Origin of the sequence: Hydromonas duriensis, assembly GCF_004363775.1 — a bacterium.
Classification (GTDB): Bacteria; Pseudomonadota; Gammaproteobacteria; order Burkholderiales; family Burkholderiaceae; genus Hydromonas; species Hydromonas duriensis.
In genome coordinates this window covers 1-57,671 of the sequence record NZ_SNZE01000012.1, presented here as the reverse complement: position 1 = coordinate 57,671, position 57,671 = coordinate 1, and the positions used below count along the sequence as shown (strand labels likewise).

Annotated in this window: 52 protein-coding genes (1 of these 52 running past the window's edge); 26 read left to right on the top strand and 26 right to left on the bottom strand. The window is 47.3% G+C overall.

The window, feature by feature from the left end; genetic code table 11:
• The 6 genes from DFR44_RS06910 to dnaJ form a co-directional block, all read left to right on the top strand.
• Window positions 1-24 carry the 3' end of a DUF808 domain-containing protein gene (locus tag DFR44_RS06910; RefSeq protein ID WP_133620484.1) on the top strand. 900 nt of this gene lie to the left of the window's left edge, so the window shows 24 of its 924 coding nt (coding positions 901-924); the start codon falls outside the window, past its left edge; the stop codon is at window positions 22-24.
• Window positions 25-265: 241 nt separating this feature from the next.
• Complete coding sequence (gene pyrR, locus DFR44_RS06905; protein WP_133620483.1) at window positions 266-844, top strand: bifunctional pyr operon transcriptional regulator/uracil phosphoribosyltransferase PyrR; 579 nt, start codon at window positions 266-268, stop codon at window positions 842-844.
• Window positions 841-1,863 carry an aspartate carbamoyltransferase catalytic subunit gene (locus DFR44_RS06900; RefSeq protein WP_133620482.1) on the top strand — a complete coding sequence of 341 codons (1,023 nt, stop codon included), beginning with the start codon at window positions 841-843 and terminating at the stop codon, window positions 1,861-1,863. Before pyrR ends, DFR44_RS06900 begins: the two co-directional genes overlap by 4 nt.
• Window positions 1,860-3,149 (top strand): dihydroorotase, encoded by a 1,290-nt coding sequence (locus tag DFR44_RS06895; protein ID WP_133620481.1) that lies wholly within the window; start codon window positions 1,860-1,862, stop codon window positions 3,147-3,149. The genes DFR44_RS06900 and DFR44_RS06895 overlap by 4 nt, the downstream gene beginning before the upstream one ends.
• Before the next feature lie 25 nt (window positions 3,150-3,174).
• Window positions 3,175-3,519 carry a DUF2288 domain-containing protein gene (locus DFR44_RS06890; RefSeq protein WP_133620480.1) on the top strand — a complete coding sequence of 115 codons (345 nt, stop codon included), beginning with the start codon at window positions 3,175-3,177 and terminating at the stop codon, window positions 3,517-3,519.
• Window positions 3,520-3,738: 219 nt separating this feature from the next.
• On the top strand, window positions 3,739-4,872 hold the full coding sequence (gene dnaJ / locus DFR44_RS06885; protein WP_133620479.1) for a molecular chaperone DnaJ: 1,134 nt from the start codon (window positions 3,739-3,741) through the stop codon (window positions 4,870-4,872).
• A gap of 113 nt (window positions 4,873-4,985) precedes the next feature.
• Here the strand turns inward: dnaJ and DFR44_RS06880 are convergent, their stop codons facing one another.
• The 6 genes from DFR44_RS06880 to DFR44_RS06855 form a co-directional block, all read right to left on the bottom strand.
• On the bottom strand, window positions 4,986-6,275 hold the full coding sequence (locus tag DFR44_RS06880; protein ID WP_133620449.1) for an NAD(P)/FAD-dependent oxidoreductase: 1,290 nt from the start codon (window positions 6,273-6,275) through the stop codon (window positions 4,986-4,988).
• A gap of 126 nt (window positions 6,276-6,401) precedes the next feature.
• The gene (locus DFR44_RS06875; RefSeq protein WP_133620448.1) at window positions 6,402-6,809 is read right to left on the bottom strand and encodes a barstar family protein; all 408 of its coding nucleotides are present in this window, start codon (window positions 6,807-6,809) and stop codon (window positions 6,402-6,404) included.
• Between the two features lie 16 nt (window positions 6,810-6,825).
• Window positions 6,826-7,320, bottom strand: coding sequence for a guanyl-specific ribonuclease (locus DFR44_RS06870; protein ID WP_246012074.1), 495 nt, complete (start codon window positions 7,318-7,320; stop codon window positions 6,826-6,828).
• An 18-nt stretch (window positions 7,321-7,338) separates the two neighbouring features.
• Window positions 7,339-9,648 carry an NADP-dependent malic enzyme gene (locus DFR44_RS06865; protein ID WP_133620446.1) on the bottom strand — a complete coding sequence of 770 codons (2,310 nt, stop codon included), beginning with the start codon at window positions 9,646-9,648 and terminating at the stop codon, window positions 7,339-7,341.
• A gap of 98 nt (window positions 9,649-9,746) precedes the next feature.
• On the bottom strand, window positions 9,747-10,208 hold the full coding sequence (locus DFR44_RS06860) for an AtaL-like protein (RefSeq protein WP_133620444.1): 462 nt from the start codon (window positions 10,206-10,208) through the stop codon (window positions 9,747-9,749).
• A 164-nt stretch (window positions 10,209-10,372) separates the two neighbouring features.
• On the bottom strand, window positions 10,373-11,653 hold the full coding sequence (locus DFR44_RS06855; protein WP_162845193.1) for a porin: 1,281 nt from the start codon (window positions 11,651-11,653) through the stop codon (window positions 10,373-10,375).
• Between the two features lie 332 nt (window positions 11,654-11,985).
• Here DFR44_RS06855 and purN point away from each other — a divergent pair, with 332 nt between their 5' ends.
• The 3 genes from purN to DFR44_RS06840 are packed head-to-tail and all read left to right on the top strand — an operon-like array spanning window position 11,986 to window position 14,826.
• A complete protein-coding gene (purN, locus tag DFR44_RS06850) occupies window positions 11,986-12,636 on the top strand; it encodes a phosphoribosylglycinamide formyltransferase (protein ID WP_133620440.1) in 651 nt (216 codons plus the stop codon).
• A gap of 15 nt (window positions 12,637-12,651) precedes the next feature.
• Window positions 12,652-14,223: an RsmB/NOP family class I SAM-dependent RNA methyltransferase gene (locus tag DFR44_RS06845; protein WP_133620438.1), complete on the top strand. Its 1,572-nt coding sequence runs from the start codon at window positions 12,652-12,654 to the stop codon at window positions 14,221-14,223.
• Window positions 14,224-14,826 carry a phospholipase D family nuclease gene (locus DFR44_RS06840; protein WP_133620436.1) on the top strand — a complete coding sequence of 201 codons (603 nt, stop codon included), beginning with the start codon at window positions 14,224-14,226 and terminating at the stop codon, window positions 14,824-14,826.
• A gap of 165 nt (window positions 14,827-14,991) precedes the next feature.
• Here DFR44_RS06840 and DFR44_RS06835 read toward each other — a convergent pair whose 3' ends face one another.
• From DFR44_RS06835 to DFR44_RS06825, 3 genes are all read right to left on the bottom strand, one after another.
• Window positions 14,992-15,462 carry a hypothetical protein gene (locus DFR44_RS06835; protein WP_133620433.1) on the bottom strand — a complete coding sequence of 157 codons (471 nt, stop codon included), beginning with the start codon at window positions 15,460-15,462 and terminating at the stop codon, window positions 14,992-14,994.
• Between the two features lie 219 nt (window positions 15,463-15,681).
• Window positions 15,682-16,410 (bottom strand): SAM-dependent methyltransferase, encoded by a 729-nt coding sequence (locus DFR44_RS06830; protein WP_133620432.1) that lies wholly within the window; start codon window positions 16,408-16,410, stop codon window positions 15,682-15,684.
• A gap of 1 nt (window position 16,411) precedes the next feature.
• Window positions 16,412-17,014, bottom strand: a complete 603-nt coding sequence (locus DFR44_RS06825; protein WP_133620429.1) for a Maf family nucleotide pyrophosphatase — start codon at window positions 17,012-17,014, stop codon at window positions 16,412-16,414.
• Window positions 17,015-17,128: 114 nt separating this feature from the next.
• Here DFR44_RS06825 and DFR44_RS06820 point away from each other — a divergent pair, with 114 nt between their 5' ends.
• Window positions 17,129-17,659 (top strand): YceD family protein, encoded by a 531-nt coding sequence (locus DFR44_RS06820; protein ID WP_133620427.1) that lies wholly within the window; start codon window positions 17,129-17,131, stop codon window positions 17,657-17,659.
• A 26-nt stretch (window positions 17,660-17,685) separates the two neighbouring features.
• Here DFR44_RS06820 and DFR44_RS06815 read toward each other — a convergent pair whose 3' ends face one another.
• On the bottom strand, window positions 17,686-18,555 hold the full coding sequence (locus DFR44_RS06815; RefSeq protein WP_133620425.1) for a hypothetical protein: 870 nt from the start codon (window positions 18,553-18,555) through the stop codon (window positions 17,686-17,688).
• A 206-nt stretch (window positions 18,556-18,761) separates the two neighbouring features.
• On the opposite strand from DFR44_RS06815, the gene rpmF reads away from it, so the two are divergent.
• Complete coding sequence (gene rpmF / locus DFR44_RS06810; RefSeq protein ID WP_133620422.1) at window positions 18,762-18,944, top strand: 50S ribosomal protein L32; 183 nt, start codon at window positions 18,762-18,764, stop codon at window positions 18,942-18,944.
• Window positions 18,945-19,092: 148 nt separating this feature from the next.
• Window positions 19,093-20,106 carry a phosphate acyltransferase PlsX gene (gene plsX, locus DFR44_RS06805; protein ID WP_133620491.1) on the top strand — a complete coding sequence of 338 codons (1,014 nt, stop codon included), beginning with the start codon at window positions 19,093-19,095 and terminating at the stop codon, window positions 20,104-20,106.
• Window positions 20,107-20,166: 60 nt separating this feature from the next.
• Here the strand turns inward: plsX and cysM are convergent, their stop codons facing one another.
• Together cysM and pdxR are read right to left on the bottom strand one after the other, a co-directional pair.
• Window positions 20,167-21,078: a cysteine synthase CysM gene (cysM, locus tag DFR44_RS06800; RefSeq protein ID WP_425459564.1), complete on the bottom strand. Its 912-nt coding sequence runs from the start codon at window positions 21,076-21,078 to the stop codon at window positions 20,167-20,169.
• An 84-nt stretch (window positions 21,079-21,162) separates the two neighbouring features.
• The gene (gene pdxR / locus DFR44_RS06795) at window positions 21,163-22,671 is read right to left on the bottom strand and encodes a MocR-like pyridoxine biosynthesis transcription factor PdxR (protein WP_133620420.1); all 1,509 of its coding nucleotides are present in this window, start codon (window positions 22,669-22,671) and stop codon (window positions 21,163-21,165) included.
• A 300-nt stretch (window positions 22,672-22,971) separates the two neighbouring features.
• On the opposite strand from pdxR, the gene DFR44_RS06790 reads away from it, so the two are divergent.
• The 9 genes from DFR44_RS06790 (at window position 22,972) to DFR44_RS06750 (ending at window position 34,185) form a co-directional block, all read left to right on the top strand.
• Window positions 22,972-23,739 (top strand): gamma-glutamyl-gamma-aminobutyrate hydrolase family protein, encoded by a 768-nt coding sequence (locus DFR44_RS06790; RefSeq protein ID WP_133620418.1) that lies wholly within the window; start codon window positions 22,972-22,974, stop codon window positions 23,737-23,739.
• Between the two features lie 120 nt (window positions 23,740-23,859).
• Window positions 23,860-25,227, top strand: a complete 1,368-nt coding sequence (locus tag DFR44_RS06785) for a glutamine synthetase family protein (protein WP_133620416.1) — start codon at window positions 23,860-23,862, stop codon at window positions 25,225-25,227.
• A gap of 168 nt (window positions 25,228-25,395) precedes the next feature.
• Complete coding sequence (locus DFR44_RS06780; RefSeq protein WP_133620414.1) at window positions 25,396-26,778, top strand: aspartate aminotransferase family protein; 1,383 nt, start codon at window positions 25,396-25,398, stop codon at window positions 26,776-26,778.
• Window positions 26,779-27,041: 263 nt separating this feature from the next.
• Window positions 27,042-28,196 (top strand): extracellular solute-binding protein, encoded by a 1,155-nt coding sequence (locus tag DFR44_RS06775; RefSeq protein ID WP_246012073.1) that lies wholly within the window; start codon window positions 27,042-27,044, stop codon window positions 28,194-28,196.
• 106 nt (window positions 28,197-28,302) lie between these two features.
• On the top strand, window positions 28,303-29,430 hold the full coding sequence (locus tag DFR44_RS06770; RefSeq protein ID WP_133620412.1) for an ABC transporter ATP-binding protein: 1,128 nt from the start codon (window positions 28,303-28,305) through the stop codon (window positions 29,428-29,430).
• A gap of 11 nt (window positions 29,431-29,441) precedes the next feature.
• A complete protein-coding gene (locus tag DFR44_RS06765; protein ID WP_133620410.1) occupies window positions 29,442-30,338 on the top strand; it encodes an ABC transporter permease in 897 nt (298 codons plus the stop codon).
• Window positions 30,335-31,159, top strand: a complete 825-nt coding sequence (locus DFR44_RS06760) for an ABC transporter permease (protein WP_133620408.1) — start codon at window positions 30,335-30,337, stop codon at window positions 31,157-31,159. The genes DFR44_RS06765 and DFR44_RS06760 overlap by 4 nt, the downstream gene beginning before the upstream one ends.
• Window positions 31,160-31,317: 158 nt before the next feature.
• A complete protein-coding gene (locus tag DFR44_RS06755; protein ID WP_133620406.1) occupies window positions 31,318-32,814 on the top strand; it encodes an aldehyde dehydrogenase in 1,497 nt (498 codons plus the stop codon).
• A gap of 84 nt (window positions 32,815-32,898) precedes the next feature.
• Window positions 32,899-34,185 carry an NAD(P)/FAD-dependent oxidoreductase gene (locus tag DFR44_RS06750; protein ID WP_133620404.1) on the top strand — a complete coding sequence of 429 codons (1,287 nt, stop codon included), beginning with the start codon at window positions 32,899-32,901 and terminating at the stop codon, window positions 34,183-34,185.
• A 104-nt stretch (window positions 34,186-34,289) separates the two neighbouring features.
• Here DFR44_RS06750 and DFR44_RS06745 read toward each other — a convergent pair whose 3' ends face one another.
• The 11 genes from DFR44_RS06745 to DFR44_RS06695 all read right to left on the bottom strand — a co-directional run bounded on the left by DFR44_RS06745 (window position 34,290) and on the right by DFR44_RS06695 (window position 46,741).
• Window positions 34,290-35,384, bottom strand: a complete 1,095-nt coding sequence (locus tag DFR44_RS06745; RefSeq protein WP_133620402.1) for a hypothetical protein — start codon at window positions 35,382-35,384, stop codon at window positions 34,290-34,292.
• Window positions 35,385-35,394: 10 nt separating this feature from the next.
• A complete protein-coding gene (locus DFR44_RS06740) occupies window positions 35,395-36,405 on the bottom strand; it encodes a hypothetical protein (protein ID WP_133620400.1) in 1,011 nt (336 codons plus the stop codon).
• A 72-nt stretch (window positions 36,406-36,477) separates the two neighbouring features.
• Window positions 36,478-37,635: a glycosyltransferase family 2 protein gene (locus DFR44_RS06735; protein WP_246012077.1), complete on the bottom strand. Its 1,158-nt coding sequence runs from the start codon at window positions 37,633-37,635 to the stop codon at window positions 36,478-36,480.
• A gap of 65 nt (window positions 37,636-37,700) precedes the next feature.
• Window positions 37,701-38,993 carry a nucleotide sugar dehydrogenase gene (locus DFR44_RS06730; RefSeq protein ID WP_133620396.1) on the bottom strand — a complete coding sequence of 431 codons (1,293 nt, stop codon included), beginning with the start codon at window positions 38,991-38,993 and terminating at the stop codon, window positions 37,701-37,703.
• 760 nt (window positions 38,994-39,753) lie between these two features.
• A complete protein-coding gene (locus DFR44_RS06725) occupies window positions 39,754-40,941 on the bottom strand; it encodes a heme biosynthesis HemY N-terminal domain-containing protein (protein WP_133620394.1) in 1,188 nt (395 codons plus the stop codon).
• Window positions 40,941-42,089, bottom strand: coding sequence for a hypothetical protein (locus DFR44_RS06720; protein ID WP_133620392.1), 1,149 nt, complete (start codon window positions 42,087-42,089; stop codon window positions 40,941-40,943). The genes DFR44_RS06725 and DFR44_RS06720 overlap by 1 nt, the downstream gene beginning before the upstream one ends.
• Before the next feature lie 122 nt (window positions 42,090-42,211).
• Complete coding sequence (locus tag DFR44_RS06715) at window positions 42,212-42,982, bottom strand: uroporphyrinogen-III synthase (RefSeq protein ID WP_162845190.1); 771 nt, start codon at window positions 42,980-42,982, stop codon at window positions 42,212-42,214.
• A gap of 13 nt (window positions 42,983-42,995) precedes the next feature.
• Entirely contained in the window at window positions 42,996-43,934 is a 939-nt protein-coding gene (gene hemC / locus DFR44_RS06710; RefSeq protein WP_133620388.1) for a hydroxymethylbilane synthase, read from the bottom strand.
• Between the two features lie 21 nt (window positions 43,935-43,955).
• Window positions 43,956-44,585, bottom strand: a complete 630-nt coding sequence (locus DFR44_RS06705; RefSeq protein WP_133620386.1) for a glutathione binding-like protein — start codon at window positions 44,583-44,585, stop codon at window positions 43,956-43,958.
• 249 nt (window positions 44,586-44,834) lie between these two features.
• On the bottom strand, window positions 44,835-45,197 hold the full coding sequence (locus tag DFR44_RS06700; RefSeq protein WP_162845189.1) for an MliC family protein: 363 nt from the start codon (window positions 45,195-45,197) through the stop codon (window positions 44,835-44,837).
• 143 nt (window positions 45,198-45,340) lie between these two features.
• Window positions 45,341-46,741, bottom strand: a complete 1,401-nt coding sequence (locus DFR44_RS06695) for an L-serine ammonia-lyase (protein ID WP_133620382.1) — start codon at window positions 46,739-46,741, stop codon at window positions 45,341-45,343.
• Between the two features lie 390 nt (window positions 46,742-47,131).
• Here DFR44_RS06695 and DFR44_RS06690 point away from each other — a divergent pair, with 390 nt between their 5' ends.
• Both DFR44_RS06690 and pgmB read left to right on the top strand, forming a co-directional pair.
• A complete protein-coding gene (locus DFR44_RS06690; protein ID WP_133620380.1) occupies window positions 47,132-49,453 on the top strand; it encodes a glycoside hydrolase family 65 protein in 2,322 nt (773 codons plus the stop codon).
• Between the two features lie 53 nt (window positions 49,454-49,506).
• Window positions 49,507-50,166 carry a beta-phosphoglucomutase gene (gene pgmB, locus DFR44_RS06685; protein ID WP_133620379.1) on the top strand — a complete coding sequence of 220 codons (660 nt, stop codon included), beginning with the start codon at window positions 49,507-49,509 and terminating at the stop codon, window positions 50,164-50,166.
• Window positions 50,167-50,235: 69 nt separating this feature from the next.
• On the opposite strand, the gene DFR44_RS06680 is transcribed toward pgmB, so the two are convergent.
• The 3 genes from DFR44_RS06680 to DFR44_RS06670 all read right to left on the bottom strand — a co-directional run bounded on the left by DFR44_RS06680 (window position 50,236) and on the right by DFR44_RS06670 (window position 53,939).
• Complete coding sequence (locus DFR44_RS06680) at window positions 50,236-51,444, bottom strand: PQQ-dependent sugar dehydrogenase (RefSeq protein WP_133620377.1); 1,209 nt, start codon at window positions 51,442-51,444, stop codon at window positions 50,236-50,238.
• Window positions 51,445-51,518: 74 nt separating this feature from the next.
• Entirely contained in the window at window positions 51,519-52,880 is a 1,362-nt protein-coding gene (gene rimO, locus DFR44_RS06675; protein WP_133620375.1) for a 30S ribosomal protein S12 methylthiotransferase RimO, read from the bottom strand.
• A gap of 123 nt (window positions 52,881-53,003) precedes the next feature.
• Window positions 53,004-53,939: a DMT family transporter gene (locus DFR44_RS06670; protein ID WP_133620373.1), complete on the bottom strand. Its 936-nt coding sequence runs from the start codon at window positions 53,937-53,939 to the stop codon at window positions 53,004-53,006.
• A gap of 272 nt (window positions 53,940-54,211) precedes the next feature.
• On the opposite strand from DFR44_RS06670, the gene argA reads away from it, so the two are divergent.
• The 3 genes from argA to DFR44_RS06655 all read left to right on the top strand — a co-directional run bounded on the left by argA (window position 54,212) and on the right by DFR44_RS06655 (window position 56,648).
• Window positions 54,212-55,549 (top strand): amino-acid N-acetyltransferase, encoded by a 1,338-nt coding sequence (argA, locus tag DFR44_RS06665; RefSeq protein WP_425459565.1) that lies wholly within the window; start codon window positions 54,212-54,214, stop codon window positions 55,547-55,549.
• 49 nt (window positions 55,550-55,598) lie between these two features.
• A complete protein-coding gene (locus DFR44_RS06660) occupies window positions 55,599-55,871 on the top strand; it encodes an oxidative damage protection protein (RefSeq protein ID WP_133620371.1) in 273 nt (90 codons plus the stop codon).
• 246 nt (window positions 55,872-56,117) lie between these two features.
• Entirely contained in the window at window positions 56,118-56,648 is a 531-nt protein-coding gene (locus DFR44_RS06655) for a C40 family peptidase (protein ID WP_133620369.1), read from the top strand.
• Window positions 56,649-57,671 lie beyond the last annotated feature (1,023 nt).

Genomic DNA, 57,671 nt, shown 5'->3' with positions numbered 1-57,671 from the left:
ACTAAAGTATTTTTTACAAAATAACGCCATTCATTGAGCCGCCGCTTTGGCTAACCAAAAGCACCCTAAGTAATTGGGTGCTTTTTTATTAAAGATATTACTTTTCTATGATGTCCTCAATGCTTAATCGCTCAACTCAACTTATGCAGTTCTTGTCTTTCGTTCGACCATCCAACAAAGTCGATTATCCACCCCGCAAATTACGATAAAATGTCGATTGTTAATGATGTGCATCGTCATTCAATCGATTTTTTATGGATTCAATATGACCTTACCCGTGTTTACGACCCCCACCAGCGTCATCCCTGATGCTGAGCATTTATACATTCAGCTGCTCGCGCACTTGCGTGCGCACATGGCGACGTGTGTACAAACTCCAATTTTTATTGGCATCCATCGAGGGGGCGCATGGCTGGCAGAGCGTTTACATGCGGACTTAGGCATAAGCGAGCCTTTAGGCACGATTGACATTTCTTTTTATCGGGATGATTTTGCGACCAAAGGTATCAGTACAAACGTTAAAACCACCGATGTTGCGATTGATTTAAATGGCCGAGACGTGATTTTGTGTGATGACATTTTGAATAGTGGTCGCAGCGTGCGTGCGGCTTTAAATGAAATTTTTGACTTTGGTCGTCCTGCGCAGGTTGATTTGGCGGTGTTATTTGACCGCGGTGGTCGTGAACTGCCCGTGGCTGCTCAGTTTGTGGGCGGGCAGACGGAGTTTGATGCCGCCTATAAATTGGTGCTTGAACGTGATGCGTCAAACCGATTTTGCTTCCGAGTACCGCGCCGTGAGGTTGTTGAAGAAGTTGAAACTCACCCAGCGGAGGTGAACGTATGAGCAACTCAACTTACACCCCGCCCGCCGTACCATGGGCGAGCCTGCGCAACGCCCGCAATCCTCAGCTCACGTCTGATGGCCGTTTGCAGCATTTATTGACACTCGAAGGGCTGTCACGAGAGATGTTGATGCACATCCTCAACACGGCCGAGTCGTTTTTATCGCTGAACAACCACGATGTCAAAAAAGTGCCTTTGTTACGAGGCAAATCCGTTTTTAATATTTTCTTTGAAAACTCAACTCGCACTCGAACGACTTTTGAAATTGCAGCCAAACGCTTGTCCGCTGATGTGGTGAATTTGGACATGCAGACCTCCTCAACCAGCAAAGGCGAAACCCTGCTCGATACAATGGATAATCTGGCGGCGATGCACGCCGATATGTTCGTGGTGCGCCACAACCAAAGCGGTGCGCCGTACCTGATGGCTGAACACCTGAACAAGCTGGGCAAAAAAGACATTCATATCGTCAATGCAGGCGATGGTCGACATGCACATCCGACCCAAGGCTTGCTTGATATGTACACCATCCGCCACTATAAAAAAGACTTCACTCAACTGCGCGTGGCGATTGTCGGGGATGTGTTGCACTCTCGCGTCGCGCGTTCCGACATTCACGCGTTGACCACATTAGGCGTTCCAGAAGTGCGCGTGATTGGCCCTCAAACCTTATTGCCAAGCGGCTTACGTGAAATGGGCGTGCATGTGTATCACGACATGGCCGCAGGCTTAAAAGATGTCGATGTGGTCATCATGTTGCGTTTACAAAAAGAGCGTATGCATGGCGCATTATTGCCCAGTGAAGCGGAGTATTTTAAACACTACGGGCTGACCCTCGACAAGCTGGCGCACGCGGCTCAAGATGCAATTGTGATGCATCCTGGCCCAATTAACCGCGGGGTCGAAATCGCTTCAGAAGTAGCGGACAGTTCACAAGCCGTGATTTTGCCACAAGTGAGTTTTGGCATTGCTGTGCGCATGGCGGTGATGGCCATTTTGTCAGGAGGACACGCGGCATGAGTTCCAACATTATTATTCGCAATGCGCGACTCGTTCATGCAACGCACACCGACAGCACGACCAGCGACATTTACATCAGTGGCGACACCATCGTTGGCATCAATCAAGCCCCCGAACATTTCACAACACCCACAACCCTAGATGCTGGCGGCCGAAAAGCCAGTTTTGCACTGGCTGATTTGGCGGTGCGTCTCACCGAAAAAGGTGGCAATCGTCGCGATGTCATGCACGACGTGTTGTCAGCAGCGGTGGCGGGAGGCGTCGCCCATGTGGCTTGCCTACCTGATGGCGACCCCATTTTAGATGAGCCTGTACTGATTGACGTGTTATGCAATAAAAGTGCGGCCTTGGGCTTGGCTCAGGTGCATGTCTTGGGTGCGCTCACACAAGGACTGAACGGCGAACAGTTGGCCGAGCTGATGACGCTGGCTGAACATGGTTGTTTTGCGTTCACTCAAGCGGATGAGCCCATCCAAAACACGCAAATTTTACAACGCGCACTGTCATACGCCGCCAGCTTTAAACTACCTGTTTGGCTGCGCGCAACTGATTTTTACTTGGGTGGCGGCTTTGCAGCAAGTGGGGCTTACGCATCGCGTTTGGGGCTGGCAGGTGTGCCTGTTACCGCCGAGACGGTGGCGTTACAAACACTGTTTGAATTGCTATACAGCATGGGGGCGCAAGCACCCAAGGTACACATTGCCCGTATTTCTTCAGCGCGTGCGGTTGAGCTGATTCGTCACGCCAAAACTCAAGGATTAAACATCACTTGCGACGTGAACATGCACCATTTGCATTTGGTGGATACCGACATGGGCTACTTTAATAACCAATACGTATTCAACCCGCCCTTAAGAAGCAGCAGCGACCGCAGTGCTTTGCGCGCGGGGGTGCTGGATGGCACGATTGATGCGGTGGTGTCGGACCACGTTGCCGTTGACTTTGATGCCAAACAACTGCCCGTTGGCCAATCACAAGCAGGCTCAGTTGGCACACAATGGCTGATTTCACTGCTGGCACAATTGGCGACGGAAGAGCATGTGGATATTTCACACACCTTGGCCGCGGCGGTCAGTCGAGCGTATCCGATTCTTGGTCTGAAATCCCCCACTTGGACGGCAGGCACTGTGGCGGACATCGTTGTGTTTGACGACGAGGCTCACCAAGTCCTTGATGCCACCACTGTGCGTGGACACCATGCGAACACCCCTTACCTTGGCTTAGAATTGCCCGTACAAGTATGCACCACCTTAGCGGCTGGACGCGTGGTATACACAACCATTTGAACATACATTTCATTCGACAAACCTTATGCCCAATCCTGATTTACTCCCAGAAGAACTTGAACTGTTGCACGCCAAGCTGAATCTTGAAACAGCCGAAATGGCTTGGACAGACTTACAACGATTTTTCGCCCAAGGCCTCGTCCATGTGGTCGCGCCCGAGCTGGATTTAGTCGATGTGGCGTACGCCATCGGCATTGACGACGCGAAGCGCATTAAACAATGGATGGACAGCGGTCTGTTTACCGCTGTATCTGACAATCAAGCCGCCGACTGGTATCATCGTCAGGCGGTTCTGTGGACGGTGGTGGTTCGCCCATGGATTTTGGTACAAGATAAGAGCGGCGCCCCACTCAACACGGTGCAACACTAAAAATTGCCTCGTCCACCCAAACAGCAGCACCTTGTCGCGTGCGCTCATACATGTGCTGACAATAAACACCGCGTGCTGTTGAAATTTAAAAAGTCGCCCCCATTCTCTGTCTACTGAGTTGTGCGGCAAGGACGATACGTTGTAAAAACCTTGCATTGGCACAAAACCCTATTTTAAAGAACCAAAAGTTCATTTTTCGACACATTTCAAGAGAAACCCATGGCAAAAAGAGATTTTTACGATGTCCTAGACGTTGCACGTAACGCGTCGGATGACGACATCAAAAAGGCTTATCGCAAATTAGCGATGAAATACCACCCCGATCGCAATCAAGGGCAGCCTGAAGCGGAAGAAAAATTTAAAGAGGTCAAAGAAGCATACGAGATGCTATCCGACCCAGAAAAACGCGCGGCGTATGACCAATACGGTCACGCGGGCGTTGACCCCAATGGCATGGGCGGCGGTGGCTTTGGCGGCGGACATCCATTTGGCGATGCCTTCGGCGATATTTTTGGTGACATTTTCGGCGGCATGGGTGGACGTGGTGGACAGCGTGGGCCTCAGGTCTATCGTGGTTCCGACTTACGCTACACCATGGAAATTTCTTTGGAAGACGCGGCCAAAGGCAAAGCCACACAAATTCGAGTACCGAGCTGGGATAATTGCGAAACGTGTCACGGTTCTGGTGCTGAAGCAGGCAGCAAACCTGAAACCTGCCCCACTTGCCAAGGTCAAGGTCAAGTGCGCATGTCGCAAGGTTTTTTCTCTGTGCAACAAACCTGCCCAACGTGTCACGGCACGGGTCAACACAACCCGAAACCCTGCAAACCATGCGGCGGTCAAGGCAAAATCAAATCCAATAAGACATTGGAAGTCAATATTCCAGCGGGCATCGAAGACGGCATGCGCATCCGCAACGCGGGCAGCGGCGAACCTGGTTTAAATGGCGGCCCTGCGGGCGACTTGTTTGTAGAGGTTCACATCAAGCGGCATGCTGTATTTGAGCGTGATGGCACAGACTTGCACTGCACCGTACCCTTATCTTTTGCCACAGCCGCCATTGGTGGTGAAATTGAAGTACCAACCTTGCATGGCGGCGCATCAATGAACATTCCCGAGGGCACTCAAACAGGACAAACATTCCGTTTGCGTGGCAAGGGCATGCCTCATGTTCGCTCCGCTTCGACCATCGGTGATTTATATGTGCACGTCACCGTTGAAGTGCCCGTTAAATTAACCAGCGAACAAAAAGACTTGGTGCGCCAATTAGATGAAAGCCTTAAAAAAAATGGCGACAAACACAGCCCTCAAAGCAAGTCGTGGTTTGATAAGGTGAAAGAGTTTTTTAATTGAGTTGAAATTAAGTATTTAAGGTCTACCTAACGACTTTTCATACTTAACGACTGTTATTGTACAAAAAGCATCCATTAGGATGCTTTTTATTTAAACCTCGGTCGGTATGGTTTTTAATGAAACCGTTCCATAAACAAATAATAGTGCATACCCAAAGCAAGCATCTGGTTACCCAACCAATCACCCAATGGTACTTTGATGTGTTTAAACTGATTAAACGTATTAAACCTATCCATCTGCCCTGAAATGGCTTTTGCCATGACTTCGCCGACCACATGAGAAGTCGCCACGCCATGCCCCGAATATCCTTGCGCATACCACACATTCTCAGAGAGTTTACCCAACTGAGGCACGCGATTGATGACAATACCCATATTGCAGCTCCACTGATGCTCGATGTCTATGCCTTTGAGCTGTGGAAAGGTGCGTTCAATGTGGGGGCGCAATTCGGCGGCAATATCGCGAGACTCTTTGCCCGAATAGTTGGCACCACCGCCAAACAAAAGCCGTCCATCCGCAGTAAGCCGATAGTAGTCCAACACAAAGCGACAATCATATACCGCAACATCTTTGGGTAAAATATCATACGCCAGCGCCCCCAACGGGGCAGTGGTCACAATGCCGCCAGCAGCAGGGAAAATCAAGCCGCCTAATTTATGTTGCTCCAATTTGTGATAGACATCCCCCGCAATCATGATGTGTTCGGCAGTGATTTTGCCTTTGGCGGTGTGAATTTGGGGCTGCTTGCCGTGAATGATGCGCTCGGCCTTGGTGTGTTCAAATATCAGACCACCCAATTGTTCAAGCGCTTTGGCTTCACCGACGCATAGTTTAAGTGGATGCAAGTGCATGTTTTTCTTGTTGTACAAACCACCAAAATAAAGCGGGGTGTTAATGAAAGCCCCCATGTCTTTATGCTCAATCAATTGCACCGCATCGTGTAAACCGCGTTGTTGAGCCAATTCATATTCTGCTTGTAATTCTTTGAGATGGCTGCGTTTATAAGCGGTGTGCAGGTGACCATATTTTAAGTCGCAATCAATGCCATATCGACGCACGCGATTTTGAATCACATCGTGTCCATGCCAACGCAAAAACCAAATAAAGTCATCAGCCTCAGCGGGCGACATCCTTTTTTGCAATTGTCGGCGCATGGCACCTTCCCCCGACAAACTGCCCGTAACTTGCCCGCCGTTGCGTCCTGACTGCCCCCAGCCAATTTTTTTTGATTCAATTAAGGCAACTTTCTTACCTTGTTCAGCCAGTTCAAGTGCGGTATTCAGGCCAGTGAAGCCTCCACCAATAATAGCGACGTCAACATGCACATGTTGGCTCAACTCTGGATAATAAGTGTCATGCCCAAGGCTGGCGGTGTAATAGGAAGGCAGGCGTTGATTGTTCATAAGCAGTCTCTTTAAAATTTAAAATTATTGTTGAGCATGCAGTATCCATGACAACATCATTCTAAAAAAGTTCCACTTTGTAACAAAAAGACAAACACTGGCTGCTATATCCGCCTTAAATAGCCATTAAGCATAAACGAGCCACAGCACGGTTACTGCAACGCCCGTGGCTCCCGCGAGGGCATCTCGTAAGGTGTCCGCCACAGGAAATAGCATTTTTTCTTGCGCAACGCTGCTTTTAAACAACCATGTCTGCGGCGGAGCGGTGTGTGAATCAGCGGGCTGAGTCACACGTTCGCTGACCACGTCAAACAAGGCATCTAAATTACCACCAAAGTATGATGGGAATTGTAGGCGTTGCGCCAAAGTGTGCATGACTTCTGGCTGTCCTTGCAGCTTACGCAAATCCAGCACAGTCACATCACTGCCCAGCTCATCGACACATAGTGTCAAATAAGTACCCAGCTGATCTGGCGTGATGTCACTCATCTTGCCTGCGACATCAGTCCACAGCACGTTTAAACGGTCGGTCATAGCCACCCCCTCTTTATTATTCTTTCACCCGCATGAAACTACGATAATGGTCGGCGGTGTAGTAATACTCTCCACCCGTCGCCACATCTCCCGTTGAACCACCTCCTGCAACGATGCGCCGCGCTCCTCGGTTGTTTGCGCCTGGCGTCGGCACTGTGTATTCGTGGTAGTAACCACGAGGCTGAGCGGGCAAAATGCGTTCACGATTGCCAAACACCTGCCCATCTTGTTGGTAAGGAAAAGAGGCGCGCGCTTTAATTTGTCCAATCACGGTTTGCGCTTCTTTGGGTAATGCACGCACATCAATATAGGCAAAACCTTCTGCTGATGACGCATTGCTGCTTTTGGTCTCTTTAGGCGGTGAGTTTTGAGTCAGTCCAGCGGCATTCGGCGAGAGACTCGAATGTGCGGGCTCAGGCTTGGCTTGCTGCGTGCACGCACTCAACATGCCCAATATGCTCGACACCAGCACACAACTTAACATTAAACGCCCATTTTGAATGCGCTTCATCATCATTTCTTTCACTTTTTAATCGGCTTGAACACTGCCAAAATTAGCTTGCACCACTGATAACGCGGCCATATTCACAATTCGGCGCACGGTCGTCGATGACGTGAGTACGTGAACAGGTTTATTTGCGCCCAGTAGAATCGGCCCCACAGCCACATTACGACCTGCCGCCGTTTTGAGCAAATTATAAGCAATATTGGCCGCATCAATGTTGGGCAATACCAATAAGTTGGCCTCACCTTTAAGCGTTGAATTCGGCATAATCTCCTTGCGCATCACGACATCCAAAGCCACATCACCGTGCATTTCACCATCAACCTCTAAGTTCGGCGCAATTTTCCGCAAAATATTGTAAGTTGCGCGCATTTTAAGCGCAGATGGCGAATCACTCGTCCCAAAGTTTGAATGCGACAGCAGTGCCACACGCGGCACAAAACCCAAGCGGTGCATCTCTTGCGCCGCAAGTACAGTGATTTCGGCCAACTGCTCTGCGGTGGGGTCATAATTCACATGCGTGTCGACCAAGAACACTTGGCGGCCTGGTAGCATTAATCCATTCATGGCGGCGTACACCGTCGCACCGTCTTTATGCCCAATCACTTGGTCAATGTATTTCATATTGGTATCGTTCATGCCATTGGTGCCGCAAATCATCGCATCGGCGTCGCCCATGCGCACCATCATGTTGCCAATGAGCGAACCTCTTCGGCGCATTTCAAGACGAGCAACATTTTTAGTCACGCCTTGACGTTCGGTCAGCGCGAGATACGCTTGCCAGTAACCGTGATAGCGCTCATCAAAATCAGGGTTGATGATTTGAAAATCTTCGCCCATTTTTAAACGCAAACCAAAACGTTCTAAACGCTCCTCGACCACTTTCGGACGTCCCACCAAAATCGGCTTTGCAATTTTTTCATCAACAACAACTTGCACCGCACGCAAGACACGCTCATCTTCGCCTTCAGCAAAGACAACGCGAGTTCCGTGTTCCTTGGTATTGCGTTTTGCCAAAGCAAACACGGGCTTCATGAATGTGCCGCTGTGATACACAAACTGCTGCAACGATTCAGCATAGGCCGCCATGTCAGCAATTGGACGCGTCGCTACGCCAGAATCCATCGCGGCTTGAGCCACGGCTGGGGCAATTTTGACAATCAAACGCGGGTCAAATGGTTTGGGAATTAAATATTCTGGACCGAAGCTCAAATTTTGAATGCCATACGCCGAGGCGACTACATCGGACTGCTCTTGTTTCGCCAAATCCGCCACAGCTTTAACCGCGGCGACTTCCATTTCACGCGTAATCGTCCGCGCGCCGACATCCAATGCACCTCGGAAAATAAACGGGAAACACAATACGTTGTTCACTTGGTTCGGGTAATCGGTGCGCCCTGTCGCGATAATGGCGTCGGGGCGAACCTCTTTAACCAGCTCTGGCAAAATTTCAGGCGTTGGATTGGCCAGCGCAAAAACAAGCGGATTGTCCGCCATCTTCAGCACCATTTCTTGTTTCAAAACGCCCGCCGCCGACAGGCCAAGAAACACATCCGCACCTTCAATAACTTCGGCCAAAGTGCGCAACTCGGTCTCTTGTGCAAAACGCGCTTTATCCTCATCCATCAGCGTCGTGCGGCCTTTATAGACGACGCCTTCAATATCCGTGACCCAAATGTTTTCTAAAGGCATCCCCAAATCGACCAGCAAATCCAAACACGCCAGTGCGGCCGCACCTGCACCCGAAGTCACCAACTTGACTTTGGTGAGGTCTTTACCAACGACATCCAAACCATTTTTAATGCCCGCTCCCACCACAATGGCCGTGCCATGTTGGTCATCATGAAACACAGGGATGCTCATGCGCTCACGTAACTTGCGCTCGACATAAAAACAATCTGGTGCTTTGATGTCCTCTAAGTTAATGCCGCCAAAAGTCGGCTCGAGCGCGGCAATGATGTCGACCAATTTATCAGGGTCTGGCTCATTTAGCTCGATGTCAAAGACATCAATGCCCGCAAATTTTTTGAATAAAACGCCCTTGCCTTCCATCACGGGCTTACTTGCTAAAGGACCAATATTACCCAAACCAAGTACAGCCGTGCCATTCGTCACCACACCAACCAAATTGCCTCGCGCTGTATAACGTACCGCATTGGCAGGATTGGCCACAATTTCTTCACATGCCGCCGCCACGCCTGGGGAATACGCCAAAGCGAGATCATGCTGGTTGGTCATGTTTTTAGTCGGCTCAACAGAAATTTTGCCGGGACGCGGAAACTCATGATAATCAAGTGCAGCTTGACGGAATTGTTCATTGATGGGGCGCGCCATGATGGCTTTCTCCTTGTAAGTTATTTGTTTTCAAGTATTCTACGCCACATGGCAACGACTGACACAATCAGCATAGCAAAAAACAAGAAAAGACAAAATTAGTGCTTGGTCATCTCAGCATATTCTCTAATGATGCGAATCATGTCCATATCCGCCGCCATATACGCATTTTTTATCATTTCAAGTAAAGCGCGCTCCTCATCATTTGAAGGCTCTGGAAACTGGGTCGTGTAAAAAAACTTCAACCGCAACTCGTCTGGATTGCGATTTTCAATTTCAATCAACAACCGCCCAGAAGGCGATTTTTCGGTCGCATCCGTAACAAACTCGACGGATTTATTATGATTCACATTGACCACATCATGCACCACATGCTCACCAAAGTGCAGAGCGCGACGATAACGCGACTCACTTCGCTCCAAAATATCCGCGCCATCTAAGCCGACAGTAAAGCGCATGGGTTCTAAAATGCGCAAGAGCAGGCCCGACCACAATGAGTCTATGCTTAGAACGGGTTGATTCGGAGGGTTTACGGATAAAGTGTGCGTCAGTTCTAACATAATGATTTACTTTAAAAATATTTGAAAGTGCTGATTTTATCATCTCTCGTGTTAGACCGCTTATGCCGCAGGTGGCAAAAACATACACTCCACTGTGGCACATAACAAAAGCCCTCGTGTTTAAAAACTCACGAGGGCTTAAGCATCAAAGCATTAACGATTGATTAAAATTTATGAGAGACACCCACATCGTAAGACCAACCTTTCTCGACATCAAGTAGTGCTTGTACGCGATCCTTGACTGCACCGCAAGTTGGTTTGTAATAAGGTGATGATTCAGACAAAGATGAGCCTAAGAGGTTTGCGCTACAGCTATTGGTCACGTTTGTGACCTTACGAATGTTTGCATAAACCACTGTACGCTTGCTCAATTGGTGCTCATAGCCCGCACTGTATTGTTCGCCTGAAACTTCGCCCACACTGGTGATGTTCACCCCTGTGCGACCCGTTGCGAATGTATAGTCATTGTTGCGTTTGTACTTACCATACGAAAAATACACATGGTCGCGAGCGCTCAAATCATAGCCCAAGCTCGCAAATAGCGTTTTGCTCTTGCCTCTTAGCAGGTTCGCGTTTGTGATGTCCGTATTATCGATTTTCGCTTTTGCATAGCCAATATCAAATTTAGCAGCACCATAACTCAAGCCACTGGCCACAATCCACGCATTTTTAGCTTCAGCAGGCGCATTTTTCAGATTGGCACCAACCAGTGCAGGTGAAACATAACCAGAATATGTCGAGCCATTATCAACTTGATAAGCAGCACCTACTTTATAGCCCCACATACCCGCTTTACCTTCATAGCGAGCATATCCACCATAAGCTGATTTCGTCCCCGATGCACCTTCATTATCAACGCTCGTCACCACAGATGACGCACCCACCGTCGTTGGGACGATCGATTCAGACCCCTTTGTCGTTACTGCAAAACCAGCCGCAAAACCGCCTTTTTTCACATCATAAAACAGCGCATTGTTCCAACGCGCACCGACTTCTGGCTGAGTGGTACGTAGACCCGTACCAGCCAAACCGCCTGTAAACTCGCCAATGCCACGACCTTCACCAAAGCCACCGCCTATCCACATATTAACAAATGGCGTGGTTGAACGACCGAAACGGAAAGCACCAAATGGGGTTACTAAACCAATATACGAATGGCGGTTAAAACCAAAAGTTTTCTTGTCAGCACCATAGACACCCGAGCCTGTGTCTGGCTCCAGCTCACCCTCTAATTTGAAAATAGCAGAATAACCGTTGCCCAAATCTTCTTTACCTGTCACACCAATGTGGCTGGCATAACGATATTCTTGCGCTTTTAAAGTGACGCCTGCATCACCTTTTTTAGTCACGGCCACATTAATGTTACCGTATAAAGTGACACTTGATTCTGCGTGTACCGCACCATATGCGCCTAAAAGCCCTAAGGCAATAAGGGTTTTCTTCATCGTATAGTCTCCTAAGGTCTGGTTATTAAAATTAAGTGCAACGCTTGAGTCCATCATTTATTGGTCATTATCCAACACCCTCAAGCGAACGACCGTTTCATTTAAACATGCTGTTATAAAAAAATAAAGGGGTTGTGTGAACATTGTGTCGCTTTTGTACCAAACGAATCGATGTTTCGATGTTGCATTGCAAAAATTCTACACATTATTAACGATGTTTGATACTTTTTTATCTATTTTCAGCGATCATGGTTTTGAATGACATCACCCACTTTCTTGTTACAATGGCGCTTTACAGTTTAAATGCGCCTTGACGCGCATTCACATGCCCTATGAAAAATATTGTCATCCTTATTTCAGGCGGCGGTAGCAATATGCGTGCACTGGTGCGACATGTTCAAAACAATAATTGGGAAGCCCAAAATATTGCGCGCGTGGCTGCTGTTATTAGCAACAAAGCCGATGCTCAAGGTTTGGTGTTTGCGCAAGAACAAGGCATCGCTACTCGCGTGGTTCAACACCAAGACTTCGCCGACCGCGAGGCGTTTGATGCACAATTGCAACACATCATTGATGAGTTCGCACCTGATGTGGTTTTTTTAGCAGGATTCATGCGCATCTTGACCCCTGCATTTACAACACACTATGCCAAGCGCATGTTTAATATTCACCCTTCGATTTTGCCCAATTTCAAAGGTTTACACACACACGCGGCGGCGTTGACGGCAGGCGTTAAAGTACACGGTGCGACGGTGCACGGTGTAACCGCCGAACTTGACCACGGGCCAATTGTGCTGCAATCCGCTGTTCCCGTACTCGCGGATGACGACGAACACTCGTTAGCCCAGCGCGTGTTAGCCACGGAACATTTGATTTACCCGCAGGTATTGGACTGGTGGGTGAACGGGCTGATTGATTGGAACGATAACGGTATTCGTGTCCGCGATGTGCGCACACAGCTTTACATCAGCGACACCATTTAACATTGAAAGACACTCATGAACAGCAGTGACGATACTAAAATCAGCAAGAAAAAAAGCTATAGCAAAAAACCCAGCAAAAAAGAACGCTTGGCTCAAGAACTTGCAGAAAAAGCAGCACAAGCCCGTGTGGCCGCAGGTGGTTTACACATCCGCGCCGATGGTGTTTCGGTCAGCGCAGCCGCTTTAGCAGCCCGACAAGCGGCCTTGAACGCGGCGCGTGGTGAAATCAGCGACGCAACGACAAAAAAACCACGCTCAACACGCGCGCAAGCGGGATTGTCACCGACTGTGGTGCGCATCGAGGCTTCAAGCCCTCAAGGCGACCGCTTGGCGCAGTGTCTGTGGAGTGCTCAAGTCTTGTTGCTTGACATCCTAAAGTTCGACATGGCTGCCGATAAACTGGTCTCTCGTCATTTACGCGAACATCGTGAGCTGGGCGCTCGCGACCGCCACATTGTCGCCGAAACGATTTACACCGTGCTGCGTCAAAAACGGGTGTTGTCGCATCTCGCACAAAGCGGGGGCGGCACTTTAGAACGACGACTGGTTTTATTGGCGGCTCGTTCATGTACAACCGAAACCGCATTGCAAGCGGCAATCGCTGAAGATGAATGGACATGGCTATCGCAAGTTTCAAGCGTAGACATCAGTGCCTTGCCTGTGGCGGTACGCAGCAACATGAGCGACGAGTGGTTGGCGCAATTAACCGCCGCCTACGGCGAAGCCGCTTTACCTCTGGCCGAAGCGTTGAATACCTCGGCTCCTCTCGATATTCGCGTCAACACCATCAAATCATCTCGCGAAGCCGTACAAGTTGCGCTTCAACATGCAGAGCTAGAGAGCACCCCCTGTGCACTTGCGCCCCTCGGTCTGCGCTTAAATGGTAAACCTGCTTTACAAAAAACCGATATATTCACCAGCGGCGCAATTGAAGTGCAGGACGAAGGCAGTCAATTGTTGACCCATTTATTGGGCGCGAAACGGGGCGAAATGGTTGCGGATTTTTGTGCGGGCGCAGGTGGAAAAACTTTAGCCATTGGTGCAATGATGCGCAATTCTGGCCGTTTGTACGCGTTTGACACGGCGGCTCACCGCTTGGCAAAACTCAAGCCGCGCTTGGCTCGCAGCGGCTTGTCAAATGTACAAGCGGTGGCGATTGACTCAGAAACCGATGTGCGTGTGAAACGGTTATACGGCAAGCTTGACCGTGTTTTTATCGATGCGCCTTGCAGTGGTTTGGGCACGTTGCGCCGCAATCCTGATTTAAAGTGGCGTCACGGCGTGGACAGCGTTGCCCGTCTATCAAACATCCAGACCAATATTTTAAACAGCGCCGCCAAACTCGTTAAAATTGGTGGCACGGTTGTGTATGCCACATGCAGCGTTTTACCCACTGAAAATCAAGACGTGGTGAAAGCGTTTTTAGCGGCGCACCCAAATTATGCTTTAGTGGATGTCAATGAGGCTTTAGCGGTGCAAAACATCAGCTTGCCCGAAGGCGCGGTAACGGATGGCATGTTACAACTGTTGCCACACCTGCATCACACCGATGGTTTTTTTGCGGCCTGCCTGAAGCGCATTGCCTAAATGAGCAGCGGAAAATTATTCGGACGGGTGTTGACTATCTTAATGGGGACGGTCTGTCTAACGACGCCACCCCTTCAAGCCAAGACAACCGTTGAGCCAGCCAAAACAACACAGATCAGCCGTGCCCAAACTGCGCCGAATATTTCGGTGCTTTTTAGTCCAGACGATGACGTTCAACAGGCCATTGTTCGACATTTAAATTCGGCACAAAAGCAAATTTTAGTGCAGGCGTATTTACTCACCGACAATACAATCACGAACGCGCTCATCACGGCTCATCGTCGCAAAGTCAATGTTCGGGTTTTACTGGATGCAGAACGCATGCAAACCGCAAAAGGTTCGGATGCGGTGGCTTTGGTACAAGCAGGCATTCCTGTCAAACTGGAAACAGCTTACACAAACGCCCACAACAAAATCATTCTAATAGACCCCAACACCGACAACGCCACGCTCATTACAGGCTCATACAACTTCACGGTCACGGCTTCAAGCAAAAATGCCGAAAACACGCTGTTCATTCGCAACGCCCCTGAGGTGATGCGTCGCTATGTGAGCAACTGGCTTAAACACGCACAAAAAGCTGAAGCATTTAATCTTCACTGAAGATTGAATGCGTGCCCATCCGTCACCGTATAAAAAAACACCCGTACAAGTCGGGTGTTTTTTAGTTGCTGATTTTTTAAGGAGCCGCTCCTCATTTGCAGCATCAAGCGCGCCCCCTCATGTCAGCAAAAAATTTCAACAAAACGTGAAGAACGATTCGTTTAATTATTGTGCTGGTGGCGGCATCATATCGCCATGATGTCCCATTTTGCCTTTATGTGCTGGGTGTGCAGCCAAAACATCACCATGTTTTTTGCAAGTCGCTTCAACCATCTTACCCTGTTCCATCGGGCTGGCGATTGTCACTTTATCGCCTTCTTTCTTACCGCTACAAGCCGCTTGTGCTGCTTTCATGTGCTCAACCATTTTGGCAGGCATCGCCGCGATTTTGCCATCTGGTGTTTTGGTACATACCGCGTCGATCTTACCCCAATTTGGATGCTCTAGCATGACGTTTGCACCTTCCGCTTGGTTCGCGCACGCCGCCACAGCCGCCTCACCCATCGGGCCACCCATTTTCATGCCTTTGTGACCCATCATGCCATGACCATCATCCTTGGCCACGGCCAAACCTGCCATGCCCAAGCCAACAACAGCGGCAAGACCCGCAACCATCATTTTAACTTTACGTTCCATTTTTTATGCTCCTGTGCGAATTGAATAAACAATTAAAACATCTATAACCGTTCAAATCATTTTTTGAACTTGGCGCAAGATTACGGCAAAAATGCGCAGGAATTGCGGGAGTAATTGGCAGAAAAACAGGATTTTAATGAAAATAAATTTATATAGATGAAAATTTATTTTTTGAACCGCTTAAAAAATTTTTAAATTAAACAAGGCGTTACAAACAACTCATGCCAAAAATAAAAACAGTGTCGGTCGTTTATGCAAATCGGGTAAGGTTTTATTTTGATTCTGTTTACGCCACTGCTCAATGCTCTGCATACAAATGAATTGGCTCGGCAAGGTCAAGTCGGCAGCCACACATAATTTGGTCTGCGGATTTAATGTTTTACACAAAGCCTCAAGCAATTGCATGTTGCGATAAGGGGTTTCGATGAACATTTGAGTTTGTTGAGCGATACGGGACTCTTGCTCTAATTTTTTTAACTCTGTTTGGCGTTGCGCAACGTCAATGGGCAAATAACCATGAAAGGCAAATTTTTGCCCATTTAAGCCACTGCCCATCAAAGCCAATAAAATGGAGGATGGACCAACTAATGGCTGAACCGAAATACCCGCTGCATGCGCGACAGCCACCAGCCTTGCCCCTGGGTCGGCCACAGCAGGACAGCCCGCATCAGAAATCAAGCCGACATTTTGCCCTGCCAATAAAGGGGTCAGCAACGCCTTAATGTCCGCATCGGGGGTGTTGACATTTAATTCAGCCATAGACACCTCTTGCAGCGGCGTTGAAATCCCCACGGCTTTAAGAAATTGACGCGCCACCTTAGAGTTTTCAACCACAAAATGCCGACAACTCGCCGCAATGCGCTGAACTTCAATCGGCAAAACCGCAGACAGGGTGTCATGCGAACCCAAAGTATTTGGAATCAAATATAAAGTACCAAACTTAGCCATGTTATGCCTCAGCCCTATAAAAGACCACGCCTGCAGCGCGCAACATATCGGTTAATGCGATTAATGGAAGACCTATCAAAGCCGTTGGGTCGTCGGACTCCACTTTTTCTAAAATACTAATTCCCAGCCCCTCAACTTTTGCACTACCCGCGCAATCATACGGCTGTTCAATATGCAAATAATTGGACAACTCTTCATCGCTCAAATCACGTACCGTTGCAAGTGTCACGATGTCGCGCAAATCATAAGTCTGTCGGCGAGCATCAAACAGGCACAGCGCACTGTGAAATTGCACCGTTTTACCACGCATCATTTGTAGCTGTTTGAGCGCATTGGCATGATTACCTGCCTTGCCCAGCTGCACGCCATCCACCGTCGCCACTTGATCCGCACCAATAATCAGTGCATCAGGATGCAGTTTCGCAATATCGCGCGCCTTTTCAAGTGCTAAACGCAAGGCGGTATCTGTCGGCGTTTCATTCTCTTGAGGTGTTTCGTCAATATTCGGACTCACAACAACAAAAGGCAAATGCAAACGCGTCAATAATTCTTGACGGTATTTGGACGATGAACCAAGAATAAGCGGCGGCGTGGAAGTTGTCATATCAAAAGCGCGATTGTGCGCAAAAAGGAAAAGCGGTATTATCGCAAAGATTATCGCCAAGCGTTTAAATAAGCGAGCGCATTAAAAATGCATTAAGAATGAAAGACTCAAAAAATGAACACAGAAACCACCCCGAACACGACCCAACACTGGCCGCACGATGTATTTGCTTTAGCCAAACACAACGAGACGCTTGAAGGTGAATTACGCATCGCAGACTTGACTCGCTTACACCCAGAACTTAGCCAAAAAACGGGGGCTTTGACCTATCGAGTCACAGGCTTTACCAATGATGCACAACACCCCATGTTGCACATCATCATCAATGGTGAGCTACACATGGTCTGCCAACGTTGCCTTGAAGAGATGACTCAAACAATTGACGTGGATAACCTATTGCACTTGGTGCATAGCGAGGCTGAACTTGATAACGAAGAAGATGAAATCAACGCCATCCTAGCAGGTGACGAATTCCCCGAAAAAATCGTGGGCAGCCAAAGTTTTGATATTTTTGCCTTGCTGGAAGACGAGGTGATTTTAAGCTTGCCACATAGCGTTACCCATACCGTCTGTGATAAAGCCTTGCCCACATCTTCGGGCGAAAAAATCACGCCTTTTTCGGTATTATCCAAACTCAAATCATGAGTTTGAATCGGTCAACGAAGCGAACATCACCGATGAGCCGCAGCAAAGTCCACCATGGCTTTGCTCCAGCCTGAACGTCGGTCAAAAAAACTTTTGTCTTTACTGCTACCCCAAACAATACAGCCCGCAGCCCCATGCTCATAAAGAAAGGTCATCCTTTTTTTAGCATCTTGCTCCGAGACCTCGCTATGGTCGTTATAGTCGAATGACACATATGGAATAATGGGCTTATCCATGCGATAACTTTTGGCAGCATTTATCGAATATTCAGCAGCTTTTTCCCATGAGGGCAAGTCAATATTGTAACGATAGTAAATCATGGGGCTAAAAAAATCGACGGCATTGGCCACATCTCGATATTCTCGATTGAGTATTTGCATTTTAGCCGCCGCGTCTTCTTGCCACGCATAAATCACTTGGGGCGCAACGGCATACACGCCGACTTTGCTTTTATTATTGTACTTCTTGAACAATCTGATAATTTCGAGAACGCCTGACTTAACCGTCTCTGGTTTAAATCGAGAACCAAACTCAGTATCAAAAGACACTGGAATGTCTGGATGGCGCAAAGCATTCAAAGCCACCGTTTTAATTTTCTCTTCGTCAATGACCAATGTTTGCTTGCTTTCATTGACCACCTTCACTTGGCTCGTCGGCTGACCACCCCACGGGCTACTAAAATGCGGTTCATAAACCACCCAAATCGGCTGGATACCCATTTTTTTTAAATCTTTTTCTAGTGACGTCAATTCAGTCATATAACCTACCGTACCGCTCCCCCACGGGAGAAACGCATACACTGTAAACGAGCGCTTAAGTTCAGCTTGTGACTCAAATGGCATCAACATTGCAAGCCCAAACAACATCAAGAATAGACGTGTTGCAAAAGGTTTCATCCAAGCCACTCCTAATTCAAAAAACACATACACCACCTATCGGCAAGACTATATGCACACGAACACGCCCAGCTCAACGGATAAAAAGGCATGTACTGTCGCATAATCCCCGCAAGACACCCTCATTTGTCCTGTCATTCAAAATAAGTCTTGGCAAATGACGTAAAGTTGTCTAAAATACTCAATTCCCAATTAGGAGAATTGAAATGGCAGTTCAACAAAACAAAAAATCACCTTCGAAACGCGGCATGCACCGTGCGCACGACTTTTTAACAGGTCCTGCTACTGCGGTTGAGCCAGTCACTGGCGAAGTGCATTTGCGTCATCACATCAGCCCTAACGGTTTTTACCGTGGCAAAAAAGTGATGAAAACGAAAAACGACGAATAATTGTCAAGCACAGTCACTGCAAGTGGCTTTTTCGTTGTAAACGTTTGAAGCGACATATAAGCTGGCATTGACCAGCTTTTTGTCATTGTATCAAAAAACAATCGGATCACTGATGAATCAAAATCTCTTATCCTCGAATACGCACCCTATCATCACATTGGCGGTTGACATGATGGGGGGTGACACAGGATTAACAGTGACCGTACCCGCTTGCGAAGCCTTTTTAAACAGTCATCCGCATGCCCGTTTAATCCTTGTCGGCGATGAGAAGCAGATTCGCGCTCATGTTCAAGCTAAAAATCTAATTAACCATCCACGCATTCGCATGGTTCACGCCTGCGAAGTGGTTGCAATGGATGACGCAGTCGAAGTGGCATTACGCCGCAAAAAAGACTCCTCCATGCGCGTGGCCATCAATCAAGTCAAAGATGGTGACGCACAAGCGGCCATCTCCGCAGGCAACACGGGTGCGCTCATGGCCATTGCACGTTTTGTCCTCAAAACCATAGATGACATTGACCGTCCTGCAATTGCTTCGATTATGCCTAATCTTGACAATACGGGCACAACGGTCCTTGATTTGGGTGCAAACGTGGACTGCACCGCAGAACATCTGCAACAATTTGCCCTCATGGGCAGCGCGTTGGTCTCCGCCACCCAAAACATCAGCACTCCACGAGTGGGCTTGTTAAACATTGGCCATGAAGACATCAAAGGCAATGAGGTGGTCAAACAAGCAGCCGTTTTATTGAAAGATACGCCCATCAACTTCATCGGTAATGTTGAAGGCGATTCTATTTTTATGGGTGGAACGGACGTGATTGTCTGTGACGGTTTCGTCGGTAACGTGTTGCTTAAAACCGCAGAAGGCCTAACCAAAATGATTCGCACTCGGCTGATGGATGAGCTGACACAAACATGGTGGCGACGCGCAGGAGCGGCTGCAGCCATGCCCGCTTTGAATGCTTTTCGCGACAAAATTGACAATCGCCGTTACAACGGTGCCGCATTGCTGGGGTTACGTGGCGTTGTATTTAAAAGCCACGGCGGTGCGGACGCATACGCGTTTGGATTCGCTTTACAACGGGCATATGATGCTGTGGCAAACGACATGCTGAATAAAACAACACAGATGTTACTCCAAATGAACAACAAAGTTTAAGTCGTCGAACTTTGAAACCCGCTCTGAATTTACCAGCCTAAAGCCAGCCTAAAAAAACAATCAGCCAAACACGCCCGTGGACAAATAACGATCGCCACGGTCGCATACAATAAAAACGATGGTTGCATTTTGAACTGTTTTAGCGACTTCTAACGCTGCCCACAACGCTCCGCCCGAAGACACCCCTGCAAAAATGCCCTCCTCTGTCGCCATTTGACGCGCCATTCGTTCAGCATCGGACTGCTCAACTAAAATTTCTTTATCGACAAGGCTGGCATTAAAAATCTCGGGCATGTATTCAGGAGGCCATTTACGAATCCCCGGAATACTCGAGCCTTCGGCTGGCTGCGCACCGACAATTTGAATATTTGAGTTTTTTGACTTTAGATAGGTGCTGACACCCGTTATCGTTCCAGTTGTGCCCATTGCGCTGACAAAATGGGTCACCTCGCCATCCGTATCACGCCAAATTTCTGGCCCTGTTGTGCGAATATGCGCCAATGGGTTGTCTGTATTGGCGAACTGATTAAGCACTTTGCCTTTACCCTCAGCTTGCATACGCAAGGCCAAATCACGCGCATATTCCATGCCGCCATCTTCTGCTCGCGTCAAAATCAATTCAGCCCCATACACTTGCATCGACAATCGACGCTCGACACTCAAATTATCGGGCATGATGAGAATCATCTTATAACCACGCATTGCCGCCACCATCGCCAACGCGATGCCCGTATTGCCACTGGTTGCTTCAATTAAAGTGTCACCCGCTTTAATGTCGCCACGACGCTCGGCTTCTAAAATCATCGACAAGGCGGGTCTGTCCTTAACCGAACCCGCTGGATTATTGCCTTCAAGCTTCGCCAATAAAATATTTTGACGAGCGGACAGCAATTCTGCGCCGATACGCTGGATTTTAACCAAAGGCGTATTGCCAACGAACTGATCTATGGTGGGGTAATTTTTGGGCATCATACGGTTTTACTCAAAGTCCTCATCGGTAAGGGGTTCAACGAGCACTGATTCTAGCTTGAAATACAAATTCATGCTGAGACCCACTTAAGAGAGCACGGATTTAATCAACAGTCCCAAACGCTGGCCGCAATCGACCAAGTCATTGGTATCAACATAAGCGAAGCCAACCACCAAGCCCCGCGCTTCGGTGGGCCCAATGTAATAGCGTGACAACGCACGAACAGACAGGCCTTGAGCTTGGCATTCTGCAGCCAATGCCAAATCATCAATATGCGGCGGTAAACGAATCAAAAACAACAAGCCCGCATCAACGACCACTTGTTGAATTTTGCCCGCTAAATTTTTCTCCAACACCGCCAATAACAAGGTGCGCCGTTGGGCGTAGGCTTGGCGCAACCGTCGGATGTGCGTCGTGAAGTGACCTTGCTCGATGAACTCCGCTAACGCTGCTTGTAAATGCAATTGCCCAGGGCGATACAAATCATACAACGCTGTTTTGAATGCGCCAATCAATGGTTCTGGCAGCACCAAATAAGACAACTTAATCCCTGGATAAATCACCTTAGAAAACGTCCCCATATACAACACACGGTCAATCCCCGCCTCTGTCGCCAAACCTTGCAACGATGCAATGGGTCGACCTGAATAACGAAACTCGCTGTCATAATCATCTTCCAACAGCCATGCCCCCACCCGCTGGGCATACTCAATCAGCTGCTTGCGTCGCGCCAAAGACATGACCGCACCCGTTGGATACTGATGAGACGGCGTGACATAAATAAACTTAGGCGGCAGGCTGTTTAAATCGGCTGCGGACGGATTCATGCCATCATGATCCACATTAATGGGGCGAATGCTCAAATCGTTGGCATACATCGAGCTCCAAGCCCCCCAATAACACGGGTTTTCTACCCAAGCGACATCATTTTGATCCGCCAACATGCGGCTAATCAAATCAATGGACTGCTGCGTGCCCGCCGTAATCAAAACCTGCTCAGGGGATAAAGACACGCCACGCGAGACCCGCAAGTAATCCGCAACCGCTTTTTTCAGAGGGAAATAACCACCATCACTATCATAGTCGTACAGTTGAATGTCTTCGCGTCGCCACACTTGATTTTGAACGCGCTGCCAAGTTTTAATTGGAAAATTCAACAAATCCATTTTGCCACGCAGCGCAAATGGTTGAACCTCGTAATTTTCCACACCTTTTTCTTGGGTTAATCGCGCACCCCGCTTAGACAGCACTAAAGCACTGCCCTTGGACTTAGGCGCAGCACGCTTAACCAAGGTTGAGTCTTCACTAAAACCATCTGGCAACGCATCCGCCACATACGTACCGCTCCCCGTTTGACTGCAAACATACCCCTCGGCTTGTAATTGGTCATACGCAGCAACAATCATATTGCGCGAAGCATCCAACTCGTGCGCTAAATCCCGCGAGCTGGGCAACTTACTGCCCGCAGGCAAACGGCGATTCACAATGGCACTCCGAATGGCCTCATATACTCGTTTGTAACCAGGGAGACGCGGATGAAAATCCTGACGCTCCAACTCGTTTTGTAAAAGTTCAGCTAAAGGCGTTCGTCGCATTTTATATTCTCCTAATCACTTTGATGATTGTGTCCGCGTGATACGGCTTTATTTATTCCTCACCCTATTGAGCAACTGGACTCACGTATTTATCAACACAACCACAAAAAATGGTTGAGCTTTTATCGTTTTTTTTGCTAGAAGTTTAAACCATTTTTTGTTGAAGTGGTCTTAATTTTGCCGTTTAAGTGGCACTGTCCGAATAAGCAGTGCTAAACTATACTCAGTGCGGTACGCGCTCACCCTCGTTTTTTAGTCGCGTATCTATAAAATACCATCATTATTGGAGACTCTCGCTGCATGAACACCACCGCCATCAAGCGCGATGCAATCGTTTTGATTCCTGCGTGTAGCAATTTGGTTGGGCTTCACCCTTCTCACACGGTGCAACGTAAATATACAGATGCTGTTTTTTATGGCAGCCAATGCACGCCTTTATTTTTTCCAGCCATGGGCGCGGAACTGGATGTCAATATTTTGCTAGACCATGTTCATGGTGTATTTTTATCAGGCTCGCCTTCAAATGTAAATGCGACCTTATATGGCGAAGACATTACCCAGCCGCATTTGCCGCAAGACCCATTGCGCGATGGCGTGACCTTACCTCTAATTAAAACGGCCGTTGAACGAGGCATCCCGATTTTAGGTGTCTGTCGTGGCTTTCAAGAAATCAATGTGGCTTTTGGTGGCACCCTGCACCAAGCGGTGCATGAGCTAGAGGACTTTGGCGACCACCGCGAGGACAAAAGCCTTGATTTAGAGGAGCAATATGGTCCTGCTCACCCTTTGCAATTGGTGGACGGCGGCTTACTTCATCGCATTTTGGGCAAACACAAAACCACCGTCAATTCATTACATGGACAAGGCATCAACCGTTTAGGCGAAGGTTTGGTCGCTGAAGCTCACGCTCCCGATGGTTTGGTCGAAGCATTTCACATTGCGGAGCATCCCAACTTTGGGTTGGCGGTGCAATGGCACCCCGAATGGAAAATGCACGAGCATCCCGACTCACGGGCTATTTTTGACGCTTTTGGTGCGGCCTGCCGACGCTTTGCGGCACAGATTTAAACGTTTTTTACCCCGCTTCTATCCAGAAGCCAAACACGGGCATGGTCATACGGATTTTATTAAAACTTGGTTTTGACAGAATCCGTATGAGTACGCCTAAAACAATAAGGATGAGACATCATGACTTTCCAAAAATTCACTACTTTCAACGAAATGGAGCGCTGGTTAGACGAAAACCGCGTGACTGAAGTCGAATGCCTAGTACCTGACCTCACAGGCATTGCAAAAGGAAAAATACTTCCGCGTAATAAATTTTCCGAAGAACGCGGCATGCGCTTGCCCGAAGCCATTTTTGGCTCAACCGTCACGGGCGAATACCCTGAAGACAATATTTTAGATGACATCATCGCCCCGACGGACATGGACATGGAATTGCGTCCAGACCCAACCACCGTTCGTCTCGTGCCTTGGGCAAATGATGCAACCGCCCAAGTCTTGCATGACTGTTTCAAAATGGACGGCACTTTAGTTGAGTTCGCTCCGCGCTCCGTTTTACGCCGAGTGGAGTCGCTGTTTGCGGCTGAAGGCTGGAAACCCATTGTGGCGCCTGAATTAGAGTTCTACTTGGTCGCCCGCAACCCAGACCCCAACCAGCTTTTACAACCGCCGATTGGCCGCAATGGTCGACGAGAAGCGGGACGTCAATCGTACTCGATTGATGCCGTGAACGAATTTGACCCCTTGTTCGAAGACATTTACGACTACTGCGAAGCGATGGATTTGGACGTGGACACCCTGATTCACGAATGGGGCGCGGGTCAAATGGAAATTAATTTCTTACACGGCGCACCGCTGGATTTAGCCGATAAAGTCTTCTTCTTCAAACGCACCTTGCGTGAAGCGGCCATTCGTCATGACATGTTCGCTACTTTTATGGCAAAACCGATGCAAGATGAACCTGGCTCTGCCATGCACATCCACCAGTCCATCGTAGATGCCAAAACAGGTAAAAACATTTTCAGCAACGAAGATGGTACGCACAGCGAAAGATTCATGCACTACATCGGTGGTTTACAAAAATACATGCCAATGGCCATGGCTTTGGTTGCGCCTTACGTGAACTCGTATCGTCGCATCACCAAACACACCGCAGCCCCCATTAACGTGCAATGGGCGCGTGAAAATCGTACCGTGGGCATGCGTGTGCCTGACTCCTCACCTCAAAACCGCCGCGTTGAAAACCGCGTGGTTGGTTCAGATGCCAACCCTTACGTGGCTTTAGCAGTGACCTTGGCGTGCGGTTATTTGGGCATGAAATACAAAATTGAACCCCAAGCCGAAGCCGTCGGTGCAATCAACGGCATGGGTTTTGAACTCCCTCGCAGCATGGGTGAGGCACTCACCGCATTAACGGACTGCCCAGAGTTACACGAAGTGCTCGGCCCCGAATTCGTCAAAGTGTATTTGGCAGTGAAAGAGGCTGAATACGAAGAATTTATGCGTGTGATTAGCCCGTGGGAGCGCGAAAACTTGTTGTTAAATGTATAAATCAAACGCAATAAAAATGCACTCTGAACAAGCGGCAGCTCATCTGCCGCTTTTTTATTGGCATCTTTATTACACCTAAAAACCACTTTCAAATTAACCCCCCATCCATTCACCACGCGATGAAAAGCTCTTGTACACTTCATTATCAATTACCCAAAGGAGAGGATTATGACCGTTAGCGCAAAAACCGCCGCATTACAAAAAGCAGATTCAGCTCACTACTTACATCCATTCACCGACCACGTTGATTTAGCCAAAAAAGGCGCACGCATCATCACGCGCGGTGAAGGCGTTTATGTATGGGATTCAGAAGGAAACAAAATTCTTGATGCCATGTCGGGTTTATGGTGTGTCAGCATGGGTTATGGGCAAAAAAGTTTAATTGACGCCGCCACGGCGCAGATGAACATCTTGCCGTTCTACAACAGCTTTTTCAACACGTCCGTTGAACCTGCGATTGAATTGTCGGCTTTATTAGCAGAAATCACCCCGCCACAATTTAATCATGTGTTTTACAGTTCGTCAGGTTCAGAATCGAACGACACGATTTTGCGCATGGTACGTCGCTACTGGGATTTGAAAGGTGAAAAGCAACGCAAAACCATCATTGGTCGTAAAAATGGCTATCATGGTTCAACCGTCGCAGGCGCATCGCTTGGCGGCATGACCTCGATGCACGAACAAGGCGATTTGCCCATTCCTGGCATCGTTCACATCGACCAACCCTACTATCGTGAAAATGGTCTAAAACTCGGCGTATCCGAAGATGAGTTTGGTTTGATTGCTGCAGGTTGGCTGGAAGATAAAATCAAAGAAGTGGGCGCAGATAAAGTGGCCGCATTCATCGGTGAACCTGTGCAAGGTGCGGGTGGCGTGATTATTCCCCCCAAAACCTACTGGCCGGAAATTCAACGCATTTGTGACAAATACGGCATTTTGCTCATCAGCGATGAAGTGATTTGCGGCTTTGGTCGTTTAGGCACATGGTTCGGTTGCGAAACCATGGGCACTCGACCTGATTTCATGACCTTTGCCAAAGGGGTCACGTCAGGCTATTTACCACTCGGCGGCGCAATGGTCAGTGACCGTGTTGTCGATGTGTTATACAAAGACGGCGATTTTAACCATGGTTACACTTACTCTGGGCATCCAGTGGCTTGTGCCGTCGCAGTCGCTAATATTAAATTGATGAAAGAGCAAGATATTGTCAACACCGTCAAAAACGACACCGCACCTTATTTGAAAAAAGCATGGGCCAGCCTAAACGACCACCCCTTGGTTACCGACGCTCAATCTGAAGGCATGGTGGCGGGGTTAATCATGCTCAAAGATAAAACCAAAAACGAAGCCTTCGACGAAAAAGACAATGTTGGCATGATTTGCCGTGGTCATTGTTTTGACAACGGTTTGGTCATGCGTGCAGTCGGCGACCGAATGATTATTGCGCCGCCACTGGTCATCAGTCACGCCGAAATAGACGAACTCGTTGGCTTGGCGCGTAAAGCATTAGACGCCACCTTATCGGATTTGAAAGAAAAAAAGATTATTTAATACAACTAAAGCAGGCTTCACACACTACCGTGTAAAGCCTGCTTTGCCTTTTTTCTCTTGTTTCTTTGTTTTTAAAACAGTACCATAACGCTTGAACATTGAAAACATTTAGGTCATTACAAATTTTCTTTTTTGGAATACCTTGTTTGAGTGAGTGTAATCGAATTTAATTGATTGACCTTCGGTAAAAAGAGCGTCCGCCACGTGCCAGCCTTATTGCAGGTTTTTATTGATGTTAATGTTTTTCACTTTAGGAGACCCTCGTGAACACAAAAACCATTCGCCATTTCGGCCTATCTATTTTCGCTGGTTTAATCATGACTGCTTGTGGCGGTGATGATCCAAAATCAGCTGCCCCTGCCGCAACAGATGCGGGTGCAACACCATCCACTCAAAAACTCTCAGGTTCTGTCAACGTGTACAACTGGATTGAATACATTCCTGATGGCATGAAGGACAATTTTGAAAAACTGACGGGCTTGAAAGTCAATTACGATACTTTTGAAACCGACGAAGCTCTGAATGCAAAAATTATTGCGGGCAACTCAGGTTACGATGTGGTCGTGCCAGGTGCCGCTTGGGCCGAAGTACAAATCAAACAGGGTAAATACCAAAAACTCGATAAAAGCAAAATCCCCAATCTGAAAAACTTAGACCCTGCTTTAATCGCACAAATTGCAAAAATGGATCCAGGTAATCAATATCTCGTTCCTTGGGCGTGGGGTTTCACAGGCGTGGGCATCAATGAAGCAAAAGTCAAAAAAGCGTTGGGTGACACACCCATGCCAGAAAACCCATTTGACTTAGTGTTTAATCCGACCTACACCAACAAACTCAAATCATGTGGCATTTTCATGCTTGACTCGCCAACGGAAGTCATGCCTGCCGCTTTACAATACATTGGTAAAGATGCCAGCAGTACTAATGTAGCGGACTACGATGCGGCTTTAGATATGCTTAAAAAAGTACGCCCCGATGTGCGTAAGTTCGGCGACTCGAGCGTCATCAACGAAATTGCTGATGGCAACTTCTGTGCCTTTTTGGCTTGGTCTGGTGACGTAAACACCGCGGCTGAACGCTCAGGCAACAAAGACATTAAAGTTCTTTTGGGTCATGGCGGCATTGTGTTTTTTGACACCATGGCGATTCCAGTAGATGCGAAGAACGTAGAAAATGCTTATGCTTGGATTAACAACTCTCTTGACCCTAAAGTCGGTGCTGAAATCACCAACAAACTGGGTTATGCGACAGCCAACAAAGCCGCATTAGAATTCGTTGATAAGTCCAAAGCCGATAACAAAACGATTTTCTTGACGGCTGAAAACTTGGCGCAAATGGCGCCACGCCGTCTGCCTGCATCGCCTGAAGCCAACAAAGCGGTGAACGAAGCATTCCGCAAATTCAAAACAGGCAAATAAGCCCTCACAAAATCCCTTGAATACAATTCAAGGGATTTTGCATTATTGCCCTTTAAACAATTATTTTAAAAAATAATCCATCTCGCGCATTATCAAGGAGTTCATCATGTCGGCTCAAAACCCAAAACAATCCTCCAATCCGTCTTTTTTAAGCATCGAAAATTTGGAGAAAAAATTTGGCGACCACATCGCGGTTAACAAAGTATCGATAGACATCGGCAAAGGTGATATTTTTGCCCTGCTCGGCAGTTCAGGCTGTGGCAAATCCACGCTGCTGCGCATGCTTGCAGGTTTTGAAACCCCTACCTCTGGTCGAATTTTACTCGAAGACAAAGACATCACGGCCATTCCGCCTTATTTACGCCCAATCAACATGATGTTTCAATCTTATGCATTATTCCCTCACTTAAGCGTATGGGACAACATCGCTTTTGGCTTGCGCCGTGATGGTTTACCCAAAGACGTCATTGCGAATAAAATTGAACACATGCTCAAATTAACCCAATTGAGTAAATACGCTAAACGTAAACCGCATCAGCTATCAGGCGGTCAACAACAACGGGTTGCCCTCGCGCGTAGTTTGGCGAAAGAGCCACAGTTGCTTTTGCTCGATGAGCCGCTCGGTGCGCTGGATAAAAAATTGCGTGAAGAAACCCAACTTGAGCTGGTCAACATTATTGAAAAAGTGGGTGTGACCTGTGTCATGGTGACGCACGACCAAGAGGAAGCGATGACGATGGCTTCGCGCATTGCGGTTATGTCAGAAGGGCGTTTCTTACAAGTCGGCTCACCTCGTGAAATTTACGAAATGCCCCAGACCGAATTTGTTGCGGACTTTATTGGCAACGTCAATTTATTCCAAGACGGTGAAATTACAGTCGAGACCCCAACACATGCAGAAGTACAAACAGAAGATGCGCTTCACGTCATTGACCACGCCATTGCAGGTGAATTGGGCGGCAAGCTGACAATTGCCATCCGTCCTGAAAAGATGGAGCTGTCGCGCAACGCACCTGAACAACGTGGCAATCAATGTCATGGCGTCATTAAAGAAATGGCGTATTACGGTTCAGACACCTTGTACCACATTCAGCTGGATAACACGGGCAAGATGATTAAAGTCCAAATAGCCAACACCGAACGCTTCACCGATGAAAAACTCACTTGGGAAGATGCGGTATATGTCTCTTGGACATCGGATGCCATTGTACCCATTGCGCCATCTTATCAATAAGGAGCGGCGTCATGAATATCAAAACTCCTCGCGGTAAATGGTTGGTCATTGGCCTACCTTATTTTTGGTTACTGGTGATGCTGCTGTTGCCGTTTTTGTACCTCTTCCAAGTGGGCATTTCAGAAATGGAACCAGGCGGTGGCTTTTATAAAATCTACCGTCAAGGCGGCTGGTTTTTGAAAAACAACTTTGCTCCCATTTGGCAAGACATTGTCAACGGTGGCACGTATCGCAGCGCCTACTTATCATCGCTTTATTATGCCGCCATGACCGCTTTTTGGTGCTTAATCATTGGCTATCCATTCGCGTATTTCATGGCTCGCGCACGCAAAGAACTACAGCCAACATTATTGTTATTTGTCATGCTGCCTTTTTGGATTTCCATGCTGATTCGCGTGTACGCCATTAAAGTGTTATTCAACGACTCAGGTTTTTTAGTCACGACCATCAGCGGGATTTTACAAGGCTTTGGCTTGATTCAAGACCCGCTGCACGTCATGGGCACGCCTTTCTCGATGATGTTTGGAATGGTGTATGTATACATACCCTTCATGATTTTGCCTCTGTATTCAACGCTGTCTAAAATCGACCCGCGTTACTGGGAGGCTGCTGCGGATTTAGGCTCTACACCATTTAAGACATTTTTCTTGGTCACCGTCCCCTTGTCGAAAGCGGGGATTATTGCGGGTTTGATGCTCGTTTTCATCCCTTGCGTCGGCGAATATGTCATTCCACAACTGTTGGGTGGTGCAGAAATTTTGATGATTGGACGTGTACTGGCCGATGAATACTTCCAAAATGCGGACTGGCCTTTGGCTTCGGCTTTGGCAATTACCATCATCTTGCTGGTGATTGTACCGATGATGATTCTCAATAAATACGAGGAACAAGCAGGAGAATTAAAATGAACAATCAACATCGTTGGTTTGCCCGCTCGTGGATGGCTTTTGTGTATGCGTTTTTATACTTGCCGATTTTCATATTGGTTGTTTTCTCTTTTAACAAAGGTCGTCCGACCAAGTGGAATGGCTTTTCAATCGAAAGCTATGTTGCGCTGATTAAAACGCCTGAAGTGTTTGATGGGCTATTTGTATCCCTTAAAATTGCCACCGCGTCGGCTCTGATGTCCGTCATCATCGGCACAATGATTGCCTTCGTATTGCAACGCTATAAACGTTTTGCAGGCAAAACCTTGTTCAGCGGCATGGCCAATACGCCTTTGGTGATGCCAGAGGTGGTTTTGGGTTTGTCATTGTTACTGGTCTTCAAGTCTTTGTTTAAACTAGAAGGCGGCTACATGATGATTATTTTCGGGCACTCGCTGCTCGGTGCTGCCTACGCCAGCGTGGTCATTAAAGCCCGTTTTTCAGAGTTATCATTATCATACGAAGAAGCCGCTTTAGATTTGGGTGCGAAACCATTAGAAGCCTTTTTCTTGGTGACCTTGCCGCTGATTGCCCAATCTTTGGTTTCAGCATGGTTATTGGTATTCACCATTTCATTTGACGACGTTGTGATTTCACAATTTTTAAGTGGCCCAGGTGTTAAACCTTTACCCAACGTGATTCTCGACAATGCGCGTCAAGGTGCAAAACCGCTGTTGAACGCCCTCGGTGCTGTCATAGTATTCCTTGTCAGCGCCTCATTGATTGCGGGCAGCATTTGGTTACAAAAACGTGAGAAAAAGCGCAATGCCGAAATTGCAGCGGCTTTTCGTGACGCGACTTAACCCCCCGTATTAACCTAAAAGCGCAAGTCCAGAACTTGCGCTTTTTTGTTTAAGAACCACTTAAATCAGCCTATAAAGTCCACTTTACGCTTTTGATGGTGCTAACCCCAGCACGCCTTTATAATCAGCACAATATATAAAATACAAAGAGGAACATCATGTCTCAAATAAACTGGAAAGAAAAAGCCACCGCCTTACGTCAAGCAGGCATTGATGGTCGCGCCTTTGTCAACGGACAACGCGTACCCGCTATTGATGGCGAAACCTTTGATTGCATCAGCCCGATTGATGGCTCCAAACTCACCGATGCCGCTCGTTGCAAAAAAGCCGATGTAGACGCTGCGGTCAAAGTCGCTCGTGCCGCATTTGAAGATGGTCGTTGGGCGCATTTATCACCCAAAAAACGCAAAGAAATTTTAATTAAATTTGCCGACTTAATCGTAGCGAACGCACATGAGCTTGCAGTGACCGAGACCTTGGACATGGGCAAACCCGTATCCAACGCACTCGCGGTCGATGTCAGTGCTGCCCAAAATACAGTGCGCTGGTTTGGCGAAGCCATCGACAAGGTTTATGATGAAGTGGCCCCAACCCCCCGCGACTCGCTCGCATTAATCACGCGCGAACCTGTCGGCGTCGTCGCTGCGGTGGTGCCTTGGAACTATCCTTTGTTAATGACCAGCTGGAAAATCGCACCCGCTCTAGCAACGGGGAACTCAGTAATTCTCAAGCCCTCTGAAAAATCACCATTAACAGCCTTACGTTTAGCCGAACTGGCACTTGAAGCGGGCATTCCTGCGGGCGTGTTTAACGTTTTGCCAGGTTACGGCCACGAAGCAGGCGCGGCATTGGCAGAACATATGGATGTGGATTGCATCGCATTCACGGGTTCAACAGCCGTGGGCAAACGCATCATGTCGGCTGCGGCCAACAGCAATTTAAAGCGGGCTTGGATGGAGTTGGGGGGCAAATCGCCCAACATCGTTTTCGCCGATGCGCCCAATCTCGATGAAGCCGCAGCCGCAGCCGCAGGCAGTGTGTTTTACAACCAAGGAGAAAGCTGCAACGCGCCCACACGCTTATACGTTGAAGCCTCAATTAAAGATGAATTCATGGCTAAAGTTGCCACATACGTGGCATCGTTCACACCCGCCGACCCGCTTGAAGGCAACACCACCATGGGTGCCATTGTCGATGACATCCAAATGAACTCGGTTTTAAAGTACATCGAAAGCGGTAAGACAGAAGGTGCCGAACTAATCGCTGGTGGCTCACGAACGCGCGCAGAAACAGGCGGTTACTACATTGAACCGACCATCTTCGTAGCCAAACCGCATATGACCATCGTCCGCGAAGAGATTTTTGGCCCCGTACTGTCCGCCATGTCCTTTGAAACCGAAGCCGAGGCCATCGCGTTAGCCAACGACACCGAATATGGCTTGCAAGCCGCGGTATGGACGCGCGACATTTCTAAAGCCCATCGTGTCGCGCGCGCCATTAAAGCAGGTACTGTTCACGTCAATCAATACAACGATGATGACATCACCGTGCCATTCGGCGGTTACAAACAATCGGGCAATGGGCGTGACAAATCCTTGCACGCATTAGACAAATACACCGAGCTAAAAACGACTTGGATTAAGATTGATTATTAAGTTGACTGCACATATCAACTGCAATCCCCTCATGGTTTAGCTAAAAACCTTTTTAACCCCTGTGATGTAGACTTACTTTTAATTATGACAACTCAACACGCACCCACTTATTACGCGGCCACCGCCAACCCCTCACCAGCACGCCCAGCCCTGCAAGGTGAAATCGACACTGATGTCTGTATCATCGGCGCAGGTTATACAGGCTTATCAACAGGTCTGTTTCTGGCTGAAAACGGATTCAAAGTCACCATCCTCGAAGCTGCCAAAATTGGCTTCGGCGCAACGGGTCGCAACGGCGGTCAAATCGTCAACAGCTACAGCCGTGACATTGATACCATCGAAAAACAGGTCGGCGTGGACGGCGCAAAAGTTTTTGGACAAATGGCTTTTGAAGGCAACCGCATCATCCGCGAACGCATTGCCAAATACGACATCAAATGCGACCTGAAAAATGGTGGGGTTTTTGCCGCATTCACTAAAAAACAAATGCACCACTTGGAGCATCAACGTAATTTGTGGGCAAAGCACGGGCATAATCAAGTTGAACTGCTCGACAAAAAACAAATGTCTGAAATCGTCGCTTCTGATGTGTACATCGGCGGCTCTATCGACCACAGCGGCGGTCACTTTCACTCACTCAACCTCGCCCTCGGCGAAGCGGCCGCCATCGAGTCTTTAGGCGGTAAAATTTATGAGCAAAGCCCTGTTATCGGTATCGAACGTGGCTCGAAACCTGTGGTCGTGACTGAAAATGGTCGAGTCAACGCCCGTATCGTGGTCGTGGCGGGCAATGCCTACTTGGGTAATCTCGTCCCCGAACTATCCGCCAAATCAATGCCCTGCGGCACTCAAGTGGTCACGACAGCACCGCTGCCAAAAGAATTGGCCAAGAGCTTAATTCCGAATGACTACTGCATTGAGGACTGTAACTACCTGCTCGACTACTACCGCTTAACGGGCGACAACCGTTTATTGTACGGCGGTGGCGTGATTTATGGTGCACGAGACCCTGCCAATGTCGAAGCAATTATTCGTCCAAAAATGCTCAAAACATTCCCGCAGTTGAAAAACGTGAAAATTGATTTTGCATGGACAGGGAACTTTTTACTCACGGTATCTCGCCTACCGCAAGTCGGCACTTTGGGCGAACACAACAATATTTTCTACTCGCAAGGTTGCTCAGGTCACGGCATCACTTACACCCATCTTGCGGGGAAAGTGTTGTCTGAAGCCATTATGGGTCAACGTGACCGCTTTGATGCGTTCGCTAAATTACCGCACTACCCATTCCCTGGTGGTCGATTGTTCCGCGTTCCGTTCACTGCCATCGGTGCAACATATTACAGTTTGCGCGATAAATTTGGAATTTGATGAGACAAACAATTAAGCCCGCTTTTTAATCGAAAGTTTCAATTAAAAAGCGGGCTTAATTTCAACACAAGCATTTATAAAGTTATGCCCGTGTTGCGAATGCTCTACTCCACTCCAATTTCTTTCACCAGCTCGTTTAGACGTTGTATTTTAAACTTCAAATATTCTCTATCAATATTGTTCATCAATTTATTGTAGAGGACTTTTAGCTTGAAATTCTCAGCCTCACTGCTGTCAAAGTTTTTCAAAATGGCCTCTAAATTGTCGCTATTTTGAGCATCTTTATTCAATATAGCCAGTTTCTTCTCTTCAATCTCCCGCGTCTTCATGACCTCATTGGATAAATACCCCAACTGCTTAAAGTACCCATTGTTGTCCTCGCCCTTCCAAAGCATATAATAATCTTTTGACTCATCTAGCAATTGACTGCTTTTTGCAGAGCCTAAGTTATAGCTCGCGGTGAGCGCACCATAAAAACGACCGCCTGATAAAGAAATGGCGTCTGAGTTGTTCGCTGTTTTCTTTACACCTGCTTGAAGAGATAAACTCCAATTTCCTTGCTTTTGTATTTGATTCAAAATGTCGTATTTGTCTGACTCAAGTTGAGCAAGATTCTTTATCAAGACATTCAATGAAGCGTCCTCAGGCCATGATGCGTTTTGTTGAATCTTCTCTATTTCTAAATCATTTTCAAGTCCAAGGATACTGACTCTTTTTATCAACGACTGCACGTCGTACACATCTACAAGCGTTGCATTTTGGGCTTTGAACTTGGCACTTGTCACATTAAAATGCTTTTGTAACGCTTGCATCGTTCGCTGTATCTCTTGCTTTTTAAAGTTCAAAGACCCTTTTTCAATCGACTGTAAACTCAACCCAAGTACATCTTTTATAGAATCATTAAGCTCATAGAGTTGACACTCGGTATCGGCTAAACGATGGGTGTACTTCGCCTTATTCAAATCGGCTAAATTCTTTGAGAGGCCTAAAAAAACCGTATTTTTAGTGCCTGCGCTCTCACTGCCATCGGTGGTGATATCAAACACGACATTCGGCGAGTTCAGAGTCACTTGCTCAGCAGCAGATTTTGTTTTAACGTAACGACAAAAATCCCCTTTTTCTTTATTAGGTTCCTGCGCCGCGGCATTGCTTATATACGCTGCAATGATGCAAATCAATAATGCTGTTTTTTTCATCATGTTCTCCAAATCAAAAGAACAGCGGTTTACGGCCAATGAACACTAAGCCCGCATCGGCATACGAATTGTCGTTATACTGAACGGATACAAATTTTCCTTTTATTTCTGTTTTAAACAAGTAGTGGAAAGAAGTCTCCTCTGCACCATACACTTTGGTCACAACGCCAACTTTTGAACAAAAAATAACTTTTAATGCACAACCATAAACAGGATCGCCCTCCTCCACGCCATCTATGTTGTCATAAGGAACAAATGCCGCATTGATGACTCGGTCTTTCGCATCGTAGTAAATATTGTCATAAAAACCATCGATGACATGTGAATAGTCATTAATACTATTTTCAGTGAGTTTTAATTCATTTTCTACCGAGCTTACTTCTAAAGCAGTCCTTTCAACTTTTTGTTCGAGGTCTGTTTTTTGCGCCTCCAAAATCATGGCATCAGCACTCAAAGCACCACCACCTAAAGTATTAGCACTGTCTATCTTGGCTTGAATTTCACTATTGGATTGATGAGTTTTACGAATGGTATCGTATTGAGTGGAAAGATAATTTGCGGCCTGCTCTTTGGTAATTAAGCCCGCATTCAACTCTTTTTTTATTTTTGTTAAAGCATCATTGCGTGCGCCTCCAGCTCCTGCCAATTGAAAAGAGGTTAAATCTTTTTTCATTGTTTGAGCTTCAGCTTGATAAATTTTTGCCTGATTCGCAAGGCTCATCTCTACGCGATTAAGAAGTATTTCACTCGTTCCCAGCTCTCTCTTTTTAAAAGCCAACTCATTGCCCAAGTTTTCCTTGTTGAGCTTAAGCTTATTGATTTCTTTTTCAAGCGATATAATTTGGGCAAAATTCCATATCACTTTTTCTTGCGTGGTCGACAAAATCAAAGGCATCGCCCAGCTTCGATTGCTCAAAAAAAGCAAGACTAAAAAAATGTACCATACAATTAAAGACAGCAATGACAAGAGCAGAAAAAAACCAAAACCTCGATAAATCTTGAGATATGTTTTTTGAATATTCATGCCTTTGAGATTTTTAACGTTCATCTCCGTTCCCCTTTTCAAAAAACTTCATTAAAAGATTACAAATATTGCCTATGCTCTTGTAACCCAACCACCATCATCTAACGTTGACAATGCAAACAACGTGACAAACAATGCACTGAATGGAAACCACAAACTCATTATGATTAAACTCCACGTCAGAACGCCAATACTCGCCACACGTTCTCGTTTCAGATGATGTTTACTCATATAGAAAAATGCCAGCGCCAATATGGGTGAGAGCAACATGTGAAAAAGAAGAATTTTGATAAGCACAATCAATAAATGCCCCATCAAACCCGATGTGATAAAAAGCACATTCCAACTAAACATCACAAAAATCGGCATTAAACTAAAAAATGCACACAAAAAAGTGTTGTTTTTGAACATGATGGGAAAGCGAGCCAGTGCATCTAACCATTGGCCAACTGCGGAACGACGCCATCTTAATTGCTGGCTCAAATAGCCTGAAATATTGCTGGGTACGGCTGTCCAACAAACAGCATCTGTGTTGAGGTAAGTAGAATAACCATTTCTCAATAAAATCTGAGTTAAAGCCCTGTCCTCGCCGTTCGTCACTCTAATGCCTAAGAAGTTTCTTTTCTCGACCTGCTCTCTGACCGCATCAAAACATTCGCGTTTAATAGCAACCAAAGGACCACTCAAACACTGGACTTTTCGAAACAACTTCTCAGGCGACTTTAAAACCAAAAACGACAAGGCATAATAAACAGCTTGGCAACGCGTCAGCCAAGTTTCATCGGCATTCGAAATACCAACACGACCACCAACCGCGCAGATATTTGGCTCCGTAAAGCAAGCCATCAACTCAGAAATGGCATGTTCATCAAAAATACAATCTGAATCGACCCCTACAACGACTTCTGCTGTAGACAAATCCAAGCCATCCAAAAAAGTATGCGCCTTGCCTTTATTGCGTTCATTTAATGTGGCCACAACATTAGGAAAGTCTTGCGCTGCCTTTTTTATCCATTCAAAACTGTCATCCTTAGAACAATCATCAAAGGCTAAAATCTGCAATTTATCCTGAGGATAATCAGACATCCTTAGACTTTTGATGGTCTCGTACACGGTATGCCCTTCATTAAAGCAGGATAAAATCACACTCGCCGTGGGCTTATAGGAATAGTCTCTCTTGACATCAAAACGCTTGCAATACAAATTGATGAAAAGCCCACTTGTGTACATCAGCACAGGGTAACAAGAGACTATCATTGCGAAAATAATAAGAACACCCGTGAGCCAGTCTAACATTATGGTCTCCAAAGATTATATGAGCAGGCCCCTTCGACCGACAAAATACCCTTCAAATCAAAAACCGAACCATCGTCACTGCGCAAATATTTTTTAGCAAGAGACCAGCCTGCCTCAACATACTCTTGATGCGACACCGCCAACAAAACAGCATCAAAACTGTTGTCCTCAACCTGAGGATTAATTGAGACACCATAATGTGCCAAGACCATTTCAGCATCTGCTTGCGGATCTAAAACTTCATACTCGATTGAAAACTCGTCCATCAAGCGAATGATGTCAAACACTTTAGAATTGCGAATGTCAGGTACATTTTCCTTAAACGTTAAACCTAAAACCAACACCCGCATTTTTCTAGCTGCGCCGATACAGCTCTCTTGTTTCAACATTTTTTTTAGCATTTCGCGGAACACATAAATGCTGTAGTTTTCATTCACTTCTCGTGCATTTTCTAAAATGTGGACATTCAAACCCACTTTTTTAGCCTTTGAAATGATGTAGTACGGATCCACCCCAATGCAATGTCCTCCGACCAGACCGGGGTAAAACTTCATGAAATTATATTTTGAGCCCGCCGCTTCAATCACATCTCGCGTATCGATTCCAACTTTATTAAAAAAGATACTGAGTTCATTTATCAGCGCAATATTGACATCACGCTGTGTATTCTCCAACGCTTTAGCTGCTTCGGCGACTTTAATGGTCTTCGCACGATAAACCCCCGCTGTGACTATTTTTTCATACACCCAACTAATCGTTTCCAGTGAATCGCTGTTGTCACCCGAAACAATCTTAACCACATTGGTCAAGGTGTGATGTCTATCGCCTGGGTTCACACGCTCTGGAGAGTAGCCCACATTAAAATCGACTAAATGAGCCAACCCTTTGGACTCCAAAATGGGCACGCAAAAATCTTCCGTGACACCAGGGTAAACGGTGGACTCATAGACCACGATATCGCCTTTTTTCAAAATCTCAGCAATACTTTTCGTCGCACTTTCGACATAAGACAAATCAGGCGCACCATCATTAGTCGCTGGCGTGGGCACAGCCACGATAAAAAAATTACAATTTTTTAAGTCATCAAACCGAGATGTCAAGACAAGGGATGTATTTCTCAAATCTTCTAAGTCAACTTCTTTGGTTGAGTCCACCCCATCTTTTAATTGCTTCACCAGTGTTTCGTTTAAATCACAGCCAACAACAGAGAAATGCTTAGAAAGCTGCACAGCCAAATTCAATCCAACGTAACCCAAACCCACCACACCAATGCGAAAGTCAGAAAAGTTCATCGCGTTTCCCCATATTTATTAATTATTACAATTAGTTATCAGCCTCTAAGCCAAAAGAAATAAAAATTGAATAGATAGCCAGTTGGCTTTCTACAAAATAAACAGCTCAAGCCCACCTTTCTTCGCTCTTAACGAGTCGAAACACAATAAATCCATAAATTAAAGCAAAGATTAAAAGAAATAAAAATAACAGAAACACTACGTATAGATACTAGCATAAACAATTGCTATTTTTTGTTTTTTTTAAATTTTATTTATATGTTGTTTTGACATTTTGACAACAAGCCTTAAGTTGAAAGTCATTCAGGGCTGTTTAGTTATTGTTTATTGGCTTTTATTTTGAAAAGACACGTCACAAATCATCGTCTAGTCACCGTTTTTATAAACAGACGAAATTGACTCAAAGGTAGACTACTTAGCTATTCGTATGAAACTCTTAAGAAAAAGAGATGACTCACAAAAAACACAGCTCAAACTTATTAAAAAATTGCAAAAATTTCTCATAGGAATGGACTGGCGAGTACAGTTAAATGACAATAAAGGTCCATACCTCAAGTCATAGGGCAGCAACTAAGGAGAAGTTAAGATTAAATCAAGAGATAAAACTAAAATGATGAAGATGGACAGCGGGTGTCAACTGTGTAATAAATTGTCGTTATTGACACCCTGCTATCAGACTTTTGGCTCACTTGAGTGCTTTTGTTATTGAATCTATTTAATCAAGTGACGCATTTTATATGTATGGAGCAATGAAAAATACTTAAACACCCACCGCCAAAGCCGCGGCTTTGGCCTCTTCTAACTGCGCATTGGATGCATCACCCACTGCTCGATAAGTTTGAGCCAAACCAAAGTGCGCTTGTATGCTGGGGGTAATGTTGAGACTGTTTTGAAAATTAGCTTTGGCGCGCCCCCAAAGCTGGGCTTTTAGGCACAACAGACCCGCAGCACACAGTAATTGTGCATCTTTTTTACCTTCTGTGTTACGCTGGTTTTCCCACACTTCTATCATTTTCAACTGGGCGGTTACACTGTTTTCATCTGCGGCGGCCACATAAGCTTTCAATAAATCAGGTCGCCAATTGTCACGTTGCGCCTCTTCGAGCACACGACGAGCCTCGGCTTTTTCGCCACGAGTAATCATGGCTTGAGCATAGGCCGATAACACTTCGTCATGGGCACGAACGCCTTGCGACATGTCTTTGTAAATACCGCGCAAATATGTTGCAGATACGGCCTCGTCTTTAACTAAACCCAAAGTCGCTTGAATGAACCACTGGTCTTTTATGCCTTGAGCCACGCCCCATTTTTTGTCTTTCGCCAACTGCAACACTTCATGCCAATGACCTGATTGGGCATGCGCTTGAATTTGCAAGTCTCTAAAACGCAAGCTGTGTTTGCGCACGGTGGCCGATGCTTTATCGAGAGCCGTCAATGCGAGGCTGCTGTCATTGGTCTTGAGTGCCATTTCGGCTTGTTGCAAATATTTGGCATCCGAGAAAACATCGTTGCCATCCAATTGCGCCAGCCATGCAAGTGCCTCTGCAGGTTTTGCTTGTGCATGCGCACTCGCTGCACCTATCAAAGCGGCCAAGCCCGCTGATTGAGGTAACTTGGCGGCCACCTTTGCCGCATTATGCGCATGCGCCCAACGACCTTCATGTAAAGCGATGGTGGCCGTTTGCACCGCAGCAATTGAGCGATATTCTCTTTTCTTTGCCCGCGAATCACGCCAGCGCGAGGGCAAACCCATGGTCGCACGATACATCCGCCAAATCACTGAAAACAACACAATCAAGATTAAAAACAGAATCGCGAACACATAAATCGACATGCTGATTTGATGAGAGGCCACAATAAATTGCGCCGTTCCTGGGTAGTAACGTGAGCCATAGGCTATGCCCGCAGCGGCTGCTAGAAAGAAAATAAACCAAATAAATTGTTTCATTATGCACCACCTTTTTGGACAGGCGTGCTTGAAGGTGCTGGTGTCGCAGGGACAGCAGGGGCAGTTTGTTGAGCACGCATTATGCTGGTTAATTGTGCACGGGCTTGTTGCAGCGCGGTGGTCACAGCGGAGAAATCAGGCGCGGCGGGGAAAACTTTGTTATCAATCAATGCCTGTGGCGCGGATAAAGCAGTGGGGTCGGACCACTGCACGGCCATAGTCTGCGCGGCAACGGCATTCGCTTGTGCCAGAGGCCATTGTCCCGTTTGCGCCGCCCATTGCGCACTCATCAATCGCGCAAGAATACTTTGTTTCACCAGCGCGGCCGTCGCAGGATTAAGCATTTGTGCTTCTTTTGCACTGTCAATTTTCTTAATCTCGACCACATTTTTCATACTGGCAATGATGCGTTCCCACCATGATAAAGCGGCAGGATTGACTTCAGCATTTTGTGCATTCGTCTTGACATCCAGTTGCTCTACGGCAACCAATGCACGCTGTAAATCGCTCAAGTAAGTCGCCGTAGGGACGCTACTCCACAATTTCAGCTGACTTTCTGCTTGCGCGAGTGCGCTTAAAGCAGGGCCAAAGGCAGGTTCATGTACCGCTTGTAATTGTGCTTTGAGGTTTTGTACATTTTGCAAGGTCAACGTTGTATCGGCGCGCTGAGTAAAATCTTGCTGGATGCCGGCCCATTGCCATTGAGCGTCATAGGCGGTCAGCAATGCATTGGCGGGAGCGCCATTAATCGCCAGTACAATCGGGGCGGCCGCCATATTTGAGTTGACCACCTCATTACCACGACTTTGTTGTTGCAACTGCTGCACCAATGCTGCTTGTAAATCCGTCGCTGTCGCAGCAGGCTGTGCAGCCGAAGTTGCGGGCGCATCCGCATTTTGTGCATCTGATGATGGCGATGCGACGGAAGCTGCAGGAGCTTGCGATTCAGCAGCAGACTTTATTTGCGCCGCGCTTTCCTTGTGTGCTTTCAGCATCGTCGGTAAATAACCGTCCAATGCGCCTTGCTGATAGGCCAAATAACCCGAACCACTGACAATGCCGACCACGCACAGCCAAATCAACTTGCGTTTGAAAGACCCTTCTTTTTTGGCGGGTGTGTTAGGGGTGATGTTTTGTTGGCTGTCCATAATGATCCTCTTGATTGCTCCGACTCATTCGGAGGATTTGTCTTACAGTCCATTGTAAAACAAAACGCGCCAGCTGCGCGTTTTCAGTCAAGGATTTAAACGGATTACGGTGTATTGGGTGATTATGCCAACTGAGCCAAGTGTGCGCCAAGCTCGGCAATCGGCGCAACGTGAACACTTACAAACCCACACTTGCGCGCATGCGTTGCAATGCTGGGGTGCAAGGTTAAAACGGGTTGCTGTAACAGTGTATGTTTATCCCGCTCGTTTAAGTGTTGAAGATTGTTCAACAGCGAATTTAAACCTTCTTGACTGGTGATGGACAACACCACCCCCGTTTGATGCAAAGCTGAAACAAAAGCATGATATTGCAACTCGGACCAGCTCAAGTTTTCGCGTTGGTAGCACGACCACACGTCCACCGTTGCGCCCGCCCCTCGTAACCAATTGAGAAAAGCATCGCGGCCATTTTGTGCCCGAACAATCAGGACACGTTGGCTTGCCCAGTCCGCTGTTTGCGACTGCAAGGTTGACCATAAGCGTTCTGAATCGGGCATTTCATTGACTGCTGGACAAATCACCTGAGCATGAGGCCACGCTCTTTGCACGCTAACCGCCGTCGTTTGACCCACCGCAGCCGCCCAAAGCTCAGTGCGCCAGTTTAAATTTAAAGCCTGTAAGCGTTGCGCCGCAAACTGCACGGCGTGTTGACTGACAAACATCACGCCATGATAAGCGTTCCAATTGTGTTGGAGATGAGACTCAAATTCAGGATGGATGCGCAAACCGACATGCAAAGTTGGCAAGGACAAGAGCGGGACATGTCGCTGACTCAAAAAAGATGAGACGCCATCATGCACAGGCTGAGGACGAGTCAAGACAACAGTGCGCATGTTTGACGACCAACTAATGCGGCGACGCAAGCAACGCATCTAATATCGACTGAGCCCCTTGCATGTACAGTTGATTCACCACCCCTTGAGCGAGCGATTCTGGCTGGCTGCGTTCACCTCGGGCTTGTGCAGTCAACACACGCGAACCATCGGGCAAAGCCAAGCTGGCGCGTAAATAAAGTTCTTGATGTTCTAAAATCGCATGTGCTGCTAAAGGGGTTTGGCACGAGCCACCCAGCGCACGCGACACCGCGCGTTCAGCCGCCGTACAGACAAATGTATCCGCATCATGCAGCGGTGCGAGCAGAGCCGCGACATCATCGCGCCCATTGGCAATTTCAATCCCTAAAGCACCTTGCCCCGCAGCGGGCAACGCATCATCCAAAGACAATAATGCTTTAATGCGTTCTCCCATGCCTAAACGCTTAACACCTGCGGCGGCGAGCAAAATCGCGTCGTACTGCCCTTCATCTAATTTTCGCAATCGCGTATCAAGGTTACCACGCAAGGATTCAATACTCAGATGAGGGAAGCGGGCGCGCAGTTGCGCCGCACGGCGCAAACTGGACGTGCCCACAACCGCCCCTTCGGGTAGCTCATTTAAAGCACTGTATTTATTTGAAATAAAAGCATCGCGCGCATCCTCTCGAGCCATCACGCATGCGAGCGTAAAACCCTCTGGCAACACCATCGGCACATCTTTGAGCGAGTGCACCGCTAAATCAGCACGCCCTTCTTGCAAAGCGGTTTCCAATTCTTTAACAAATAAACCTTTGCCACCAATTTTCGATAAGCTTTGGTCTAAAATTTGGTCTCCACGCGTTGTCATTCCAAGCAGTTCTACGGTCAAACTTGGGTGATGATGCTCAAGTGCGGCTTTGACAAAATGGGCTTGCCACAACGCAAGTCGTGACTCGCGCGTGGCTATGGTGATTTTTTTTAAAGGGGTCATCAATGAAAGAAGTGATAAATTTTAGATGGCAGGTTGGTTTTGTTCGGCCAAGGCTTTAACTACGGCTGGACGAGCTTGAATGCGGTCAGCCATGGCACGAAGGTTGGCAAAAGGTGATACATCCAAGCCCATGCGAGTGGCCCAGCGATAGGTCACATAAATATAAACGTCTGCCGCTGAATACTGGTTGCCCGCAATCCAATCTTTACCTTGATACTCTGTGTTCAGGTAAGCGTATAAGTCCAAAACACGGTCTTTCGCCAAGTCTTTCACTGAGTCAAAACTCGCCTCGTCTGTGGTGAAACGTTGCGGTGCAAATAATGGTTTAAATGCTGGGTGCAAATCCGAATTGGCAAACGACAACCAGCGCAAGGCTTGTGCATGCTCAAACGTACCCAACTGTGGATACACAATGCCCGCTTGACCTTGAGCAGCCAAGTACTCAACAATCGCCAAGTTTTGCGTCAACACACGATTATCATCCAACTGCAAAGCAGGCACTGCACCCAGCGGATTGACTTTATCTAAATATTCTGCTCGGCCTGCGTCGTCTGGACGTGGCGCAGCAAGTGCGGTCACATCTAAATTTAACTCACGAGCAACAATATGCGGAACGAGCGAGCATGCCCCTGCGTAAAAATACAACTTCATGTGTTTTCCTTAAAAAATAAAAAGCGATTCTGCTAAATCCGCTTTTCAATATTAAATTTTTACCCAATCTTGAGCAGGGCTTTTGACTATTGACGAATTGATGTTGGCTATTAAAAAGCGGTCAGCTTCATTTACCGCCAAGCTGCACTTTTGTCCTCAATCCATATTTGTGCATTTTACGCGATTTTAAAAACCGTGGTTGCTGCTTGTCATGCGCTGGTATGTTCACGACCCATTGATGCGTTCAAATTAACGATGCGTCGCAACTTCCTTACAAACAACAGCAGACGAAGACGAGTTGTTCACTTCCTGATTAAATAGCACTTCGCCAGCATGTTCCCACCATTCAAGCATGCGCCCATCACTGTAACGCACCCCACTGGCCGCGACCACGCTGGGCAAAGTATATTGCTCTTTGTTGAATGTAAGTTTAACAAAGCTCAAACTATTGTCGGATAAGTTGTAGTAAATGCCGCTGACTCGTGCGCCATTATCACATTGATAATGCACGGCTTTACCCGCAGACAGGGTTAGTGTAGACGTTTTGGCCGAAGCAACTTGAACCCCACAAACCAACATAAACGCCGACACAATCAATACTATTTTTTTCATAACAGAGTCCTTTTTAACCATGTAAATAATCTAGCTTCTGCTCATTCACCATGATTTTCAATGCCTCACGACACCTCATGACAAGGGTACATTTTACACGTCTTCATACATGCAGTCGCCGCATGGGTTATTGAATGATGCACTCAACATTCCACCATATTAACCGCCAAGCCGCCTTTGGCGGTTTCTTTATATTTACTCTTCATGTCTGCGCCCGTATCGCGCATGGTTTTGATGACCATATCGAGCGACACATGATGCGCACCATCGCCTCGCAGCGCCATGCGAGCGGCATTCACTGCTTTGATTGCCCCCATGGCGTTGCGCTCTATACAAGGGATTTGCACCAAGCCGCCAACGGGGTCGCATGTCAAACCGAGATTATGTTCCATGCCAATTTCTGCGGCATTTTCAATTTGCGCTGTGTTGCCGCCCTGCGCCGCCGCTAAACCCGCCGCCGCCATCGAACACGCAACACCCACTTCGCCTTGGCAGCCGACTTCCGCTCCTGAAATTGAGGCATTGAGTTTGTACAAAATCCCAACCGCGCCTGCAGTGAGCAAAAAGGTAATGATTCCTTCGTTATCATTCGGACGTGCATTTGGGGTAAAGCGTTCGTAATAATGCAACACCGCAGGAATGACACCCGCTGCACCATTGGTCGGCGCGGTCACAACACGCCCGCCTGCTGCATTTTCTTCATTGACCGCGATGGCGTATAAATTCACCCAATCCATCACCGACAAAGGGTCGGCGAGTGCACGTTCGGCGTGCTTGGTCAACTGCGTGTAAAGCTCGGCGGCACGGCGTTTCACATTCAAGCCACCTGGGAGATAGCCTGTTGCATCTGGATTGTCAATGCCGCAGCCGCGGGCCACACATGTTTGCATGACGCGCCAAATTTTAATAAGCTCTTCTCGCACTTCGGCTTCACTGCGCCATGTCTGCTCATTCGCCAACATGACTTGCGCAATCGTAAGGCGCTCTCGTTCACAAATTGCAAGCAACTCTTTTGCGCTGGCGAATGGGTATTTGACCTCATTGTATGCTTCGAGCACGGGGGCTGGATCCATACCCACAGTCACGACAAAGCCACCGCCGACCGATAAATATTTACGCTCAACAATCGCGTTGTCATCTGCATCATAAGCCGTGAATTTCATGCCGTTAGGGTGTTCGGCTAAGGCTTGGCGGCGGTGTAAGATTAAATCGTGTTTCAGGCTAAAGCCAACCTCATGCGTCCCCAACAAAAAAATCCGCTGGTCAAGAGCGATTTTATCCAGCTCATCCTGCACCGTTTCAATCGGCACGGTATCAGGCGAGTAACCCAACAAACCAAGCAAAACGCCCTTATCTGTGCCGTGCCCGACGCCTGTCAAACCGAGCGAGCCATACATTTGCGCGCGCACTCGGTTCGTCTGCGCCAACCATTCGTTTTTTTGCAAAGATTCAGCAAACATTTTTGCCGCACGCATAGGGCCGACGGTATGCGAACTTGAAGGGCCAATACCTATTTTGAACAAATCAAATACTGAAACAGCCATGGTTACTCTTTCTTATTTTTTCTACAAACGTTGAGCTGAAAATGATTCTCAAGCCAAGCCATAAATACGTTAACACTTGAGGAGTTGTTCCGCACCACGAAAGATATTTTGTGAAAAACATCAACGGCAGGACCATCACGAATAATCAACAACGATGCTGACTGATATACACACCCAATAAATGTGCTTTAACTTTTGAATCCTGTTAAATCCTTTTGAATCATGATAATACAAAATAAATTTTTAATTGATACACTTATGTTCACAATAGCATGTGCATCGCCCTGTGCTTTCACTCCGACACCCATACAATTAACTTACAACCCAAAAATATTTATTGTAGAATCAATATATTTTAATAAAATAACCTGATTAAATAAAGGAAGACTCATGCACCACAACGCTCAACACAGCAGTCATTCTCATATCGCCGTCGAGCCGTGGGGCATTCGAGAGTCTTCATTTGACAGCGCACAAGCTGCGTTGCATGAAACACTGTTTTGCTTAGGCAATGGGCAAATTGGCGTACGCGGTGCGCAAGAAGAAGGTGAACTTTGGGCGGGCACGATGCAAAATGACGTGTTCATCAATGGTTTTTATGAAAGCGAGCCGATTGTGTATCCAGAAGCCGCCTATGGCTTTGCTCACACCAATCAGTTTATTGTTCGCGTGCCTAATGTGACAGGTATGACATTCAGCATTGACGGCATCCCTTTTGACGCAAACCTTGGCCGCATCAGCGATTACAGCCGTCAACTTGATTTTCAAACAGGGGTATTGACCCGCAGCTTCGTGTGGACCAGCCCAAGCGGGCAAAAAATTCGTATCCTTAGTGAGCGTTTGGTGAGTTTTACACACATGTCCATTGTCGCCGTTCGCTACGCACTGACACCGTTGAACTTTACAGGGGACATCAGTATCACATCAAGCATCACCAATTTACCACGCGCACTCATGGCAGGCGACGACCCTCGTGTGGGCGCATCACTTGGCGGTAGTTTGGACTATATTGCTTTTGAATCGAGTGAGGATTTTGCTGCGTTTACCCACGGCACGCACCACAGCGATTTGAAAGTTGTCAGCAGCGTCACTCACGACCAAACGCCAACAAGGCTGGCTCACGATGAACAACAAACCAATGTTGTGTTCGCAAAAATTGCTGAGGCAAACCAAGCCATCAGCGTGGTTAAATTTGGGGCATACATCACCAGCCAAACCGTGGACTCGGACGACATGACCCGCGTCGCCAAACACTCATTAGACACAGCAAAAACAATCGGCTTTGATGGTTTAGTGGCCGAACAAGAGGCTTATTTAAATGAATTTTGGCTCAATGCAAATGTTGAAATTGGTGGAGATGACTCTTTGCAGCAGGGCATGCGGTTCGGTCAATTTCATCTCTTGCAATCGGCTGGACGAGATGGCAAAACCAATATCGCGGCCAAAGGCGTGACGGGTGCGGGGTATGACGGTCATTATTTTTGGGACACAGAGATTTATGTGTTGCCATTTTTCTTGCACACCCGCCCCGACATTGCGCGTCGACTGCTTGAGTACCGTGCCAGCACCTTAGACGCAGCACGGGCGCGGGCGCGTGAAATGTCGCACACCAAAGGCGCGCTCTATCCTTGGCGCACGATTACAGGCCCTGAATGCTCGTCGTATTTTCCAGCGGGAACGGCTCAATACCACATCAACGCGGACATCGCTTACGCCGTTCGCCAATACAACGATGTCACGGATGACCGTAGCTTTTTGCTTGAGCACGGCGCGGAAATGGTGTTTGAAACGACACGCATTTGGCCTGCTCTCGGGCGATTTGATGAACAAGGACAGTTCGGCATCTATACCGTCACAGGCCCAGACGAATACACCGCTCTCGTCAATAACAACCTTTTTACCAATGCCATGGCTCGCCATCACTTGCAATACGCGGTCAATTTGGTCGCATGGTTATCCAAAGACCACCCCGAAAAATTGCACGAACTGCGCACCAAAATTGACCTGACATCTGAAGAAATAGCAATATGGCAAGACGCAGCCGCCCACATGAAAATGCCTTTCGATGCCAAGCGCGGCATTCATGCGCAAGACGATGCTTTTTTTGAAAAGCCCTTGTGGGACTTTGCCAATACGCCACGCGACAAATACCCTTTATTATTAAATTTTCACCCTCTGGTCATTTACCGCCACCAAGTGTGTAAACAACCCGATGTTGTCCTGGCTTTGCTTTTGTTGGGTCACGAATTTAGTGTAGAACAAAAAAAACGCAATTACGATTACTACGAAGCCATCACCACACATGACTCGTCGCTCTCATCTTGTATTTTTTCAATCATGGCGGCAGAAGTTGGCTACACCGACAAAGCCTATGATTACTTCATGCAAACTGCACGTTTAGATGTAGACAACCTGCACCACAACACACAACACGGCGTACACGCGGCCGCGCTTGCGGGTTCTTGGATGTCAGTGGTTTATGGCTTTGCTGGTCTACGCACATTTGGCAAGCAAGTTAAATTTTCACCCTTCTTACCCAAGCAATGGACACATTACCAATTCAATGTGCGCATCAAAAATTGCCTACTGCAAGTCCGCATTGACAAAAGCGAAGCCACATACCGCTTGCTTGAGGGCGCGACTTTGGATATTGAGCACAAAGGCATGCCCGTGCAAATCACTGCAGCTCAAGATACAGTGGTTCGCATTTAGTTCGCTTCAAAATCAAGTAGTTAATCTAAAACACACGCACACAAGAGGGAACCATGTCATCCATCAAAGCTTTTATTTTCGACCTCGACGGCGTCATCACCGACACCGCCAAATTTCACTTCATCGCATGGCAAAAGCTCGCTCATCGCCTTGGGTTCGATATTGACCATGCTTTCAACGAAACATTAAAAGGAGTTGGACGCATGGACTCGCTCAACTTGATTCTTAAACACGGCGGCTTAACCCTCAGCGACGCGGAAAAAGAAGTTCACGCGGCGCAAAAAAATGATGAATACGTTGAGCTCATCGCTGACATGAGCACTGCGGATTTATTGCCCGGCGCGCGCGCCGCACTCGAGTCCATAAGAGCTGCGGGCCTGCGCACAGGCTTGGCATCCGCCAGCAAAAATGCCTCGACCATATTGGCGCGTTTGGGTGTCACCGACTTATTCGATACCATCGTGGATGCACGCGACGTCATCAATGGCAAGCCAGACCCAGAAATTTTTCTTAAAGGTGCACAACAACTCGGCTTATCCCCTTCCGAATGCATCGGTGTCGAAGATGCCGTAGCGGGTATACAAGCCATAAAAAGCGCAGGCATGTTCGCCATAGGCATTGGCGAGCCCTCGGTTTTAACTCAAGCCGATAAGGTGATTGCAGGATTGCAGTTTTTTGATTTAGATGAGTTCATCCAGTTAGCGCAGCCATGACTTTGAGAGCCGCGTATTCCCGCCTATTCAATAAAAATTAGGTTTAAGAGGCACTCATGTCTCATGGCTTCACAGCTGATTTGACAAAACCAACAACGCATCGTTTCGGTCATCAGTCATGTAAACAAGCCCTGAAGGTGAGGCTTTCAAATCAACGGGTGCGCCCATGGGCTGGTCGCCTCGCGCGCCCCATCGACTAACAACATCCGATGTTTTCCCCGACAATTGACCTGATGCAGGCATCGCCACCAAACGATGACCCGTGTCTCGATAGCCATGCAGCGCGATTAAATATTGTCCCCGTAGCGCTGTTATCACACCATCATTTGCATAGCGCATGATGCCGAGCGGCGCACTGTGGGCAGGCAGCAAAACATTGGGTTTTGCTTTACCGATGCACGCCCGACTGTATGAGCGATACTCGGGATTGAGGCGATTGCCATCGTAACAGTAAGGCCAGCCGTAATCGGCTTTAGGGGTAACCACCATCAGCGCATCATGTGGCAATGTGGCATCGTTGAGTTTTTTATCGAGCCGACTGATGTTGTCGCGTCCATTTTCAGTCACAACCAAATCGCCTTTGGCTGAAAAAGTCACGCCCATGGCATTGCGCACGCCTCTTGCGAACACTTCGATGCGCTTTCCTTCACGCAAATTCACTTTCCAAATCGCAGCGGTCGCACGTGCGCCTTGTGTTTCTTGACAAGGGAACTCAACGCCACCACCAGACGCTTGGGGGCGTTCGCAATGATCGGTTTGCGCCCCCATGCTGATGTATAAATCGCCTTTTGCATCAAAAGCAATTTGTTTCAACGGGTGTAATCCTGTTTTGAGCAGGTCATCCATAACAATTTCATAGCCATTGCGTTTGTCAAACACGGTCACATTGGGATTTACTCTCAATATCCGTCCTGCCTCTGCCACATAAATCCAACCATCAGGCCCTAATGCCAAACCATGTGGCCGATCCAAACCGTCCAAAATGGTGGTGCGCTCATAGCCTTTGTCATTTTTTTGCACGCGACTGAGACGACCACGACCTCGCTCCCAAGAGCCCATTTCAGTCAACCAAATATCCCCATCCGAGAGCGGTAAGACGCCACGCGGCATTTTTAAATCGCTGGCCACAACCGCCAAACATGTATTTGCGATGGTGCTCACATCAACTTTAGGCAGGCCGTGACACACACCCGCGACAGGATAGGGATTTTTGGCAACGGCGATTGAAGCAGTCAAACAACTTAAAAGCACTGCACATGCAACGGATATTTTTTTCATAACGTTTTGACAAAGCCCCTAGATAAATTGCAATGAAACAGGTTGCAACATTCAAGTTGCACCCGTCTCGTTTTTTAAACCAGCTCGCCCCACAAATCGTACTCGTCGCTGGCGTGAATTTTCACATCAACAAATTGCCCGACTTGCAACGGCGTTTCGGTGTAATCAATATACACCACGCCATCAATTTCAGGCGCATCCGCCATCGAGCGGGCGATGGCACCGTCTTCATCAACTTCATCAATCAAGACGGTTTGTACGCTGCCCACTTTTTTAGCCAAGCGAGCGGTGCTGATGCCTTGTTGTTTTTCCATGAATCGCGCGGTGCGCTCTTCGCGCACTTCTTCTGGCAACGCGCCCTCAATTTGATTCGCCACCGCTCCATCCACGGGTGAATAGGCGAAGCAACCAACACGATCAAGTTGTGCTTCATCCAAAAAGTCGAGTAGGTATTCAAACTCCGCTTCTGTTTCAGATGGAAAGCCTGCGATAAAGGTGGAGCGAATGGTTAAGTCAGGGCAGGCCGCACGCCACGCTTGGATACGCTCAAGCACCTTTTCACCATTCGCTGGGCGCTTCATGGCTTTTAGAACTCGTGGATGGGCGTGTTGAAAAGGCACATCGAGGTATGGCAAAACTCGACCGTGACCATTCACCGCGGCTTGATTCATCAACTCAATGACGTTGTCGACATGCGGATACGGATAGACATAATGTAAACGCACCCATGCGCCAAGTTGTGCCAATTCACCAACCAGCTCTTGCATATGTGTTTTCACAGGACGACCATTGACAAATCCCGTGCGATATTTCACGTCAACACCATACGCGCTGGTGTCTTGCGAAACCACGAGCAATTCTTTGACCCCAGAATTAACCAGTTTTTCTGCTTCTCGCACCACGTCACCAATCGGGCGCGACACGAGGTCGCCGCGTAACGATGGAATGATGCAAAATGTACAGCGATGATTACAGCCTTCGGAAATTTTTAAATACGCATAATGCTTCGGCGTGAGTTTAATGCCCTGCGGTGGCAGCAAATCAATGAATGGCTCATGTGGCCGAGGTAAGTGCAAGTGCACAGCATCCAACACTTCATTACTCGCATGTGGCCCAGTCACCGCCAACACTTTCGGGTGCATGGCGCGAACCATGTTGTCACCATTGCCGTCTGTGCGCGCACCCAAACACCCCGTGACCACGACTTTACCGTTTTCGTGCAAGGCTTCACCAATGGCATCAAGCGATTCTTGTACCGCGCTGTCGATGAAGCCACAGGTGTTGACCACAACCAAATCAGCATCTTCATACGACGGCGAAATGCTGTAGCCTTCGGTTCTTAGCTTTGTGAGAATATCTTCCGAATCAACCAAGGCTTTAGGGCAGCCGAGAGAAACGAAACCAATTTTAGGTGCAGAAGTGTTTTGACTCATCATGTGTACTCGCAATAACACGGGGCAAACGATGGATTGTTGCCCCGATTTCAAATTTGAATGTTTTGACCACGTTTATCTATTTGTCGTGGACAACCGTTGACCGTCATTTTATAGGGCTTTAACTCATTTTGCCGCACTGTTTGGCTTCTGAGCGGCCACCTTACCCACTAAAAAAATACCAGTCATCACCAAAGCCGTACCCGCTGTCTGAGTCAAGGTAATGGGTTCACCTAAAAAAATATAACCCATGCCCACTGTCGCAACGGGTCCAATCATAGACACCTGTGACACAATCGACGAGCCTAAACGCGAGACCGCCAGCATGGTCAATACCACAGGCGTCACCGTACACAATACGGCATTGAGCAGAGACAAGCCATACACGACCGAGTTTTTACCCAACAAACCCTGCCAATTGCGCAGCACTAAGTAATGCATAACGCACAACACCGTAGAAACCACCATCGCATACGCCACCAAACGCATCGCCCCCAAGCGGCGCACCAATTCACCCGACATCAATAAATAGACGGCATACGATAAGGCACTGGCAAAAATCAATGTTGAACCAAGCGCGATGTTCGACCCGCCCACATCCAATTCATGCCAAAACACCAGCACAATCCCCGCGTATGCCAAGACCATTGCCAACCACTGCTTAATATCAATGTGTTTTTTCAAAGTGAATTTGGATATCACCAAGACCATGGACGGTGTTAAGAACAAAATCAAACGCTCCAATCCAACCGTGATGTATTGCAAGCCCAAAAAATCAAACAAACTCGCTAGGTAATACCCAAACAACCCAACCACACACACTTGCCACACATCACTAAAAGTCATGCGATAAGGTCGAGTGCGACGCGCCCAAAAACCAATCGCAATGAAAAAAGGCACCGAAAAAATCATGCGCAAGGTCAACACATCGACGCCATCGGCCCCTTCGCGGTACATGAGTTTGGCTAAAATGGCTTTGCTCGAAAAGCACAAAGCGCCTATCAATGCCCACATCAAAGCGGTTTGACGTTGGCTCGCGGTGTATGTCGTATGTGAATTCATTTTTGAATATAAAAAGAAAAGCCCATCAAACGATGAGCGGCTGCAGAAGTCGGCAAATATCAAACCATCAATCAAACAATCGGGCTTGATTATAAACGAGAGCATCCGTTAAGGTTATCATTAAATATTCAAGTCGCGTAACGTACCTTATCCACGCCCAACCCCAATAGACACTGAATCAAAAGGTTTTGAGTTGATATTTATTTTAAAAAGTTTTGTTTTATTTTTGCGGTACAATCAGCGTTTATCCAATTGCCCCTCATTTTTACACCATGTCCAGCACCCATCCAGCCTCGTTGATTAACAACCCCACTCCTTTCGTCCAATGGTTGCGTGGTGTCGCACCTTATGTGCACGCATTTCGTGACAAGACCTTTGTCATTGCATTTGGTGGAGAACTGATTGAACAAGGGCGGCTGGAAGACTTGGTGTTCGATGTCAGCTTGCTAAAGGCAATGGGCATGCGCATCGTACTGGTGCACGGTGCTCACCCGCAAATTGAAAGTCAATTGAGTTTACGCGGCATCAACAGCGAGTTTGCCAACGGCATGCGTATCACAAGCGCACAAACCCTAGAGGCGGTCAAAGAAGCCTGCGGCGCACTGCGCTTATCAATCGAAGCGGTGTTTTCTCAGGGCTTGCCCAACACCCCCATGGCGGGTTCCTCCATTAACGTGGTGTCGGGTAACTTCATCACAGCAAAACCCGTGGGCGTACTCAACGGCATTGATTTTTTACATACGGGCGTGGTGCGAAAAATTAACCGCGAAGCCATTAATAGCCAATTGGCACAAGGACAAATTGTCCTGCTCTCGCCACTCGGTTTCTCGCCCACAGGTGAAGTGTTTAACCTATCTACCCCTGAAGTCGCTGCGGCCGTCGCCAGTCAACTGCACGCCGACAAATTGATTTTACTGTCACACGACAACCTCGTTGGCGAAGACAACGCGACCATCCCTGAACTCGATGTCGAACAAGCGCGCGCCATGTCGGAGCAAATGCCTTTAGGGTACTTTTTACGCCAATGCCTAAGTGCTTCATGGATTGCCGTCCAAAGCGGCGTACCTCGTGCGCACATCGTTCCTGTTGACACCGATGGTGCTTTGTTGCTGGAACTATTCCAGCACGACGGCGTCGGCACGATGATTACAAAAAATTTGCTTGAAACCCTGCGCGAAGCGGCATTTGACGATTTGGGCGGCATTTTGCAACTCATTACACCGCTCGAAGAAAACGGCACCCTCGTGGCCCGCGGGCGTGAAAAGCTTGAAACTGAGTTGCCTTTCTTCAGCGTCATTGAACATGACAATGTGATTCTGGGCTGTGCTGCACTATATCCATTTCCAGAAGATAAAATGGCCGAGATGGCCTGCTTCTCAATTGACCCCGATATGCAAGGCATGGGCTTAGGCGAACGCATGCTGGCGCACATGGAAAAACGCGCACGCAAACAAGGATTTAAAGAGCTCTTTGTGCTCACAACACGGGCAGCCCATTGGTTTTTAAAACATGGTTTCGCCGCAGGTCATGTCGACGATTTGCCAGCCGACAAAAAACGCATGTACAATTGGCAACGCAAGTCACAAATTTTTATCAAAAAAATCATGTGATTTTTTATTTTTACTTCAACCTTTAACCGATTCCCTTTTTGAGAGCTTTATGTCACGTACTGTTAACTGCATCCGCCTCGGCAAAGAAGCCGAAGGTTTAGAATTCCCCCCTCTTCCAGGCGCACTCGGTCAACGCATTTTTGAAACCGTATCTAAAGAAGCTTGGGCGCAATGGCTAAAGCATCAAACCATGCTCATCAATGAGAACCGTTTATCCATGCTTGACCCACGCGCACGCCAATACCTTCTCAAACAGGCCGAAGCATTCTTTTTTGGCGACGGTGCGGATGCGGCAGCAGGCTACGTCCCTCCAGCGCAATAGTTGATTTTTTTGAAAATAAAGCAAATGGATATAAATAAACCCATTTGAATCCATATTTTTCTTTATTTTCAAAACAACCTATCCATTATTGACAGTAGGGAATTATACATGTAGAATGCGCGTTGGTTTACAATCAAGCATTCAGGTTACCTATACTTACAACGAGCCTTTCCCTGATGCCAACACAATTGAACGCGTATTTGAGACAACACTTTGCGGTCAATTGTTTGACAAAAAAGGTTTTACATGTTTTTTAAATTGAATTTACAGCACACAGTCCGAGCCGTAGTTGGCTTGGTAATCACTGCATCTTTGGCTTTAAGTAGCACATCCGCTTTGGCCGATGACTCTTTTTCTCAAAAATTACTTTCACGCGCCATGGATTTGGTTGGCGTCAAATATCGTTTTGGTGGCACATCTCCCACGACAGGTTTAGATTGCAGCGGTTATGTCCAATACGTATTTAAAAATGCGGTAGGAGTGAGCTTGCCCCGTGTCGCTTCGGCTCAAAGCCAAGTCGGCGAAAAAATCACTGATGTTGCTGACATGCGTCCTGGCGATATGGTGTTCTTTAACACCCGTGGCTTTGCCTATTCTCACGTTGGCATTTATGTGGGCAACGGTACATTTCTTCACTCTCCGCGCACGGGTTCAAGCGTACGCTTTGACAGGGTTGATTCGCCTTATTGGAAATCACGTTTTAACGGCGCACGTCGCGTTAGTGCTTCAGGCTCTCAAAGTAATGATTTCAAATCTAATGCGCCATTGGGCATGTAGTTTTGTGCGCATCACAACAAAAAACCAGCTTTATGCTGGTTTTTTTATTAATGGTCAATCCATTGACGGATTCAATCTAGAAGTTTCAGCCTATCAATTAAAAGTTGAACAAGTTTAACTTAACGTATTGCACTGGCTATTTCAAGCCATAATTGAAGTTGAAACATCGCATATTAAAGGCCGACACGTTTACAGGAGATATCACGTACAGCACAAAAGTCAAACGAAATACAGGAGCAAAATCCTTAGTTCAGTGCTTTTAGTATCGCTTATGCCTATCCCGTTTTAGACGACAAAAGCTCCCGAGAAATCTAAGCAGCACTGACTACACGGCATTACTCATAGACCATATCAGATAATGTGGTGAATTTATTAGCACATGTGCAGCAAAATATTGAAAAATCGCTCAGATAGATAAAAACATAACGGATAGCACTACAAATATCGTAAAAACTCGTGAACGATCAATGGGACTGATATGCGCCAAAGTGTCTCGGAGACCTTAAAGAAGATGCTATTTGTAACTCAAAGCATCAAGGCTCATTGTGGCCGCCTTTTGCTGAGTGCAACTGCTTGTTAGAACGATAAAAGCTGACCAACCATACATGTTCCCAAGCAAGTAACACCCCAGCATCCAACCAGTCAAACAAGTACGACGTTTGGCAATGAGAATGAATTTGCAGCACGTGCACATTTGCGAGAGCTTGGGTTTAACAACTTGTATTGATTGAAAAAAGACCCGTATTGTTTCATTCAACGCAACGGACTAGACACACCCACACACTCTTCGAACAATGACTTTCCGCATGACTTTATCGTAAAAAACAAAATGCGCCTAATCATCGACACCGAAAAATTTAAACAGGCTTTCCCCTGCCCAACTATCATGACGAAAACTCCATGATGAGGCCAGGTGAAAGGCTAGAGCTTTAGCCTGAGAGGTATGCCAATAAGATTTTATATATTTTTCCTATTGAATGAGAATACATGATGAAGTCAATAAAAAACCCCCAACTCAAAGAG

Bases quoted from the DNA above. Each gene is read 5' to 3' on its own strand.
- DFR44_RS06715 (WP_162845190.1), bottom strand. From the start codon at position 42,982: ATGCGCACTGTTGTCTTGACTCGTCCTCAGCCTGTGCATGATGGCGTC.
- DFR44_RS06705 (WP_133620386.1), bottom strand. From the start codon at position 44,585: ATGAAGTTGTATTTTTACGCAGGGGCATGCTCGCTCGTTCCGCATATT.
- purN (WP_133620440.1), top strand. From the start codon at position 11,986: ATGAAAAATATTGTCATCCTTATTTCAGGCGGCGGTAGCAATATGCGT.
- DFR44_RS06750 (WP_133620404.1), top strand. From the start codon at position 32,899: ATGACAACTCAACACGCACCCACTTATTACGCGGCCACCGCCAACCCC.
- DFR44_RS06845 (WP_133620438.1), top strand. From the start codon at position 12,652: ATGAACAGCAGTGACGATACTAAAATCAGCAAGAAAAAAAGCTATAGC.
- DFR44_RS06835 (WP_133620433.1), bottom strand. From the start codon at position 15,462: ATGGAACGTAAAGTTAAAATGATGGTTGCGGGTCTTGCCGCTGTTGTT.
- DFR44_RS06765 (WP_133620410.1), top strand. From the start codon at position 29,442: ATGAATATCAAAACTCCTCGCGGTAAATGGTTGGTCATTGGCCTACCT.
- DFR44_RS06785 (WP_133620416.1), top strand. From the start codon at position 23,860: ATGACTTTCCAAAAATTCACTACTTTCAACGAAATGGAGCGCTGGTTA.
- DFR44_RS06855 (WP_162845193.1), bottom strand. From the start codon at position 11,653: ATGAAGAAAACCCTTATTGCCTTAGGGCTTTTAGGCGCATATGGTGCG.
- dnaJ (WP_133620479.1), top strand. From the start codon at position 3,739: ATGGCAAAAAGAGATTTTTACGATGTCCTAGACGTTGCACGTAACGCG.
- DFR44_RS06720 (WP_133620392.1), bottom strand. From the start codon at position 42,089: ATGGACAGCCAACAAAACATCACCCCTAACACACCCGCCAAAAAAGAA.
- DFR44_RS06825 (WP_133620429.1), bottom strand. From the start codon at position 17,014: ATGACAACTTCCACGCCGCCGCTTATTCTTGGTTCATCGTCCAAATAC.
- DFR44_RS06680 (WP_133620377.1), bottom strand. From the start codon at position 51,444: ATGAAAAAAATATCCGTTGCATGTGCAGTGCTTTTAAGTTGTTTGACT.
- hemC (WP_133620388.1), bottom strand. From the start codon at position 43,934: ATGACCCCTTTAAAAAAAATCACCATAGCCACGCGCGAGTCACGACTT.
- pgmB (WP_133620379.1), top strand. From the start codon at position 49,507: ATGTCATCCATCAAAGCTTTTATTTTCGACCTCGACGGCGTCATCACC.
- DFR44_RS06890 (WP_133620480.1), top strand. From the start codon at position 3,175: ATGCCCAATCCTGATTTACTCCCAGAAGAACTTGAACTGTTGCACGCC.
- DFR44_RS06900 (WP_133620482.1), top strand. From the start codon at position 841: ATGAGCAACTCAACTTACACCCCGCCCGCCGTACCATGGGCGAGCCTG.
- DFR44_RS06770 (WP_133620412.1), top strand. From the start codon at position 28,303: ATGTCGGCTCAAAACCCAAAACAATCCTCCAATCCGTCTTTTTTAAGC.
- DFR44_RS06790 (WP_133620418.1), top strand. From the start codon at position 22,972: ATGAACACCACCGCCATCAAGCGCGATGCAATCGTTTTGATTCCTGCG.
- DFR44_RS06725 (WP_133620394.1), bottom strand. From the start codon at position 40,941: ATGAAACAATTTATTTGGTTTATTTTCTTTCTAGCAGCCGCTGCGGGC.
- DFR44_RS06700 (WP_162845189.1), bottom strand. From the start codon at position 45,197: ATGAAAAAAATAGTATTGATTGTGTCGGCGTTTATGTTGGTTTGTGGG.
- DFR44_RS06860 (WP_133620444.1), bottom strand. From the start codon at position 10,208: ATGTTAGAACTGACGCACACTTTATCCGTAAACCCTCCGAATCAACCC.
- DFR44_RS06660 (WP_133620371.1), top strand. From the start codon at position 55,599: ATGTCACGTACTGTTAACTGCATCCGCCTCGGCAAAGAAGCCGAAGGT.
- DFR44_RS06865 (WP_133620446.1), bottom strand. From the start codon at position 9,648: ATGGCGCGCCCCATCAATGAACAATTCCGTCAAGCTGCACTTGATTAT.
- DFR44_RS06730 (WP_133620396.1), bottom strand. From the start codon at position 38,993: ATGAACTTTTCTGACTTTCGCATTGGTGTGGTGGGTTTGGGTTACGTT.
- DFR44_RS06735 (WP_246012077.1), bottom strand. From the start codon at position 37,635: ATGTACACAAGTGGGCTTTTCATCAATTTGTATTGCAAGCGTTTTGAT.
- pdxR (WP_133620420.1), bottom strand. From the start codon at position 22,671: ATGCGACGAACGCCTTTAGCTGAACTTTTACAAAACGAGTTGGAGCGT.
- DFR44_RS06740 (WP_133620400.1), bottom strand. From the start codon at position 36,405: ATGAATATTCAAAAAACATATCTCAAGATTTATCGAGGTTTTGGTTTT.
- cysM (WP_425459564.1), bottom strand. From the start codon at position 21,078: ATGATGCCCAAAAATTACCCCACCATAGATCAGTTCGTTGGCAATACG.
- rpmF (WP_133620422.1), top strand. From the start codon at position 18,762: ATGGCAGTTCAACAAAACAAAAAATCACCTTCGAAACGCGGCATGCAC.
- DFR44_RS06780 (WP_133620414.1), top strand. From the start codon at position 25,396: ATGACCGTTAGCGCAAAAACCGCCGCATTACAAAAAGCAGATTCAGCT.
- DFR44_RS06755 (WP_133620406.1), top strand. From the start codon at position 31,318: ATGTCTCAAATAAACTGGAAAGAAAAAGCCACCGCCTTACGTCAAGCA.
- DFR44_RS06760 (WP_133620408.1), top strand. From the start codon at position 30,335: ATGAACAATCAACATCGTTGGTTTGCCCGCTCGTGGATGGCTTTTGTG.
- rimO (WP_133620375.1), bottom strand. From the start codon at position 52,880: ATGATGAGTCAAAACACTTCTGCACCTAAAATTGGTTTCGTTTCTCTC.
- DFR44_RS06875 (WP_133620448.1), bottom strand. From the start codon at position 6,809: ATGACCGACCGTTTAAACGTGCTGTGGACTGATGTCGCAGGCAAGATG.
- DFR44_RS06870 (WP_246012074.1), bottom strand. From the start codon at position 7,320: ATGAAGCGCATTCAAAATGGGCGTTTAATGTTAAGTTGTGTGCTGGTG.
- DFR44_RS06815 (WP_133620425.1), bottom strand. From the start codon at position 18,555: ATGAAACCTTTTGCAACACGTCTATTCTTGATGTTGTTTGGGCTTGCA.
- DFR44_RS06690 (WP_133620380.1), top strand. From the start codon at position 47,132: ATGCACCACAACGCTCAACACAGCAGTCATTCTCATATCGCCGTCGAG.
- DFR44_RS06840 (WP_133620436.1), top strand. From the start codon at position 14,224: ATGAGCAGCGGAAAATTATTCGGACGGGTGTTGACTATCTTAATGGGG.
- DFR44_RS06670 (WP_133620373.1), bottom strand. From the start codon at position 53,939: ATGAATTCACATACGACATACACCGCGAGCCAACGTCAAACCGCTTTG.
- DFR44_RS06820 (WP_133620427.1), top strand. From the start codon at position 17,129: ATGAACACAGAAACCACCCCGAACACGACCCAACACTGGCCGCACGAT.
- DFR44_RS06695 (WP_133620382.1), bottom strand. From the start codon at position 46,741: ATGGCTGTTTCAGTATTTGATTTGTTCAAAATAGGTATTGGCCCTTCA.
- DFR44_RS06830 (WP_133620432.1), bottom strand. From the start codon at position 16,410: ATGGCTAAGTTTGGTACTTTATATTTGATTCCAAATACTTTGGGTTCG.
- DFR44_RS06895 (WP_133620481.1), top strand. From the start codon at position 1,860: ATGAGTTCCAACATTATTATTCGCAATGCGCGACTCGTTCATGCAACG.
- DFR44_RS06880 (WP_133620449.1), bottom strand. From the start codon at position 6,275: ATGAACAATCAACGCCTGCCTTCCTATTACACCGCCAGCCTTGGGCAT.
- pyrR (WP_133620483.1), top strand. From the start codon at position 266: ATGACCTTACCCGTGTTTACGACCCCCACCAGCGTCATCCCTGATGCT.
- argA (WP_425459565.1), top strand. From the start codon at position 54,212: ATGTCCAGCACCCATCCAGCCTCGTTGATTAACAACCCCACTCCTTTC.
- DFR44_RS06745 (WP_133620402.1), bottom strand. From the start codon at position 35,384: ATGATGAAAAAAACAGCATTATTGATTTGCATCATTGCAGCGTATATA.
- DFR44_RS06655 (WP_133620369.1), top strand. From the start codon at position 56,118: ATGTTTTTTAAATTGAATTTACAGCACACAGTCCGAGCCGTAGTTGGC.